The organism is Desulfocicer vacuolatum DSM 3385 (assembly GCF_900176365.1).
Taxonomy (GTDB): domain Bacteria; phylum Desulfobacterota; class Desulfobacteria; order Desulfobacterales; family Desulfobacteraceae; genus Desulfocicer; species Desulfocicer vacuolatum.
This window is the reverse complement of the sequence record NZ_FWXY01000030.1, coordinates 1-42,075: the sequence shown is the minus strand read 5'-3', so window position 1 is coordinate 42,075 and position 42,075 is coordinate 1. Positions and strand designations below refer to the sequence as shown.

The window sequence follows — 42,075 nt, the reverse complement described above, 5'->3', positions numbered from 1 at the left end:
TTGACCTCCTTTCGCATTTGTATGTTATGGGAATCATTATACCGCGAATGGTGATTCAACAAAACCTTTTTGGTTCTGGCTTGTCCAGGTTAGGGGATTTATTCTTTTTGTAAATAGGTGGGGGAACTCATTTTTACCGGGGAAAATTCCTGTCCGGGAAAATATCCCGAATGTCCGGGAGAATTTCCCGGAGGTATTAAAAAAAAACGCAAAAAATACCACTACTCTTTCCAAAGATCCAGATCCACAAGACCTATTTTTGCAGCATGTTTGACCAGGTCTATGACATTATTTACATTCAGCTTTCGCATTATTTTTGAACGGTGATTTTCAACGGTTTTAGGGCTGATGTAGAGTCTGTCTGCAATTTCTTTAGAGGACATTCCATTGGTAACCAAAACCATTATTTCCTGTTCCCTGGTGGTCAATGCATCATATCCTTGAGATACTGGCGCTTTTTTGTTGTCGGGGCGTTGAAGCAGTTTTTTTATCACCTGCTCGGACACAGAACTGTCCAGAAAATATTCTCCCCTTAAAGTGTGCTCAATTCCTTTTATAAGTCTTTCTACAGCGGCATCCTTGGTAAGATAACCAAGGGCCCCTGCCTGAAAGGCTTTAACGACATAGTCCACTTTGGAATGCATGCTCACCACTATAGTCCGTATATCTGTAGAATAACGGTGGATACTCTGGATAAGTTCAAAGCCGCTTAAATCCGGCAGGGAAATATCAACCACAGCCAGGTCCACCTTGAATTTTTTTATCAATTTGAGTCCCTGTGCGGCACTTCCTGCTTCACCTACGACTTCATATTTATCATCACTCTGTATGACCGATTTGATACCTTCCCTGAACATGGGATGATCATCAATTATTATAATCTGTTTTTTCCCATCCATTTTTTCTTATCCTTTAAAAGCAGTTTGATTACTATTTTAGTGCCCCGGTTTAACTGCGAATGGATATCCATCCGTCCCTGGAGAAGGTTTGCCCTTTCTTTCATGCTCCAGATTCCCATGCGTTTTTCATTGATCATGGAGCGCTCCCTATCCTTTAGGTCAAAACCTTTTCCATTATCCTCAATTCTAAGGATAATATGGGGATATGCGCCCACAAATTTTATGACAACTCTGGTGGCAGAGGCATGTTTTTGTACATTACTCAACGCTTCATGGACCAGGCGATATAGATTGATCTCCATCTCTGGGGAGATTGTTATTCCATCTATTCCCACTGCATGAAAATTAACATCTATTTTATTTTTTGCGGCAAACTCTTCACAAAACACCTCAAGGGCGTGGACAAGCCCCAGATGATCCAGACTGGGGGGTCTCAAATCATAGGCCAGATTTCTAACATCCATTATAATCTGGTCTATCAGCTGGGAGATATCTGCCCGTTGTTCTCTGAGCTTTTCAGCCAGGGATGGTTGGTCGACAAGTATTCTGGCAAAATATAGTTTTAAAGTGGAGAGATTTTGGGCGATGCTGTCGTGGAGTTCACAGGAGATCATTTGTCGTTCTCTTTCCTGGGCCTGCATGAGCATTTGGGAAAGCTTACGAATAAGGTCTTCTGCATGTTTGCGTTCAGTTATGTCGGAGATCACACCCACCAAACCGGTGACATTGCCGTTTACGTCATGGAGGGTTGCTTTGTCAAAAATAACGTCTCTGATCTTACCGCCGGGTGTTCCTATTTTCCATTCATAATGCTGGGTCCCCGGATTTTCAAAAAGTTGTTGATCTTTTTGATGATACTTATGAGCCAGTTTTTTGGGGCCAATTTCATAAACTGTTTTACCTATGATGTCAGATCGTTTCATGCCGGTGAAATTTTCAAAGGATTTGTTGCATCCGGTATATCGTCCATCTGAATTTTTATAAAAAATTGGATTGGATATTGTTTCGATCAAGGCGTTCAGAAAATCGGTTTGCTCTGTCAAAGCTGTTTCAAATTTTTTTTGTTCGGTGATATCTTCAATTAAGACAACTATTTTTTTGTCAGACTGTTTTAACAAGGCTGTGGATAGAAGCAGAATTCTTTTCCCAATTATACGATCAAAGGATATCAGCTCTGCTTCAACTTTATAATGGGATTCTCCCGTATTTATTGTATTCTGAATTGTTCGGCGAATTTCACATGTTTTACAATGGGGACCAAAACCGCATCCTTCTGGATTATCCTGGTGATGGATACACTTAAGGAGCTCTCCGCCTTTGATGGGGTTCTCTTTTTCCAGGTTGAGCCCTGTAGATTTAAGTAGCAGAGCGCTCATATCTTCCACATTGCCCTGGAAATCGATAATCATTATGAACAGAGGGAGGTTTGAAAATATGGTTTCATGTATCAGACTTTTTTTGTTCAATTCCAGGTTTTGTAACTTTACACTGGCGATTTCTTTTTCCAGTGCCCTGATTTTTTTTTCCAGTTCTTTGTAAGTTGATTGCATAAGGCAATACCTTGGCCAAACTCAGATGGATGTGCAGTCTGTTAATATGGATATGGACGTCATGTGATTAATTGTTTTTTATTAGGGAGTCAGACCTTATTGATTTACCACTTAACAAGCTCTGGTTATTATTTTTCATGAATGAGACCCCGAATAAACGGTAGATTGAAAATTGCGGACCCCCTTAAACCTCAAGCATTGCCTGAGTGACCCGAAAAATTCAGCAGCTCCGGGCAAGATTAAAAAAATCATAAAGGTTCTTCTTTGGGAAGGCTCCGAAGGAAGTGAGGAAGAACCAATGAAAGATTGGTAAACATTACCATACGTAAAATGAGATTGCTTGTTTTATTTTCTATTTTGCTTTTTTCCATGAATCTTTATCTTTTAAAAAGAGGTGTGGGCCTTTGGACGTGATTCGGGAAGCACGATTTTCACACAAAGTGTATCTTTGTGATCCTGGAAAAGGCAAAGTCCTTTGAACAGACTTGTGGTGGTGACAACAGGTTTCTTTACATCTCCAAGCAAAACAGGTCCCGGGGCACTGCCCGGTACCATGGATATTTGTCCCTCGGGATGCATGGGATGTATCCAGATGGATTTTAACTCTTTTTCAATGATGTGGGGGAAAATAATACCCGCAGCAAGGAGGAAACAATCCTTTTTTCCAGAGAGATTTTGTCCATGGGGTTCTTGAATTCCCCATTTGTTCCAGTGCCTCTCCTGTCCAAATTTGTTCCATCCCAGATAAAGGGTTTTGATGGTGGCATTGGATAGGCCCATCCGGAACAAGAATGCTAAGGGGTCTTCATTGTTTCTGCCCCACAGTTGCCGATGGGATCGGATCACAAAGGCAGTGGCTTTTTTTTTCCAGAGAAGTGGATCTTTACGGTTATTGTTCATCATAATATATGACTAATAGTCCAATGGACATCAAAAAGCAATATCAAGATATGCTTTGTTATGGTGACCAAAAAGCAGAATTGATCCCCCGCTTTAACATCGAACTGCGCCCTTTCACATAAAAAAATCCGCATGGCAGAATACGCTGCCACAACGATTGATGGATATATGGGATAAAAGAGCCGGCCAATAAAAAGCCGGGCGTGAATATTGTACCTTGACATTCCTCTGTGTGTTCAGGTAAATGTTATTTACCTGTATGTGCATTCATTCAAGGTGTGAACCTGTGACCCCCGGAAAAATGCCGGGCCTGGCATTAAAACGTGATTATGGAAAAAAAGAATTCCCAGAAAAAAATTTATGGAAAAAAAAAGTACCCCCCCACCCGGCAAAACAAAAATCATCAATGCCATGAGAACCCTTCTTGAAGATCGTAATTTTTCCACCATCACCATTTCTGAGATTGCCACCACCGCAGGGGTCACAGAGGGGTTGATTTACAAATATTTCAAAGACAAACGTCAATTGCTCCACCATGTTCTTGAAGAGTATTACGCCTATTTCCTGGATCAGATTGATCGGGACCTCAAAGGGGTGTCCGGTGCATTAAATAAACTTGCCAAGGTGATCTGGTCCAGTATTGACGGGTATGCAACCCACCGGGTATTTGCCAGAATTATATTGCTTGAGGTGAGAAATTCCGACGAATATTTTCAAAGTGATGTCTATGGCCTGGTGCGGCAATTTAATAAAATTTTACTGGATATCATCCATGAGGGAATAGAGACCGGTGAAATAAGACAGGACATCTCCACTTCCCTGATTCGTCATACCATTTTCGGTGCCATTGAACATGCCTGCCTTAACAGAGTTCTCTTTAACGAAGCCATTTCCACGGACGAAACCGCAGAACAGATAACACATTTGATTTTAAACGGCATAAAACCCTGATCCTGTTTGGGAAGGTAACTCTTTAAAATATTTATCGGAAATCAGCATGCATGGCGTTTCTTTGTTCCTTGTAACCAAGTTGACAAAATTTCCGGTAATAGATACCTTCCCTGGAACGCGTTCTATTTTGAACACCGGAACCATGTACAAATGCATGCATCAGGAGATATTATGCCCAATCCAGATTCGTTGACCGCAAGCCTGGAAGACTATCTTGAAACCATTTATAACATTATCCATGAGAAAAAAGCTGTGCGGGTAAAGGATATTGCCACACGTTTAAGTGTTCAAAATCCTTCTGTCACCAGTGCTTTAAAAAATCTTTCCAAAAAAGGGTATGTTAATTACACCCCCTATGATGTCATTACCTTGACTGACAAGGGGGAAACTGCTGCCCTGGATATCATCCGCCGACATGAAGTGATGAAAACCTTTTTGGTTGATATACTTTGCCTGGACAACAATGAAAAAGCAGAAAATGCCGCCTGCCGGATGGAGCACACCGTTCCCCCTGAAGTGCTGGAACGAATTATCCGATTGGTTGAATTTGCCCAGATTTGTCCCCGCAGCGGAAAAGAGTGGATTTCAGGATTTAAACGTTTTTGCGACAATAATTTCAATGGCAACCTGTGCCAGGGAGAAAAGGAAAAGTGCGTGGGTCGATTTATTCACACCCCGGGCCAGTGCAGCATGCTTTCCAAAGACACACTGTCTTTGACAAATATCAAAGAAACCCATAAGGCGAGGCTGATAAAGGTGGAAGAGGACACTTTGATCCACACCCGCCTGGAAACCATGGGGGTGACTCCGGGCAGTCTTTTTCTGGTGGAAAACATTGATACCATGACCGGAGATATGAATGTGGCCGTCCGGGGATATCATCTCATTATTCGAAAAAATGAAGCAGACAGCATTCAGGTGAGCCCCTGCTGAGGTCTTTTTAAATATTTGTTTCAAGCAAACCGTGGGGCAAAGTTAAATTTGTCCATGGCGGGTCATATGAAAAAAGTTAGTCTTAGCTAACATTTTTCGTTGACATTGATTTTCTTTCCTGTATGATTTTGCTTATTTGAAAACATCAATCTCACATTGTGGTATACTGTGAGAACATTTTGGGTATTTTGAAGTGCCGGGGTAAAGAATGGCAACACGGGTTGCATAAAAGTAAATTCCTTGCATTAACCCTTTGACCGGATATTTAATGGTTATTTTTTTCAAGGCGAAAAACAGCCCGGCGTTTTATGGGAGGTCCGTATGGAATATGTTGACATGGGTTTGACAGCAGTCATTGTTGTGGCTGCATTTATTTATATGATTCGGCATTTTATGCCCGGGAATAAAGGCTGCATTTCCTGCACAGGTTGCAGCAAGGCAGGCAATTGTACCCATGGTCCCCAGCCATCCATGGGGCATAATAAAAATATGGAGAGAGTGAATGTCAGCCATCATTAATTTAAGAAAAATGCAATTGAATCAGACGGGAATGATCCGTTCGGTGCGGGCCACAGGGGAGCTTGGACGCAGGATCAGGGATATGGGCCTGGTGCCCAACACAGAGGTCCGCGTGGTGGGCCGGGCCCCGTTAAAAGATCCTGTGGCCCTTCGCATCATGGATTTCACCATCACCCTTAGAAACAATGAAGCAGACCACATCTCAGTGGAGATCCAGGAGGATTGAAAATGGCACAGCACATTACGGCGGCACTGGCAGGGAACCCCAATTGTGGAAAAACCACCATGTTCAATGCCCTCACCGGTGCCCGGCAGCATGTGGGAAATTATCCCGGGGTCACTGTGGAAAAACGCTCCGGCACCGTAAAGTCGGGGGAGGTTCTCATGGATGTGGTGGATCTTCCCGGCACCTACTCCCTCACCGCCTACTCCCCGGAGGAGCTGGTGGCCCGTGATTTTATTGTGGATGAACGTCCCCAGGTGGTCATTAACATCCTTGATGCCACAAGCCTTGAAAGAAATTTGTATCTTTCCATCCAGTTCATGGAGTTGGGTGCCCCCATGGTCCTTGCCCTGAACATGATGGATGCCGTGAAAAAACAGGGTAAAACCATTGATGTGGACATGCTTTCAACCCTGTTGGGCCTTCCTGTGGTGGAGACCGTGGCCCGCACCGGTGCTGGCAAGCATGAACTCATCCAGCAGACCATTGCCTTTATCCGGGAGAAAGAAGATCCCTGGAAGCCCTTGCATATTTCTTATGGCTCATTGCTGGACCCTGTCCTCCGGGAGATGGAAGAGATCATTGCAAAAAATAATTTTTTGACCCATCGTTTTCCGGCCCGCTGGATTGGTTTAAAATATCTTGAAGAAGATGAGCAGATCATTGCCATGGGGGAAACATTCCTTGAATCCTGCCACCACCGCCTGCTGAAGCTGGCAGAAAAAACCAGAACCCGGTGTCTTAAAAACATGGATATGGCTCCCGATGCCATTATTGCGGATTACCGCTATGGGCACATTGCCGCCATGATGAAGCAGGGGGTGGTAAAACGGGATACCACAGGGGATCGTATTAATCTCTCCGACAATATTGACAGGGTCCTCACCAGTCGATTTCTGGGACCAATTATTATGCTTGCTACCCTTTACGGTATTTTCCAGATCACCTTTCCCATTGGAGAAATTCCCATGGGTTGGGTGGAGGCTTTTTTTGAATGGCTGGCCATGGTGGCTGTGGCCGTTATCCCTGCCGGTTTTTTACAATCTCTGGTGGTGGACGGCATCATCGGCGGTGTGGGCGGTGTCATGGGATTTGTTCCCTTGATCATGGTGATGTTCATGGCCATCACCATCCTGGAAGATGTGGGATACATGGCTCGCATGGCCTATATGATGGACCGGGTGTTTCGAATATTCGGACTCCATGGGGCTTCCCTCATGCCCTTTATTATCTCCGGCGGTATTCCCGGTGGATGTGCCGTACCCGGTGTGATGGCGGCAAGAACCCTGAGAAGTCCCAAGGAGAAGCTGGCCACCATCTTAACGGCGCCGTTTATGAATTGCGGGGCCAAAGTGCCGGTGTTTTTATTGCTTTCAGCTGCTTTTTTCCCCCACAATGCCGCAGGTGTGATGTTTGGCATGACCCTGGTGAGCTGGGCTGTGGCCCTGGTGGTGGCAAAATTGCTGCGCTCCACCGTGATCCGGGGAGAGGCCACCCCCTTTGTCATGGAGCTGCCACCCTACCGCATGCCCACCCTCAGGGGGGTTTTAATACACACCTGGGAACGGGCCTGGCAATACATGAAAAAAGCAGGCACCGTGATATTGGGAATCTCCATATTGATCTGGGCCTCCATGACATTCCCCGGAGTGCCCCATGACCTGTCATCGCAGTTCCAGGCCCGGCAAAAGGCTGTTGAGGCTGAGATGATTGCTTCTCCCTCCCAAAAACAACAGCTGCAGCAGGCCCTGGTGGATATTGAAAATATGGAAAATCAGGCTGCTTTGAGATACTCCTTTGCAGGCAGGGTGGGCTCCTTTTTTGAACCTGTGACCCGGCTGGCCGGTTTTGACTGGCGCACCAACATTGCGCTTTTGGGCGGCTTTGCAGCCAAAGAGGTGATTGTCTCTTCCCTGGGAACGGTGTATTCCCTGGGGGCAGTGGATGCCGACGACTCTGCATCCCTGGGTAAGCGTCTTCTTGGCGATCCCATGTGGTCCCCGGTGGGTGCCCTGGCCCTCATGGTGTTTGTGCTGTTATACGCCCCCTGTTTTGTCACCGTGGCGGTGATCAGCAAAGAGACTTCATGGCGGTGGGCAGCCTTTAGTGTGATGTTTAACACAGCCCTTGCCTTTTGCCTTGCCGTGGGAGTATATCAGGTGGGGAATGCCGTTTTTTAAGGATTTTCAGATTTGATGGTTTTGTGAAAAGCCCAAGGTCTATTTCTTGGCCACAACCCGGTGCGGCCAAATAAGGTCTAATCCCGCATGTGTTGTGGCAAAAAACATGGACCGATTTTTTACAGGGCCATCAAATTTGATTGTGGATTTTCATTGGAGTGCTATGTCAAGTTTTGATGCCCATGTCCGGGGGGGGCTTGTAACAGGGGTGATCCTGTCTGGAGGACATTTTCTGCTTTTCCCGGGATATCTGGATAAAATTCAGCTGGCTGCCGTGTGTCTTTTGTGCACCGTCGGGGGCATTTTGCCGGATCTGGACAGTGATACCGGAAAACCCCTGGCCATTTTATCTGCAGTGCTTTCCTTGATTGCCCCTGCCTTTATGTTGAGGTTCATGGAACAATACCATCCATTAACTCCGGAATTTCTCATCTGCTATTTTGTTCTGGCCTATGGGGTGATTCATTATATTGTCAGCGGACTTGTTAAAAAAATAACCGTTCACAGGGGGATTTTTCACAGTATTCCCTTTGTTATGCTATGCGGGATATTTGCCTATTTTCTTTTCAGTCCATCTGGACAGCACATGGCCACAGCCGCCGGTGTTGCTGTGTTTGCAGGTGGAATTACCCACCTTGTCATGGATGAAATTCATTCCCTTTCCTGGTCCTCGGGTGGGCTTCCCCGGCCCAATAACTACACCGGAACGGCTTTAAAGTTCTGGGCTCCTTCTCTTTTTTCCACCTTGATTGTGTACAGCCTTTTAATTGCCGCTGCCTTTTATCTGTTTAAAATCAACCAATTCTTTTTTTGATTTTAATCGGTCCGCCGGGCCGATCTTAATTTGATGGGTTTTGCCATGGTGGTTAAAGAGCCCTGGGGCCCACAGCCATTTTCCCGGTGTGACCATGTTTTTTTGCTTTATTTTGACCTAGGATAACCCCGGCAATGACAACAACGACTGCTGCACATTGGATTGGGTTTAAAGATTCCCCCAGCAGCAACCATCCCATGATGATGGCTGTCACCGGGATCAGATTAATAAAGGAGGCGGCCCGGGATGCATTGACCTTGCTCATGCCCCAGTTGTAAAACCCAAAGGCTGCAAGGGAGACGCATGAACCAAGGAACAAAAGGGTCATGATTAATTTAAATGTCCAGATATCACCGGGGGCCTGGACAATGAATTTTATTCCGGGTAAAAAGAAAAGGGTGCCTGCCATGAGTTGCATGGCAGTGAGGGTCCAGGGGTTGTAGCGGCTGGAAAGCTGTTTTATTAAAATCATGTTGGCTGCTGCCGCAGTCATGGCGCAAAGTTCCAGAAAATTTCCAAGGACGGGGTTGACGGCATTGTTCTGGGAGCCCTCAAAAAGTGTCAACACCACCACACCTGACATGGAAAGAAAAAGTCCTGCCCAGTTTTGCCAGGTGATTCTTTCGGACAGAAACAGCCAGGCCCCAAAGGTGACCATCAGGGGATTAAAGGAGGAGATGATGCCCACCTGGGAAGAGGTGGTGAGCATCAAGGCCCTGGATTCCAGGAAAAAATAGAGACATGGCTGGAGCATCACCGTGGGAACGAGGATCTTCCAGTCCCCTCTTTGATAGGCCCGGGTGGATATTTTTGGCAGCAGGGGCAGGATGCAGATAAGCCCAATGACCATGCGCAGCCATATGAGGCTCCAGGTATCCAGGACCATAAGGGCTGTGCGCATGGTGGAAAAAGAGGTTCCCCACAGCAAAACTGCGGCAATGAGGGCTGCCACAGGGAGATTCTTTTTCAGGGGGGCTGGGATGAAATGGCTCACGCGGGTCATCTGTCTGGGTCCTATTTCTTGTCTGTCATGTCCTGGTTGAGTTCCTTTATCCAGTCTGGAAATGTCTGGTCTTCTCCGCCGTCAAAGTGCTTTGTTGTGGGCTTTATATCCATGATGGGGCTGCCGTTTAAGGCTTCAAGACCCTTTACCCGGAGTTGGTTTTTATCTCGTTTAAGCAGGCGCACCGTGGAGATGAGCAACGGGTTGGGCCGGGCCGGGCTCCGGGTGGAGAAGATGCCTTTTAAGGGGATATCTTTTCGTCCCATGGGATGAACTTTTTTAATCTGTCGATCTTCGGGAGAAAGCTTATGGGGCCAGTAGATAACCACAATGTGGGAAAAATCTTCAATGCCGTCCAGGAGTTCTTCAAACCGGGGTAGAATATTAAGGGTGCTGACGGTGTTCCGGGTCTCTTCCCGGTGTTTTTCAACCTGACGTTTTCTCTCTTCCGGGGTGTCCTCTCCATGGGGGCTGAAGGTCATTTCTGAGATGGTGTTTTCCACATGACCCACCGGGGTGAGCGAAAAATCAATGTCAGTTGTTGATGTTGTGTCACTCATTGATTGCCTCCTTTTGTTGATCAAATTTTAGTTTTTTTGAATCAATCTTGATGACACTGCAAGATACTATTACTATAAAAAAACGGAAAGGAAATAATGAGCCTTTTTCGGTTTTATTTCATAGGGCATGATGGATGCCATCTGCCCGTATATTTTAACGAATTGCTTGGCCTTTAGTAATGGTAATGTAAATGTTTGAGCAGTGCCCCATATTTGCCTGTTTGGGACTGCGTAGCATACTATTTGAGCAGGCCAAAACAGGTAAAGATGGGGTGCTGACCGAATATTTACGGCCTTTATTTTAAAGTCTGCCTTGTCTCCATCTTCCAACCCAAGGTCTTTATTAAATCGGTTGGCAGCCGTATCAATGATGGGGCTTAGTTGTTGGGCATCGACATTGGAAAAATACCATCATGGGCAATATCACATCCCGGTATTTACTCTGGACATAAATATCTCTAAGCCAGTCATCGGTAATGGACCAGATAAAGGATACGATCTTGTTGTGTAGCGCGTGATTCATTTTTTTCCCTTATATACCTGCTTCTTGAATGGCCTTCCAAAGATTTCGTCTTCTGTGATGCTTTTTCTTCCATTGGGTTAGAATGGTTTGATATTCTTTGGGATTAGCTTCTTTAAGGGCGGCTAACCATTTAGCATGTGCGTTATAATTTGCTTTATCAACATTCACAGGATCTGGTAAAAAATTAAGCAGGTGTTTTTTCCAAAAAATCTTTAACAAAGGTGCAAGGGCTGCTCCATCTGTTTTTTTTAGCCATTTTAATATGGAAGGATTTTGCGGATTTTCTTTCAAAGGATGATATATGGCCTTAAATAGTGACGGATATTTTTTCATTAAATCGGAAAGTTCAGCAATATCAAAGGTCAATGCAAACAGATTTGTTTTTTGGCTCATCAATTCTTTGGGGTTATCAGACAAAGTTGTCAACCACTCCTTGATTTTTTTAAAAAACCAGGATGAATTTTTGTTTTTGTCAAGAGTTGCGTCCATTAAGCATTTAACCCAGTAATTTTTTGATTGATAATTTGCACTGTGAGTACAAAATACTTTCCATTCTTCGATTAATCCAGATACAGATGAATTGTCAATTTTTTCAATGACACTGACAACCTTATCCCACTCATAAGTGTTCTCGTAGGTTACAATTTGGAGTTTCAGGGCATTTACCTTTGATGGCATATTGATTTTATCTGTAATGTCCATCCAGGTTTTCATCAACTCAATTATGCTACGATTGGGCGAGTTATAAAAGGATTTCAGCTCAGAAATTAAAAGCGATGTTTCTGGGTTCCACGGTTTTTTTGCTTCTCTGCCAAGAAAGCTGTTAATTGTTTGCCGGGACAGCTCTTCAGCTTCTACCAGCTTGTCATTATCCAGACAATCTTCAATCAGTGAGATGCCGTATTCCCAGTTTTTGTGAAACATGTTACGGCAGGTCTCAAGGTAGGAAGTGTGATCAAAACGACTTGAAAAATTATGATACAATTGATGCCATATGCAATATTTGTCATGCAGGCGTTCTTTCCAGGCAGGGATGTTTTTATTTTTAGTTATGTAATCATAAATCTCTTTTTCAACTTTTTCAGAAAGTTCATTAAAGCAATTAATGTAGCCCTGCTCATCCAGGTTGATAATATTGAAACTATCTTCAATTTCAATTAAATCGTTTAAAAATGTTTCCACTGAGTCAGCATTAAGCCATGCCCATTTAACCACACATTCTGTTACATATTCGCTGAAATAACAGCCTGAGTATTCTGCCCCCATCCATTCCGGATAGTCCATGATACCTGACTCAACTTCTTGTAGAGCCTCTTTAAATAGGTCTGTCTCTTTATATTGCATTTGACTGATTCTATCCAAAAAAGGCAGCATTTTTTCCGCTATGTTTTCCAAATTTTCAGTAAAATTGGTGTCGTCAAAATACGGTGCTTTCCAATGGTTGTCCTGGCATGCATATTCCCCTTCTTCATCTCCTAATTCTGAGACGTATTTATCCCATGATTTCCATAATTCTTGCCACTTCTGGAGAAATTTATTATCTGAAACAACCTTGGTCACCTTGTCAGATAAAAGCAATTGAGACGTGATCTCTTTAATATTTTCATTGTTCAGGTTGGAAAGCATTTGTCTTATATGTGCTTTGTCCATTGAAGACAATAGGCCATCCAGAAGCTGTATCAGCTCATCTATTGTCAGGGCTTCAATAAGTTTTTTTCCAAATGTTTTTTGGGTCATGTATCATCTCTTATGTGGCGATTTTTATATGAAAAGGCAGCCTCCAAGGTAACCTCAGCAGAGCCGCCCCCCCGACGGGCAATAGGAACCGGACAATTGAGCTGTCTACAGTTCCGGTCCGGGCCCATTGCCCGTCGGGGGGGCGGCGGTATAATACCATTTTTTATATTTGTTGTGTCCGACAGGACATGCCCGTTTATATGAAACACTCCGCAGATCAGGGGTGTTTCAAGCTTTGTTGTGGACAGATCGGTCTGTGCCCGTGGCAGTGATTGCTACGCAGTTCCAAATACGAGAATATGGGCCACAGGTCAAACATTAAATTAGCCCGAATATTAACACCCCCCCGAGAATAAAGCCCAATGCCTCCAGACCTTTGGCAAATTTTTCTTTTTTGCCCGGTAAAATAACCAGATGTCGATCACCGGCAGGCATGCACAGACTTCCCAGTTTCTGATCCGTTAATATCTGTTTGCGCGCCTCAAGATGACAGGCCACCAGGGTCACTTCCCCTTCCTCCACCACAGCGGAACTTCGTTTTTCCACCTCTTTAAATAATTTGTTTAAGGTTTTACCGGGTTTTGCTGATGTAAGGTCGGTGATGAATTTACGGATTTCCTTAAGGGAGGTTTCTCCGGATTTAAGGGCATTGATCAAGGATAAAAAAGAAATTTCCCAGGTGTTGCCTGCCTGCGGTTCTGCAATTTTATTGAGGAACAGGCTGTGATTAGGGGTGGGAGGTGCCATGCCCTTGTGGATGATACGGGTATCTTGAAGCTCAAAACTCTGGTCGTCTGCTGCTCCGTATTCCTTTTGAAGACCCAGGGCATATGCCCCAAGTTCTGTGAGTCTCAACTGCATTAATCCGTCACAGTGGCTTAGAAATTCAAGCTCTTCCGCACCCCAGCAGCCTTGATAATCAGGTCTTGCATTGTCAGGGTAGGTGTAGGCAATGTCCAAAATACCCAGGGTGGCGCAATATTCAAAAAAATAGATCAGCAAATATCTTGTTTGCAGCAGGGGCCAGGTTTCAAAATAGTCCAGGTTGCCGTACTGGGGATCGTAAAAATAGAGCTTCCAATCCAGATTTGTCATGTCAAATGTATGATTTTCAGAGACCATGAAACGTTCCATTTCATCAAAGTCCACCCATTTACCGGGTTCAAGACAGGCCAGGGCCCCATGGATGACAGGCCGACGACGGGCCGGGGCCGTCATGGTTCTTCCCTTGGCAGACCGCTGTCCCTTGACTGCGGTTACCCGGGAGTACTCATCTATTTCTTTTTTCCAATGAGTTTTCCCATGGGTTTGAGGGTGTCCATGGTATAAGCATCATTTAATGCCTGTTCCAACATCTTGTAATTGTCTTGAACTCGTGCCATTATTCACCTGTTTTTAAAAAATTGTTGTGTCCCACAGGAGATGCCCGTTATATGAAATACTCTGCAAATAAGAAGCGTATTTCAAGCTTTGTTGTGGGCGGAACCGGATCAGAATACGCTCCACCCGTGGCGGTTATATGAAACATGAATCTAACTCTTAAACACTTATATATTATGATGACAAAAAAAGAAAATAAGAAGAATTATCTTACGGCCTATGGAAAGCTTGATCCGGTTAAAAAAGGGGTGGTTGAAATTTTGTCCGTTGGAGTGGATTTTCTTCCGCGAAAATATCTTTTTTCATGTCTTGATTCCCTGGGGATTTATGATGAAGACAAACAGGGATTCACCTATGCCACCATCCGTCCGGTGTTGGCAAATCTTGAATCCCGGGGATTTATCCTTTCTGTCACCAAGGGGGTAAAAGTGCCGGAACCCCTTTGTTTCCAGGTGGTAAGGGAACTTGTAAAGGCCCGTGATTTTACAAAAATTGCCCATGCACTTTTACAGGCATCCCCTTTTTCTGTGTGGAATGGCAAATATCGATTTGAAACGGACAAGTTATTTCTCCGGGCACTTCAAATGGCCATGTTTGGGACAAAAGAGCTGGTGGATATGGATGCGGTGTACACGTTTGGAAAAAAGGCATATCCCATGGCTTTCCAGGAAAAGCCCCCTGTGCTGCAATTATTTAATTATCCCTTTGATCCTGAACTTATGCAGAACATTCCCCCGGCTGTTCGCTGGAAAACCGTTGAATATTGTTTCATGGAGGCCGGGAGGCATTTGAAACCTGTGCCGGACCTTGCTGACCATTGTTTAAAACTCTTTTCCAAGAGAGGAAATGACCTGCCCCATGCCCGGGTGCAAAATATCCTTTTGGAATTTTTCTTGTTGTCCGGTCGTCAAGATGCCTGTAACACAATTCTTTCAGCATCAGATTCCCCAAGTACCCCTTCCCGGGATGCCCTCATGGGATGGATGGCGCTCATCCATGATAATACGGAATCGGCATTGAACCATTTCCAACGTGGATTGGATCATTTAAAAAAAGAGTCTCCCAGGCGTAAAGTCTTTTTTAAGGGGTATGGCCGGCTTTTTTATCTGTTTGCCCTGTTAAAAAGCGCCCATCCGTTAAATTATGAGATTGCCTTGGATCTCATCGGGTCATTACTGTCTAATAAGAAACCGCTGTGCATGTCTGCCTTAAAGGCGTTGAAATATATATTAAAACAACGTCTTGGCATTCAGGATAGATGGCATAAGGAGATTTTGTATTACGGCATTGAGGGAAAAGAGCCCATTGAAGCTGTTTTTAATATTCTTGCGGTGACGTGGCTGGACAAGGAAATTGTTCGTCCCTTTATTCCAAAACTGGAGGAGATACGGGAAAAAACAAACAAATGCGGTTATGTATGGGTTGAAGCAGAAATATCGGGTATTCTTGCCTGCCTGGGTGAAGATGCGGCTGCCAATGAGAAACGATCCCGACAGCTCCACAAAAAAGCGGGCACCACCAGCCTGGTGAATATGGTAGATGCTGTTCCCAGATGGGAAATGATCCTGGAATCCTTGATGCATATGGCCGCCAAAGATGCCGGGTCAGACGATGGGGCCACGCCGGAAAATGAACAACGTCTGGTGTGGGTCATGAAGCACAATGAGCAATACCATATTTCCTTTCTTACCCCCCGTCTTCAAAAAATATCAAAAACAGGAAAATGGACCAAGGGTCGGCCCGTGGCCTTGAAAAAATTATATAGAAATCCGGCAGGTATGCCCGGGCTTACGGAGCAGGATCGGCAGATTTGCCTTAATGCCATTAAAGAGTCCCATTATGGAAACAGCTATTATGGGAAAATTGAATACGCCATTGATGAAACCCGGGCATTTCCCTTGCTTGTGGGACATCCCCTGGTTTTTCTTGAAGAGAGTCTGACAACCCCCGTGGAATTGGTTCCGGGGGAGCCTGAAGTGAGGATTCGGGTCCGGGAGAACAAAATTCATATCTCCATGGAACCTGAATTTGATTCAGAGGTGAAAAAAGATATCCATGTGGTAAGGGAAACTCCTTCTCGTTTTAAAGTCATCTCCTTGTCAGACACGCATTTAAGAATTGCTGAACTCATGGGGGATAAGGGTGTGGAAATACCGAAAAAGGCCGGGAAAAAACTCACCCGGGCCATGACGGCCTTGTCTTCCCTGGTGGCGGTGAACTCTGATCTTGGCGATGCCGGGGATGACAAAATTAAAAAGATAACAGCCGGTGACAGGATATATGCCCATGTGATGCCCTGGCAGCAGGGAATTAAGGTGGAATTTCTGGTGCAACCTGTGGATGATGTCCAGTCTTTTTTTAAACCGGGCAGGGGCGGGAGCCATGTTTTTCTGGATATCAAGGGAGAAAAAATCCAGGCCGTGCGTGATCTTAAGCGTGAAAAAAAGCGTGAAAAGGCCATTGTTGAAGCCTGCCCGAGTTTGGATTTTCTTGAACCTGTGGCAGGCGAATGGCTGGTGGGGGAACCTGAAGATGCCCTGGAGCTCTTGTTAGATCTGAAAGCCTGCCCGGAAGATCTGGTGCTGGCATGGCCCCAGGGAGAAAAAATGCAGGTGCGCTCCCGGGTCTCCTTTGATGAGATAACCTTGAACATTAAAAAGGATCGTGACTGGTTCAAGGCCACGGGGTCTGTGGTGATTGATGAAAATTTGAGTATTGATTTGAAAAAAATGATGGCCCTGCTTGAACGTCCCCTGGGCCGTTTTGTCACCCTGGACGATGGTACATTCCTGGCCATTACCCACTCTTTAAAGGAACGGCTGGAGGAGTTAAGGGCCTATTCCACTGTTCATGGCAAAGGGCTGCGCTTTACCCCCCTTGCGGCCCCGGCCATTGAAGAACTCACAGGTCAGGTGGGATCATTAAAGACAGATAAAGCCTGGAAGAGCCATTGCAATAAATTAAAAAAGGTGGTGGACCCGCAGATTCCGGGAACCTTGCAGGCCCGGCCCCGGGATTATCAGGTGACCGGTTTTAAGTGGCTGGCCCGGCTGGCCCATTGGCAGGTGGGGGCATGCCTGGCCGACGATATGGGGCTGGGTAAAACCCTCCAGGCCCTGTCTCTTATTCTACTCCATGCCGCAAAAGGACCCACGCTGGTGGTGGCACCCTTGTCCGTGGCAGCCAACTGGCAGGATGAATGTCATCATTTTGCCCCCACATTAAATCCCCTGGTGTTTGGTCCCGGGGATCGCCAGGCTTTTTTGGATGATCTGGGCCCCTTTGATCTGGTTATTTCAAGTTACGGACTTCTCCAGGTGGAAGCGGAAAAACTGGCAGGTGTGGCGTGGCAGGTGGTGGTGCTGGATGAAGCCCAGGCCATCAAAAACATGAAGAGCAAACGTTCCAGAGCTGCCATGAAATTATCTGCCCGGTTTCGCATGATCACCACGGGTACCCCGGTGGAAAATCATCTGGACGAGCTGTGGACCCTTTTTAATTTTCTCAATCCCGGTCTTTTGGGCACCTTTAAACGGTTTAAGGAGATCTTTGCCCTTCCCAATGAAAGAGATCAGGACAAGGATGCTTCCCGGCGATTGAGAAAGCTGATTCGTCCTTTTATTTTGCGCCGTTTAAAGAGCGATGTGCTCACAGAGCTTCCCCGGAAAACAGAGATCACCCTTAATGTGGAGATGAGTCCTGAAGAGGCGGTACTGTACGAGGCCCAGCGATTAAAGGCCCTGGAAAATATTGAGCAGGCAGATGAAGGCCCGGGCCGGAAACATCTTCGCATTCTGGCGGAATTGATGAAGTTGCGTCAGCTGTGCTGTAACCCGTCCCTTGTTTTACCCAAAGCCGGTATTGAGAGCTCAAAGCTCAAGGTGTTTGGGGATGTGGTAACGGAACTTCTGGCAAATCAGCATAAGGCCCTTGTGTTCAGTCAGTTTGTGGGACATCTTAACATTTTACGAGGGGTTCTGGATGACAAAAAAATATCCTACCAATATCTGGACGGGTCCACATCTGCCAGGGAACGTCAGGCACGCATCAATGCCTTTCAAAACGGGGAAGGAGATCTTTTTCTCATCAGTCTCAAGGCCGGGGGATTTGGACTGAACCTCACTGCAGCCGATTATGTGATTCACATGGATCCCTGGTGGAACCCCGCTGTGGAAGATCAGGCTTCGGACAGGGCCCACCGAATGGGGCAGACCCGGCCGGTGACAGTATATCGCCTGGTGGTCAAGGGCTCCATTGAAGAACAGATCGTGAAACTTCACAAGGAAAAACGAGATCTTGCCCAGGGCCTTCTTGCCGGTGGTGACATGGCCGGTAAAATGTCGGCTTCAGAGCTTTTGTCGCTTTTAAAAGAAAATTAAAAAAAATTGTAAACAAAGAAAAAGGAGAAGATCATGGAGATCAAAATCAATTATTGCACAGCATGAAATTATGAACCCAGAGCTGCCGGTCTGGCAGCGGTTATTAAGGATACTTTTAATGTCACTCCGGAGCTTGTACCGGGTGGTGGTGGGGTGTATGAGATCGTTGTGGACGGCAACTCCCTTTTTTCAAAACATGCAGCCAAGCGTTTCCCGGATAATGGCGAAATTATTGCATTGATTGAAAAACTTTAAAAAATATTCTGAAAACACATCTGCTTGCAAGCCCCTGGGTGAAAAATCCGGGGGCTTGCGGGAAAGTTTCATTCAATTAGATGAACGATGTTTTGTTTTTTCCTTGACACCAGGCTGTTTTTCCTCCTAATCTATTGAGAAATCAATAACCCCTTAACTACGAAAACCAGGGGCGTTTCGTTTTTTCATAAACTCTTTTGGCTGAATTCTGGACGGGCTTTTTCAAGCCTGTGTTGCTGCATTTTTAATGTTGTCATACCCATGCTGTATTCATTCGCAAGAGTCAACGACCTCTTTTTTAAAAGCGAACCAAAAAGGAGATTAAATTGTCTGATCAAAGTGTGTATTCCCAAAAAAAATGGCTGAAGTTCTATGATCAAGGCGTTCCGGAAAATTTACAATTCAAGGATATTTTAATCCCCCAATACCTTGAGTTATCCACGGAAAAGTTTCCAGATAAAACAGCTTTGATTTTCCAGGGGTATTCCCTGACTTTCATGGAATTGAGTGACATGGTGGCAAAGTTTGCCGCCGCACTCAAGGACCAGGGCATTGGAAAGGGAGACAGTGTTGCCATCTTGCTTCCCAATGTCATTCCCTGTGTGGTGGCTTATTATGCCATTCTTAAAATCGGTGCCGTTGCAGTGTTTAACAACCCGCTTTATTCCGACAGGGAGCTTGAGCACCAGTTCACAGATTCAAATTCCACGTTTTTAATCACCCTGGATCTTCTGGCCAATCGAATGGTTCAACTCCGGGAAAAAACCAAAATCAACACCATTGTGTACACCTCCATTGGCGATTACCTTCCCTTTGCCAAGCGTCTTTTGTTTCCTTTGGTTGCCAAAAAAAGAGGATTGGCAGCAGATGTTTCTCCGGCAAAGAATCTTCATAAGTTTAAAGATTTTATTTCCAGATGCGCCCCGGACCACACCATGGCCGATATTAAAATGGATGATGTGGCCATGTATCAATACACCGGCGGCACCACCGGAGTATCCAAGGGTGTCATGCTCACCCATAGAAATATTTCCTACCAGATTCAGCAGTTGGAAGCATGGTTTCCCGGGTTTGATGAGGGGGATGAAATCATGTTGGGAGCCCTTCCTTTTTTTCATGTGTTTGGCATGTCCGTATCCATGAATTTTGCCATCCGCATGGCCTGGACCAATGTGCTGGTTCCCAAACCCCAACCTGAACCCCTGCTGGAATCCATCAGTAAATTTAAGGTCAGCTTTGCCCCCCTGGTTCCCACCATGTATATCGGGATGCTGGCCCATCCAGATATGGATAACACCGATTTAAGTTCTATAAAGGGATGCTTTTCCGGCAGTGCCCCCCTTCCCATGGACGTTATTACCAATTTTCAGGAAAAAACAGGTTCCATCATTGTGGAGGGGTTTGGCTTGACCGAGTCAACCCCGGTTGCCCTTGTAAATCCCTTTCACGGTACCCGGAAGCAGGGAAGCATCGGTGTCCCCATTCCCAGCACAGAGTGTAAAATTGTGGATCTTGAGGACAAAACCCGGGAAGTGGCCCAGGGAGAGCCCGGAGAGCTGCTCATCCGGGGCCCCCAGGTCATGAAGCGCTACCTTGGCAAACCTGAAGCCACGGCAGAAACCATCACAGAGGATGGTTTTTTGCTGACCGGTGATGTGGCCACAATGGACGAGGATGGATATTTTTACATTGTTGACCGCATCAAAGATATGATTCTTTCCGGTGGATATAATGTGTATCCCCGGGATATTGACGAGGTGTTGTTTGATCATCCTAAGATTCTGGAAGCCTGCACCATTGGTATTCCTCATCCCAAGCGTGGAGAGGCCATAAAAGCCTTTGTTATTCTTAAAGACGGTGAAGAAATGACCGCCCGGGAAGTCATAGATTATTGTGGTACAAAGCTTGCCAAATATAAATTGCCCGTTGAAGTGGAGTTCCGGCAGGAATTGCCAAAGTCCAATGTGGGTAAGATTTTGAGAAAAGATCTGCGGGCCCAGGAAGAAGCAAAATAAGATCTGACCATGGCGGTTTATATGAAATACTCCTCACATCAGGGGTGTATTTCAAGCTTTGTTGTGGGCAAAGCCGGATCAGAATACGGCCTGCCCATGGCAGTTATATGAAAAGATAGTGTTCAACTACCCTCAGCAGAGCCGCCCCCCGATGGGCAATAGGAACCGGACAATTGAGCTGTCTACAGTTCCGGTCCGGGACCATTGCCCATCGGGGGGCGGCGGCATAATACCATTTGGCTCTGCGTCTACGACCTTATATTCGTTGTGGCTGAAGATTACAGCCATGTTGGTTTATATGAAACACTCAGCAAATCAGGGGGGTATTTAAAGTTTTGTTGTGGGCTGACCGGGGTCAGAATACAGTCTGTCCGTGGCAGTTATACGGATGAATTGTCCGTTATGATGAACAGCCCGTGGGGATGCTGTTGTAAAAACCGGCAAAAAAATTGTGTGATAATATGGCTTGGGCTGCATTTGTTTTTTCCATGTGCCAGGCATTGACAGTGGTGGGCTTGTTGATATAAAGTTCCTAAGTTTAATGCCCGGTCATTTTAAGGATGAAAGGCTCGGAAATTTATTTTTACGCAAAATTATTCCGGGCAAAAGATGACCCACATCTATTTTTTTGATGTTGAATAATGATCATAAAATGATCCATGAAGAGGTAACAAGATGAAAAAGAGAATTTTTCTCACAATGTTGATGATGGTGACCATGGTCACTGCGGGCATTGGTTCTGCCCTTGCCGGAGATAAGGTTTTTATAAACGGTATTGATGCCAACTATCCGCCTTTTTCCTACATTGATGAAACCGGAACACCCGATGGCATGGATGTGAAAGCTGTGGAGTGGATTGCCAAGGAGATGGGCTTTGAAGTTAAACACCAGCCCACGGACTGGGCTGCCATTATCCCCAGTTTAAAGGCAAAAAAGATTGATTTCATTGCCTCCGGCATGAGTGTTACCCCGGAACGGCGCCAGGAAGTTAATTTCACCCAGTCTTATCACAAAACAGTGATGATGCTGGTGGTAAAGAAAGATTCTGACTTGACAGTGGATGCGTGCAAAGAGGGAAAAATCCAGTGGGGCATACAGCGTGGCACCTCCGAGGCCAAATGGGTTGAAGAAAACTTGGTTAAAAAAGGGAAAAAATTTACCCTGCATCACTATGATTCTGCCCCCCTTGCCATGGAAGATCTTGTCAATGGACGTATCCAGTGTACGGTTGCCTCAGAAATTTCTGCCCAGGAAGCCATGGATAAGGGATTGCCCATCAAGACCATTGGGCGGTATGGACAACCCGATGATGAAACAGCCTATGCTGTTCGCAAGGAAGATACAGATCTTTTGAACATGCTCAATGAGGGATTGACAAAACTCATGGCAGACCCCTATTGGAAAGAATTGAACGAAAAATATAAAGTGCATTGATAATGGGGCGTGACCGCCGTTATTACAATGTGGCCACTTGCGCAGCTGCCCGGGCATGACAATCCGGGTATGATAACGCTGTTGTGGCGGCTTTCTATTCAATCATCGGCCCGATCTTTTATAGATCGGGCTGTTCTTGTTTTTCAATGGCGGTAATCTCTCCTCCCTGATATAACCGCCACGTGCGGATCATATTGGGATTTGACCTGCCACCACGAAATGCGAACACCGAAAGTTGAGTAAAAAAGTCAATATTCGAGTTGGTAAAGTAAATATTCATGAATCTGGAACAGGTCCTATGATAAAAAGTCTGCTTGTGATTCAACAGGGATTGCCCTATATGCTTCAGGGTGCGGTGGTGAACGTCATCGTGGTTCTTTCTGCCATGTTATTTGGTTTTATGCTGGGCCTTCCCCTGGCAGTGGGACAGGTGTATGGGAATCGCTTCCTTCGCAGGATTATCGGTATATATGTCTGGTTTTTCCGGGGAATTCCCCTATTGGTATTTTTGTTTTTATTTTATTTTGGGCTGTTTACATGGCTTGATATCAATGTCTCTGCGTTTATGGTGGCCACCATGGTGCTGGGCTTGATCAGCTCGGCTTACCAGTCCCAAATTTTAAGGGGGGCCATATCCTCTTTGTCCCAGGGACAGATGAAAGCGGCCAGGGCATTGGGCATGAGCGACACCAAGGCCATTGTTTTTATTATCTTACCCCAGGCCTTTCGATTGTCCATCCCCGGCTGGACCAATGAGTATGCCATCTTGCTCAAGGATTCTGCTGTGACCTATGCCCTGGGCGTGACAGAGCTTATGTCCCGGGCCCATCACATTGCATCCCGGACATATGAGCACCTGGCCATATACCTGGCTGCGGGATTTATTTTTCTCATATTTACTTACATCGGAACCAAAGCATTGAATATATTGCACAAAAAAGTCACCATTCCAGGCTGTTCCCAATAGGAAGATTTGGTGAAATGAATCCGTGAGATTCCCTCTCACAGCCTTTGTGCACGTTCTAAAGGAAAGCCATGAAAACAGACACTGAGCCCATTTTGGAGATTAATCATGTCACCAAAAGTTTTGGGACAAATACCATACTGCACGATGTCTCCCTTTCCATTAAAAAAGGAGAGATAAAGGTAATCATCGGCCCCTCTGGCGGTGGGAAAAGTACCTTTTTACAGACCGTCAATTTTTTGGTCATGCCGGACAAGGGAAGCATTACCCTGGCAGGAAACAGGGTGAACCCTTCCGATAAACGGGAGCTATGCACCCATCGACGTCAGGTGGGGATGATATTCCAGGATTTTAATCTCTTTGATCATCTCACTGCCCTTGCCAACGTGGAGATCGGCATGATTAAAGTGCTGGGCATGAAAAAGAAAGCAGCAACAGAGCGGGCCATGGCGGAGCTTGATCGTGTGGGCCTCAAGGACCAGGCCAATCAATACCCGGCCCAGCTTTCCGGCGGTCAGAAACAGCGGGTTTCCATTGCCCGGGCCCTGGCCATGGACCCCAGGGTGATGTTGCTGGATGAACCCACATCGGCCCTGGACCCGGAACTCATCGGTGAGGTGCAGTCCGTTATTCGGGATCTGGGCAAAGGGGGAATGACCATGATCATGGCCACCCACCAGATCGGGTTTGCCAGATCATTGGCAGATGAAATTATATTCATGGAAAAAGGCCGCATTGTTGAGCAGGGTTCTCCAGATGAATTACTGGCACAAGGGGCTGCCACCCGAACCCGGGACTTCTGTGCCAGAATTGCGGAAATCGGCGGTGAATGATCATGGATGAACTCTTATATATTCAAAATGATGTCATGCCGGCATTGATGAAGGGAACCTGGATCAGTGTTTTATTGATTGTTCCATCGGCCATATTCGGGGTGTGCATGGGGGTGCTTTCCGCCACAGCCAGGGTTTACGGCCATCGGGTTGTGAAATTTGCGGGGGACACCTATGTTCTTTTATTCCGTGGGTTTCCCTTATTAATACAGTTGTATATATGGTACTTTGGCCTTCCCCGCATGGGTATTTATTTGAGCCCCTACTGGGCCTCGGTGGTGACCTTTTCCCTTTGCAGCGGTGCCTACCAGTCAGAATACATCCGGGGGGCATTACTTTCCATCAAACAGGGACAGCTTGCCGGGGCCAGGGCCATTGGATTTACCCAGCTTCAAACCGTGGTTCATGTGGTGCTGCCCCAGGCATTGCGACGGGCATTGCCCGGGTGCGGCAATGAGATCATCTATCTTATTAAATATTCCTCACTGGCTTACATGGTTACCTGCATTGAACTCACGGGCCAGGGGAAAATTCTGGCATCTGCCTCTTTTAAATATGTGGAGGTTTTCTCCATTGTGGGGGCTGTGTACCTGCTGTTGGTCTCTATGGCCACCTGGATACTCAATTCCCTGGAAAAACGCTTTGCCATTCCCGGATTTGAACAGCACCAAGCGTGATGCCGGTTGCAGTTTTTGTTCTGCCAGCTATTTATAGCCATGTGAACTCATATGAAATACTCCGCAAATCAGAGGCGTACTTCAAGCTTCGCTGTGGTCAGAGCCAGATCAGAATACGGGCTGCCCATGGCAGCTATAGAAAAATCTGCCGATCAAATTTAAAAAAATATTTTGGGAAAAATGCCCCATCAAAATTAGAAGACGGGTCAAATTGCCCTGTTTAAAAAGGAATTTTATGAAATCTGTTTAGATGTTTTCTTTTTCGTTTGAAAAATTTATTTGTTTTTATCTATTAAAATTAATGCGTTATGGCAATAAGGCTGGTTGTGATTTTTTTTTGTAAAAAAACACTCTATCTGGTCTTTGTATTGCAATGTTAAAGCGAAACGTTCACACAACTGGTCTTGCCCCAGGGGGCGAGTCTTCATTCGTTAACTTAATGCACAGCATGGTTCCATTAAATAACCATGTGCGCAAAGGAGCTTTAACATGTCAAACGGCGAAGCAGTATACGGATTTTTTATTCCCACAGTAACCCTCATGGGCATTGGATCTCACAAGCAATTGGGCGCTCAGATGAAAACCCTTGGCGTAACAAAACCGTTTCTGGTGGCAGACAAGGGAATTACAGCCTGTGGCTTGACCCGGCAGATCTGCGATATGATTAAAGAAGATGTTGGCGTGGATGCCGTTGTGTATGATGACACTGTTCCCAATCCCACAGACAACAATGTTGCACAAGGCCTTAAATTATACCAGGACAGTGGTTGTGACATGATCATTACTTTGGGGGGCGGCAGTGCCCATGACTGTGGTAAGGGTATCGGTATTGTGGCCACCAACGGTGGAACCATCCACGACTACGAAGGCGTTGACCAGTCCACCAAAGCCATGCCTCCCTTCATCGCCATCAACACCACAGCCGGTACCGGCAGCGAAATGACACGGTTTTGCATCATCACCGACACCGGCAGAAAAGTAAAAATGGCCATTGTTGACTGGCGGGTCACCCCCACCATTGCCATTAATGATCCTCTTTTGATGCTTGGCATGCCCTCTTTTCTCACCGCTGCCACAGGTATGGATGCCCTGACCCATTCCGTTGAAGCCTATGTGTCCACCATTGCCACCCCTGTTACGGATGCCTGTGCCATTAAGGCCATTGAGCTGATTGCCGGGAATCTGCGTCAGGCTGTGGCCAATGGCGAAGATGTTGATGCCCGGGATAAAATGGCCTATGCAGAATATCTTGCCGGTATGGCATTTAACAACGCAAGCCTGGGCCATGTCCATGCCATGGCGCATCAATTGGGTGGTTTCTATGATCTTCCCCATGGGGTGTGCAATGCCATTCTCCTGCCCCATGTTTCCCGCTTTAACCTCATTGCCAAACTGGATCGATTTGCTGACATTGCCGTGGCACTGGGGGAAAATATCACAGGACTTTCCACCCGGGAAGCTGCGGAAAAAGCGCTATCTGCCATCCAGACCCTGTCTGCGGATGTGGGAATTCCTGCCAATCTCACAGAGCTTGGTGTAAAAGAGCAGGATCTTGTGGTCATGGCTGAAAATGCCCAGAAAGATGCCTGTGGTGCCACCAACCCCAGAAGACCTTCCCTGGACGATGTTGTAAATATCTATAAAGCTGCATTGTAAGACGATTTTTTGATAACCGCCACTGGCGGACCGCATTCTGACCTCGGTCTGCCCACAATGAAGCTTACATACGTCTCTGATTTGAGGAGTATTTCATATAAACGGGCATCTCCTGGCGGACACAACGAATATTGAAAATGGCATTATGCCGCCGCCCCCCCCGACGGGCAATGGGCCCGGCCCGAAACTGTAGACAGCTTAATTGGCCGGTTCCTATTGCCCGGGGGGAGCTCTGCCGGGGTAAACTTGGAGGCTGCATTGTATATAAAAGCTGCCACGGTCCGCCTGTGGCCAATCATTTACATTATTAAGGCGAATATTTACGTCATTACCAAATAAGACCAAATAAGAGACCGCCGGATTTGTTGTTTTCCGGGTCTGAATAAAAGGAAAAGAATGGGAAAAATACTCAGAATTAATACAAAACAAAGACAATTTGTTTTTGAGGCAGTCCCGGAGTCTCTACAGGGGCTCGGCGGAAGGGCCTTGACCTCTAAAATGATTTTAGATGAAGTGCCTGCCACCTGTCATCCCCTGGGGGAATCAAATAAGCTTGTCCTGGCACCGGGGTTGTTGTCCGGTACGCCTGCAGCCAATTCCGGACGTCTTTCCGTGGGGGGGAAATCCCCCCTCACCGGCGGAATTAAAGAAAGTAATTCCGGGGGGCTCATTTCCCAGAAACTGGCCCGCCTTGGTATTACGGCCCTGGTTTTAGAAGATAAGCCCGAAGATGATAATTATTACATGATCGTGATTAAAAAAGACAGTGTTGCGCTTTTGCCCGCAGATGAATATGTGGGCATGGGCAATTATGAGATCATGGAAAAGCTTTGGGCAAAATATGGGAAAAACACCGGCATCATGAGCATTGGCCAGGCCGGTGAGCAGCGCCTTAAGGCTGCAAGCATGCAACAGGCAGATCCCAAGGGACGACCGGGTCGTGCCGTTGGGCGTGGCGGTTTGGGTGCGGTTATGGGGTCTAAAAAAATAAAGGCCATTGTTGTGGATGACAAGGGCTGCGGCAGAATTCCCCAGGCAGATCCCGAAGCATTTAAAGCAGCCAATAAAGCATGGGTAAAAATTTTAAGGGAACATCCGGTTACCGGGCAGGGCCTTCCCGGCCTTGGCACCGCTGTGCTGGTAAATGTCATCAACGAAGCCGGAGCGTTACCCACCAAAAATTTCAGGACCGGTCGTTTTGAACATGCTCAGGATATCAGCGGTGAAAAAATGGTGGAAAACATGGAAGCCAGGGGGGGCATTGTTTCTGAAGGCTGCCATCCGGGTTGCGTGATTAAATGCTCCCAGGTGTACCATGGTAAAGATGGAAAACAGCTCACCTCCGGATTTGAATATGAAACCCTCTGGGCATTTGGTGCCCACACCATGGTAAAGGATTTGGATGATATCGCCATGATGGATCGCCTGTGCGACGATTATGGCCTGGACACCATTGATACGGGTGTGGCATTGGGGGTTGCCATGGACGGCGGCCTTCTTGAGTGGGGCGACGGCAAGGCATGTATTGAATTGATCCACGAAGTGGCCAAAGGCACGGGAAATGGAAAAATCCTGGGCAACGGCGCTGCATTCACCGGAGATGCCCTGGGGGTTGATCGCATCCCTGTGGTGAAACGCCAGGCCCTTCCGGCCTATGATCCCCGTTCTGTGAAAGGCGTTGGGGTTACCTATGCCACCACTCCCATGGGCGCGGACCACACTGCAGGTTATGGTGTTACTGCCAATATCCTTGGGGTGGGCGGCACGGTTGATCCGCTGAAAAAAGAGGGTCAGGTGGAATTATCCAAAAATCTCCAGGTGGCCACGGCGGCCATTGATGCCGCAGGTCTTTGTCTGTTTGTGGCCTTTGCCGTTCTGGACAACGACAACGGAGTTCAGCTCATTGTGGATATGCTCAATGCCCATTATGGCCTTGATCTGACACCGGATGATGTGGTGGCTTTGGGAATTTCCATCCTTGAAAATGAAAATGAATTTAATCTTAGAGCAGGATTCACCAAAAAGGATGATCAGTTGCCGGAAATGTTCGATAAAGAGTTTGCACCGCACAATACCACATGGGACTTCACCGAAGAAGAGCTCCAGGTGGCCAAAATATTTTAATTTAAGTTGAAGTGATTGTCGTGGTAAATAAATATTTGGTTTGGTGATGTAAATGTTTGGGCAGTGCCTCTCGCCTGTTTGGGGCTGCGCAGCATACCAATGTTATGTGAGTAGATCAAAGCAAGTGAACATGGGGTGCTGACTGAATATTTACCGTGGTAAAGGGGAAAAGGTGGGGAAGAAAATGTGCTATATTTTCTTCCCCATTCTTTTTTCATCTGCTTTCAAAACTTTGCAGTTTTCGATAAAGGGTTTTTCTGCCGATTCCCAGAATTTCCGCAGCCTTACAGCGGTTGTCCTCCACATGGTGCATCACTTTTAAAATATGCTGTTTTTCCAATTCTTTTAAGGAAATAAAGGGAGAAGTGGCAGAAAAATCAGTCATTTGTTCCACCAGTTCCATGGGCAGCCCACGTTCGGTGATGGTGTTGTTTTCTGCCAGAATGCACCCCCTTTCCATGACGTTTCTCAATTCCCGGACATTGCCGGGCCAGTCATAGGCCATGAGACAGGCCATGGCATTGGGAGAAATTTTATAGGGTTCATCCCCGGGACTCAAATGGGACAGAAAATAGTCCACCAGCACAGGAAGCTCCTCTTTTCTCTGGCGCAGGGGTAAAATTTTCAGGGTAAATACGTTGAGCCGATGGAAAAGCGCTTCGTTAAAGCGTCCCTGTGCCACCTCTTCTTTAAGATCTCTGTTTGTGGCAAACATAAATCGTATATCCACTTTGATTTCATTTTTATCCCCCACCGGCCGGAAGGTCTGGTTCTCCATGACCCGCAGCAATGAGGCTTGGACGCCCACGGAAAGTTCCCCGATTTCATCCAGAAATAAAGTTCCTTTGTCTGACATGGCCAGAAGACCGTTACGGGATTTTTCTGCGCCGGTAAATGCTCCTTTACAGTATCCAAACAGCTCACTTCGAATCAACTCCTCCTGGAGGGTGGCACAGTTCTTGGTGATAAGGGGCTGGTCCGCCCGAAGGCTCTGGGAATGAAGCTGCCGGGCCACCACATTTTTCCCGGTGCCGCTTTCTCCGGTGATGAGTACCGGCACCGATGTGGGGGCTACTTTGTCAATGAGGTAGCGAATTTGATCTGTGGCAGCCGAGTGCCCCACAATGAGTCTGGGGGCTTTTCTCTTTTGTTCCATCCCCTGGCGTTTCAGGACCTGCTCTCTTTTGAGCCTTACCTTCTGGTAGGCTTTTTCCACAACAAGTTCCAGCCGATCCAGATCAAAGGGTTTGGTAATGTAATCATAGGCACCGATTTTCATGGCATTTACGGCATCATCCACATCCGCATATCCTGTGATCAGAATAATCTGTACAGCCAGAATGGATTCCTGGAAACGGCTCATGAGCTCAATGCCGTTGGCATCGGGCAGATTAATATCCAGGATGATGATGTCAAAGCTGTCTTTTGCCACAGTTGCCAAGGCCTCTGCCGCTGTGCCCGCTGTGGTGATATTGCGCCGGGGCGAGGCCATTTCTTTTTGTAAAAGTCTTCGGATGGATTTTTCATCGTCCACCACCAGAATTTTCATGCCATCGTCTGTGGATGTCATGACATCACCTCATCGGGGTGTGGAAGGATCATGGTGAAAACCGCGCCTTCTTTTTTATTACTTTTCACAAGGAGCTCTCCCTGGTGTTGTCGGATAATATTGTAGCAGGTGGAAAGACCAATGCCAATGCCCTGCCCAATGGGTTTGGTGGTAAAAAAGGGATCAAACAGCTGATCCATGATTTCAGGATCAATGCCGCAGCCATCGTCCTCAATGGAAAAGATTATTTGATTTTCCTTTTGGTAAAGACGCAGTTCAAGGAAACCTTGTCCATCAACGGCATCAAGGGAATTGCAGATAAGATTGAGAATCACCTGTTTGAGTTCCGCTGCATTTCCCATGATATGGGGGATATTTTTTTCTGCTTTCAATGTAATGGCCACCTGGGGATTTTCCTTAAAACGATGATGCAAAAGCCTTAATACCCCTGTGACAATTCGTTTCAGATTCAGGGAGGTAAAATCCACCTTTTTTCTGGGGCTGAAGGTTAAAAGCCCCTGGACAATATCACGGCATCGATCACACTCGGTGAGAATGGTGTCTATGTATTCCGTAAAATCCTCCATAAGTGCCTGGTTTTCTTCTGTATCCTGCAGGTTTTTGTTCAGTATGGGCAATCTTCTTTGCAGCCCCTTGGTAAATCCGCTGATGGAGGTTAAGGGATTGTTGATTTCATGGGCCACCCCGGCAGCCAGGGCACCCACTGTGGCCATTTTTTTAGAATGGCTGTATTTTGATTGGTACTCTTTTTCCCGGGTGACATCCCGCATTAAAACAAGAAATCTAAAGGCCTTTTTTTTGGCATCCCGCAGGGGAGATACCGTGACATCAAATTGATAATGCTTGTCTTCTATGTCAAGGGCCATGGTTTTTCTGCACACTTTATTTGTTTGCCGGGCTTTGGAAATGGGGCAGTCGCTACAGGGACAGTCCCGTTTTTTGAAAATTTCATAGCAGAAATGTCCCCTGGGACTGGCATGCTTAAAAACAGTGGAAAAAAGGTCGTTTGTGGAAATAATGGTAAAATTGGCAGAAAGAATCACCATGACATCGGAAATACCGCCAAAAATAGCCTCAAGTTTCCGCTGCTTTCGTTCTAATTTTCGATTGGTGGCCTGGAGTTTGGCCATGTTTTTTTTGACTTCTCCAAAAAAACCAAGTTTGGTGTACTCCAGCCCGATGATATCTTCCAGAGTTGTGGGCTTATTCATAATATCGTTTCCCGGTCATGCTTCCGGACCTAATTTTTTTGGTAGTCCTGCACCGAGGTGATGATGCCTCTTTTGTCAATGTATCTCAAACACCGGGGCCATGGCGTGGACTGAGAACCTTAGATTGAAATCATCATATAAATGCAGGACTACCATTTTTTTATATGAAATACTCCGAAAATTTAAGGCGTATTTCAAGCTTTGTTGTGGGCAGAGCCGGATAAAATAAGGTCTGCCCGTGGCGGTTGTAAAAATGACGGTGTTTGCCGGATTACCAGGCATCGTGGCAGATGCTCATCATATCTTCTGCGTCGGCTTCCCGGGGATTACTGAGCAGACACGAATCAAAGGTGGCCATTTCGCATATCTGGGGAATTTTTGAACGTTCCGGGACAATGTCCCGTAACCGTGTGCTCACCCCAAGACTTTTAAAATAGTTCTCAAGGGCTTCAATCCCGGCCAGGGCCGTGGCTTCCGGGGAGCCCATGGAACCGCCGATCATTACCTTGCCGATTTCTGCCAGTTTATCAACGCATTTGGGCAGGTTGTAGCGCATGACACTGGGCAGTAAAATGGGGTGGATAATGCCGTGCAAGACATCAAGTACCCCCCCCAGTGTGTGGGCCAGGGCATGGTCAATGCCAAGACTTGCATTGCTAAAAGCCATGGCTGCAGAAGTGCCGGCAATGCTAAGCTGTTCCAGGTTGGCAAGGCTGTTGTCTTCCAGGGTCAGGGGAAGATATTTCATGATCAGTTCAATGGCCCGCAGGGAGTGCACTTCCGTCAGGGGAAATGCAAGTCTGGAAACATGGGCTTCCACAGCATGGGACAGGGCATCCACAGCCGCTGCTATGATCAGATCCCTTGGTTTAGTGGTCAGCAGGGTGGGGTCAATGATGGAGACATTGGGAACCAGGGTACGGCTGATGATGGACATTTTTACCTGGCGTTCCATATCCGTTATAATGGCAAACTGGGAAACATCCGATCCGCTGCTGGCAGTGGAGGGCATGAACACCATGGGCGGAAGGGGTTTTTGGATACGGTTGGCCCCCTCGTAATCATGAACCCGGCCCCCGTTGCTGGTAACAAGGGCGATTCCCTTGGCTGCATCCATGGGGCTGCCGCCCCCCAGGGCAAATACCACGTCACATCCATGTTTTTCATAAAGCCGTGCCCCTTCTTCAATCTGTGAGTCCCTGGGGTTGGAGGATATATCAGAATAGTAAACCCATTTAAGTTTTTCATGGTCAAAAATGTCAAAAACGGCATCCACCCATCCTGTACTTTCAAGACCGGGATCAGATACAAAAAAAATCTTTTTTGCCCCCAGGCGCCTTGCACACACACCGGCATATTTCATGCTGTTCCGGCCCAGAAAGATTTCCGGTACGGAAAATTTCAGTATTCCCACGCCACTCCTTTTATTTGTCCTTTTTGGGGTTGATCATAACGTGGGCCATCTTGTGATAAAATTTTAGCTGCAAAAGTTAATATCTATAATTACAGTGCTTTGTGGATAATAAAATTTTATTTCACCTATAGTGGCCCAGTTTATGACCAAGCCCTCCTTTTTATTTTTTTCATGACCCGGTTTGTTGGAGGCTATCCTGGATAGGCCTGTAATATTATCTTTTTGATAACAACAACGGTCGTACCTCGTTTTGAACTTGGTCCATCCACAGTAAAGCTTGAAAAATTTTCTATTTTACCGGGCGTTTCCTAAAAAAATATATGTTTTAACGGCACTAAGATTATTTATAATGGTATTATGCCGCATTTGAGGACTCTTGCACACTACCTTTAATTAGATGTCACCGCGTTGTTTGTCAAGTAAAAGCCTATTATTATAGGGCTTTCTCTGTTTATCATAGTAAATGATCGCCTGGGATTCCATTTTTATTTATTTGGGCCTGTTTGCCTGATATTTGATTTACTGAGCAGTCCCAAACAAACGCACATAGGGTACTGATGAGATTTTACATTACCAACCCGAACATTTATTTTTTCATGAGTCCGAAGTTCTCATTTCTCATACCACATGGGATATATTTAATTTTAAAGGAATAGATTATGTGGCGTCAAACTGGAGAGCTTATGACTGGCGAGTTATTTTGGATATCGGTGTTTAAAAAAAATAAATAGTGGTTTTTAAATAATTTTGTATTTTAAAATTTTCAGGTGTGTTATTATACTCTTTTTCTTTAGCACCTCCCAGTCAGTGCCTGCAGTGTCGCGGTTATTCCAACCTCAATTCATGCAATAATATTTATTTCGCCTGGACTGGCCCACCATGGTGGGGGGGCGGATTCAGGATTATACTATATATGTCATTTGAAAAATTTGGCCTCAGGGCCGAACTGTTACGTGCCGTTGCCGCCGAGGGCTACAAAGTCCCCACCCCTATTCAGGATCGAGCAATTCCGGCCATTCTCAAAAGAAAAGATGTGCTTGCCGGAGCACAGACCGGTACCGGTAAAACAGCGGCCTTTGGCCTGCCCGTTCTTCAGCTTCTGGATCGTACCAGGGGAAAAGGATGTTCACCCAGATGTCTGGTGCTGGCCCCCACCCGGGAGCTGGCAGCCCAAGTCCATGCCAATATTGAAAGCCTGGGACGGGGTCTGTCTTTAAAGTCCACTGTGGTGTTTGGCGGAGTGGGGATTAATCCCCAGATTGATCGCCTTCGCCGGGGCGTGGATATCATGGTGGCCACACCGGGACGCCTTTTGGACCATGCCGGACGAAAAACCCTGGATCTTTCCCGGGTGGAAATTCTTGTGCTGGACGAAGCGGATCGCATGCTGGACATGGGTTTTATCCATGATATCAGAAAAGTATTAAAACTTTTGCCGAAACGTCGTCAGAACATGCTTTTTTCCGCCACCTATTCTACAGATATTAAACGGCTTGCCGATTCCCTTTTGAATTCACCGGAAATCATTGAGGTGTCAGCCTCCAATAAAGCCGCAGACGGTGTTTCCCAGACTGTTTATCCCGTGGCAAGAACCCAGAAACGGCAATTGCTTTCCACTTTGATCAGAACCGGAGAGTGGAACAAGGTACTGGTGTTTACCCGCACCAAGCATGGTGCCAACCGTTTGACCAAACAGTTGATCCAGGACGGTATTGGTGCGGCGGCCATCCACGGCAACAAGAGTCAGACGGCCCGGACCCGGGCCCTGGCCGATTTTAAGAGTGAAAAAATCAGAACCCTTGTGGCAACGGATATTGCAGCAAGGGGACTTGACATTGATATGTTGCCCCATGTGGTCAATTTTGATTTGCCCAATGTGCCGGAAGATTATGTCCATCGCATTGGCCGCACCGGACGGGCCGGTGCCACGGGTATGGCATTGTCACTGGTGTGCCGGGATGAGCAAAAACAGTTAAAAGATATCCAGCGGCTGCTCAAGCACGATATCCCTGTTACGATGATGGATGGATTTGAACTGGAAAAGGCCGGAGCAACGCCTCGGCCGGCTGCACGTCCCCGGACCAATTCCCGGAGAAAGGGTTACCAAGGTAGATCCAATGCTCCACGGGCCCGGCGTTAGTTTGTGAACTGAGCCGGATCAAAATGATATCCAGGTTCAACGCACATCAGAAAGAATATTTAATGATCAAGTCCCTGGGGAATGCGTTTTGATCCTTTCAGGACTTGATCATGAATAAATTTAAAAAAGCTGCACCGGACAAGGCTTTCCCGGGTTTTGACTTTCAAGGAAGCGTTTTAAACGGTGTGGCTTTTTGGGTGTGCATCAGTCACCACAGCCGCAGTCACATCCACAACCCTTGTCTGTATCACATCCGCTGTCGCATCCAGTGCCACATTGCTGAACATCCGGTTCCAGGCCCATCTCTTCAATTTCAATGTCAAATACCAAAGTTTTGCCTGCCAGAAAATGGTTGACGTCCATTTTAATGGCCTTTTCCCCTACTTCTGCCACTGTGGCCATGGCTGGATTGCCATTGGGATCGGTGAGCTGCAGCTGCATTCCCACTTCCAATGTCATCTCTTCCGGTACGGACTCTGCCGGAATTTCAATGATTCTGTTTTCGTCCCGCAGGCCATATCCATCTTCCGGTGGGATGGTGACGCTTTTTTTGTCGCCCACGGCCATGCCCACAACCGCCTGATCAAATCCTTTGATCAGCTGGCCTGTTCCCACGGTGAATTTCAGCCCTTCCCGACCCTCTGAAGTGTCAAAAATTTCACCATTTTCAAATTTACCTGTGTAAGCGACTCTGATCGTATCTCCGGATTTGATTGTATCCGTCATTATGTTGGGTTCTCCCGGGTTTAAATGTGTGGTGACAAGCTGCCTTAAATCAGGCAGATGCCCCTTAAAAAAAGGGCTCGAGCGCACTGTCAGCCACTTGAAAAATGGTTCTTTGTGCGATCAAGCCCGAAAAAAAATATAAATTTCATTATAACAGATAAACACCCGGGTAGAAAGTTGTTTTTAATATTCTTTTAAGTTGGCCAGGCTTGGGTGAATATGAGATAATGTCTGGATATATTACTTTCTCAACTTTCGGTGTTCGCATTTCGTGGTGGGGTCAGGCTTTCGTTATTGACATTATCGAGGTTTTTTTCGTTGGCAAAGGCCTTGGTCGATAACATCAATAACAAAAGCCTGACCCCGTCGGTACACTGAGCCCATCGGTACATTTAAAAATGCCGGCTTTGAAATGAAGCCCGAAAGTTGAGTTACTTTAATTATGACCATTTATTCAAGCAACAGATGGGTGATAAATTATGGCTGTGGGATGGGCCCGGGACGGGGCGGTACAAGAGCAAATAGATGCAAGTGTTAATGATGCGGTAACATTGGCAAGGAGCCGATTACCCCGGGCGGGAGAGGAAGAGATAACCCATTGTGAAGCCTGTGATGAACCCATACCCGAGGCCCGGCAAAGGGCCATCCCCGGGGTTCGTCTGTGTATCAACTGCCAGTCAGAACTGGAAAAACACCAGAGCGCACAAACCGGATTTAACCGACGTGGCAGTAAAGACAGTCAGTTACGGTGACACCTCTCCTCTTAAATTAAAAATTCAGAAGCATACTTCTTGGTAAAAAATTAAAAAAAAGATGGGATGACGGCATGGGACGTATCTTTGCCATAAAAAAATATGCCATCCATGATGGCCCCAACATCAGGACAACCGTGTTCTTCAAAGGCTGCCCCTTGCGGTGCGCCTGGTGCCACAATCCAGAGGGGATCTCTTTATTCATTGACAGAATCTGGATAAAAAATAAGTGTATCGCTTGTGGCCAATGCCTGGATGAGTGCATCTCCGGGGCATTGTTCCTTAAAAATGGAGAAATTATAAGGGATGGGGAGCGTTGCGTTGCGTGCGGCCATTGTGTTGATATCTGTCCGGCCCTGGCCCATGAATCCACCGGTCGGGAGGCAGATGTCAATGTCATCATGGAAGAGATCAAAAAAGATATTGTGTTTTATGATCAATCCGGGGGCGGGGTCACCTTTTCCGGGGGAGAGCCCCTTTATCAGCCCCATTTGTTGCTGGAACTCCTGACGGTGTGCAAAAAATCAGGTATCCACAGAGCAGTTGATACCTGTGTCCATGCAAAAGCAGAGCTGGTGAAAGACGTGGCTGCATTGACAGATCTTTTTCTTGTGGACATTAAACATATGGACAGTGATGTTCATGAAAAATTCACTGGAGTGTCCAATGGATTGATCCTTGAGAATATCCGCCTTCTTGCCCGGATGGATAAAGAGATCCGGTTTCGCATCCCTTTGATTGAAGGGGTGAACAGTGATCCTGAAAATATTGAAAAAACAGGCAGGTTCATTGCCGGGGTTGCACCGGAAAGCCGGGTGGATCTTCTTGTTTATCATGAAATGGCATCATCAAAATATGATAAACTGGGAATGCCCCTGTCACCTTTTACTTTCAGGAAACCCAAGGGAAAAGATATAAAAAGATGTGTTGAACAGCTTGAGAGACTGGGGTTAAGGGTCTTCAAGGGAGGATAATCATGAACACCAGAATTGAATATTTAAGAGAGCAAAGCTTTAATGCAACACCTTTTATTTCCATTGAACGTGCCCTTTTAGAGACCCGGTTTTACCGGGAAAATGCCGGTAAATATTCCCTGCCCGTGCTCCGGGCCAGATTTTTTAAAAAACTTTGTGAAGAAAAAACACTTTATATTGGAGACAAAGAGCTCATTGTGGGGGAACGGGGACCCGGCCCCAAGGCCGTTCCCACCTTTCCTGAACTCACCTGCCACAGCACAGCTGACCTTGAGACTCTAAGGCAGCGCCCCATGACCCGTTATCGGGTGAATCCGGCCGATATCAAGACCTATGGAGAATCGGTGATCCCCTATTGGAAGGGACGTTCCATCCGGGACAGAATTTTCAACAATGTGCCCCAAGACTGGAAAAATGCTTATAAAGCAGGTCTTTTCACAGAATTTATGGAACAACGGGCCCCTGGACACACGGCCCTGGACGGCAGAATTTATGGGCTTGGCATGGCGGATTTTAAGGCTAAAATACAGGAACAGATCAATGTGCTGGATTATATTAATGATCCCAAGGCCCCGGATCGGTTTGAAACGCTGCACGCCATGGAAATTGCCTGTGATGCTGTGATTATGTTTGCCCGCCGCCACGCTGATCTGGCAAAAAAGATGGCAAACAAAGCATCTGATACGATGCGAAAACAGGAATTGTTGGAAATCGCCCGGGTTTGTAAACGGGTTCCGGAGCATGCCCCGCAGACTTTCCATGAGGCAATCCAGATGTACTGGTTTGTTCATCTGGGCACCATCACGGAACTTAATGGATGGGATGCCATGTCTCCGGGTCACCTGGACCAGCATCTGGCCCCTTTTTATGAAAAAGAGCTGGCAGATGGAAGCATTGACAGAGAACGTGCCAAGGAGCTGCTGGCCTGTCTTTGGATAAAAATCAACAACCACACGGCTCCGCCAAAGGTGGGGGTGACTGCCAGGGAGAGCGGTACTTACAATGATTTTACCCAGATCAACCTGGGTGGGCTGAAACCCGACGGCACCGACGGCAGCTCTGAGGTCTCTTTCATTGCCCTGGAGGTGGCAGATGAGCTGTCTCTGCTGCAACCCCAGCCGTCGGTGCACATCAGCGTCAAAACCCCGGATCGGCTGTTGGATGCTGCCACCCGGGTGATCCGTAAAGGGTATGGCTATCCATCTGTGTTTAACACCGATACCGTGATCATGGAACAGGTGGGCATGGGAAAAACCATTGAAGACGCAAGGGAGGGGGGCACCAGCGGCTGTATCGAAACCGGGGCCTTTGGCAAGGAAGCCTATATCCTCACCGGGTATCTCAATGTGCCCAAAATTCTGGAGATCACCCTGAACAATGGTGTGGACCCCCTTACAGGAAAGATGGTGGGCATTGACACCGGAGATCCTGGAACCTTTAAAAGTTATGACGAGCTGTATGGGGCGTTCCAACATCAGCTGGCGCACATCGTGGATTTGAAAATCGCAGTGAACAACTATATTGAGCGGATGTATGCCAGGTATTGCCCGGCACCCCTGCTTTCTGTGCTCATTGAGGGATGCATTGAAAAAGGACGGGATTACTACGACGGTGGCCCGAAATATAACACAAACTACATCCAGTGTTGCGGCATCGGCACGGTGACCGACAGCCTTTCTGCCATTAAAACCCATGTGTTTGATCATGGCTCTGTTACCATGGATGCGCTTTTGAAAGCCCTTTTAAATAATTTTAAGGGGGCTGAGGCCCTTCGCCTGAAACTCTGGAACCGGACCCCTTTTTTCGGCAATGATGACAACAGGGCTGATACCATCATGCAGCAGGTTTATCACAGCCTTTTGAAAACCATTGACGGCAGACCCAACACCAAGGGCACCTGTTATCGGTTAAACATGCTCTCCACCACCTGCCATGTCTATTTTGGAAAAATGCTGGGGGCCACCCCCAATGGCCGAAAGGCCCATACCCCCCAATCCGACGGCACCTCACCCTCCCACGGTGCCGACCGCAACGGTCCCACCGCCGTTATCAACTCTCTGGCCAAGATGGACCAGGTAAGATCCGGCGGGACCCTGCTCAATCAGCGATTTTTACCATCTGTGCTTTCAACGGACAAAGATCTTAAGAAAATGGCCGGACTGATTCGAACCTATTTTGGCCTTGGGGGGCATCATATTCAGTTTAATGTGATGGATACAAAAACCCTCCGATCAGCCCAGCAGACCCCGGATGCGTACCGCAATTTACTGGTTCGGGTGGCAGGCTACAGCGATTATTTTGTGGATTTGGATAAAGATCACCAGGAAGAAATTATCAGCAGAACGGCCCAGGCCCTGTAGAAATGTTTGAAGTGTTCATCGCCATTATTGTCATCATCATCCTGACAAGCTCAACGCACTCGTCTTGTTTTAAATTAGTTCATCGCCATTATTGTCATCATCATCCCATGGCTTCCCTGGTGAGCATTCCAGAAAATTTTGATTGTTTGAGAGTCTGTTTTTTAACAGGCTCTCATGGTTAAATTGTCCCCTTTTCTCTTTTGAACTTTTTTTAGCATATTCCGGTGCTTTTTGAATTTCTTGTGTTGACAGACTTCTTTTGTGGTTATATATTCCAAAAAAAGAATATGAGGGGAAATATGAAATTATTTGTTGATGTAAGCAAGGCAATGTCCGATCCCAACCGGGTAAAAATTTTAAAAATGCTCCAGCACAAGGTGATGTGTGTGTGTGAAATCACCGGCGCCCTGGGCCTGGCCCAGCCCACGGTGTCAAAACATCTGAAAGTGCTGGAGGGGGCAGGGCTTGTGACTTCTTCCCGGGATGAAAAATGGGTGAATTATTCCTTGGCAGACGGAAGTTTTAGCCCCTATGCAGCCACCTTTCTTGGGAATCTGCGTCACTGGATGGAGGATGATCCGGAAATAAAGGCGTTGATATCGTCCCTGCCCCTTATCCGGCGGGAGAATATCTGCTGACATTGCTCACCCTGTAGTTCCGTCAACCACAAAAACAGTATAACTGCCACGGGCAGACCGTATTTTGATCCGATGCTGCCCACAACAAAGCTTGAAATATCCCCCCGGTTTGCGGAGTATTTCAGATATATTATAATACACCACAAAAAAACGGGATGTTTATATGTAATCAAATAGATATATGGCTATTTGTAGATTTAATGTGCCCGAATTTCAGACATAATTCCCATAACGCCTGGCAAATATCCAGGCGTTTATGGTCAAGGTTAAATTTTGGAGAACAACATGACAGATCAAATCACAGCCAATGGCAATCAGACCACTTCTTCCCGGGCGGCAAATCGTCCATTATATCTTTATGCGGCGGCTGCAGCAGTGGGTATTTATCTTTGGTGGATCATCTACGGCAAGCTGGCATCCGTGTCTGCATGGCTCACCTATGGCCTTTTTGGCATTGAAAAAGGCTCCCACCTGGGGGCATCCATTGAATTTTTTTTCTATGATACCCCGAAAGTGATGATGCTGCTCTTTCTTGTGGTGTTCGGGGTGGGGATTATCCGAAGTTTTTTTACCCCGGAAAAAACCCGTGCCATGTTATCCGGGCGCAGTGAGTTTGCCGGTAATGTCATGGCGGCCCTGCTGGGCATTGTCACCCCTTTTTGTTCCTGTTCTGCTGTGCCGCTGTTCATCGGATTTGTCACCGCCGGAGTGCCGCTTGGAGTGACGTTTTCCTTTCTTATTGCAGCGCCCATGGTCAATGAGATTGCCCTGGGATTGCTGTACGGTCTTCTGGGCTGGAAGGTGGCGGCCATTTACATGGGGACTGGTTTGTTTGTGGCCATTGGGGCTGGATGGGCCATTGGCCGCATGGGACTTGAAAATCACATCGAAGACTGGGTCACTGCCGTAAAAGTTCAGGATGGAACCATGGAAGATGAAAAACTGACCTGGCCGGATCGTGTTGTATATGGATGGGAAGCGGTAAAAGAAATCATCGGCCGGGTGTGGATCTATGTCATCATCGGCATTGGTGTTGGGGCGGGCATCCACGGGTTTGTGCCCCAGGATCTCATGGCTTCCATCATGGGCAAGGGGTCGTGGTGGTCCGTGCCCCTGGCTGTTACCATTGGGGTTCCCATGTATTCCAATGCCGCCGGGATTATTCCCGTGGTGGAGGCGTTGCTGGGAAAGGGTGCAGCCCTTGGTACGGTGCTGGCATTTATGATGAGTGTCATTGCCCTGTCTTTGCCTGAAATGGTTATTTTGCGAAAGGTGTTAAAACCCCGTCTCATTGCTGTGTTTATTGGTGTGGTGGGCCTGGGAATTTTATTGGTGGGATATTTGTTTAATGTGATTATATAACTGCCACGGGCAGACCGTATTCTGGCCTCGGCCTGTTCACAACAAAACTTGAAATACACCCCAGATCTGCGAGGCATTTGATATAACGGGCATCTCCTGTAGGACACAACAAATATAGGGTCGTAGACGCGGAGCCAAATGGTATTATACCGCCGCCCCCCGACGGGCAATGGTCCCGGACCGGAACTGTAGACAGCTCAATTGTCCGGTTCCTATTGCCCGTCGGGGGGCGGCTCTGCCTTAGGTTATCTTGGAGGCTGCATTGTATATAACGGCCATGATGCGCTGCATCACAACAAATAATGAAAGTCTATTATAAAAACACCTAACCTGGACAAGCCAGAACCAAAAAGGTTTTGTTGAATCACCATTCGCGGTATAATGATTCCCATAACATACAAATGCGAAAGGAGGTCAAT

Annotated in this window: 31 protein-coding genes and 1 pseudogene; 21 read left to right on the top strand and 11 right to left on the bottom strand. The window is 46.7% G+C overall.

Going from position 1 to position 42,075, the window contains the following annotated elements; all coding sequences use genetic code 11:
• Positions 1 to 221 precede the first annotated feature (221 nt).
• The 3 genes from B9A32_RS18850 to B9A32_RS18840 form a co-directional block, all read right to left on the bottom strand.
• Positions 222 to 899 carry a response regulator gene (locus B9A32_RS18850; RefSeq protein ID WP_084071517.1) on the bottom strand — a complete coding sequence of 226 codons (678 nt, stop codon included), beginning with the start codon at positions 897 to 899 and terminating at the stop codon, positions 222 to 224.
• Positions 875 to 2,449, bottom strand: coding sequence for a sensor histidine kinase (locus tag B9A32_RS18845; protein ID WP_084071516.1), 1,575 nt, complete (start codon positions 2,447 to 2,449; stop codon positions 875 to 877). Before B9A32_RS18845 ends, B9A32_RS18850 begins: the two co-directional genes overlap by 25 nt.
• Positions 2,450 to 2,833: 384 nt before the next feature.
• Positions 2,834 to 3,352, bottom strand: coding sequence for a hypothetical protein (locus tag B9A32_RS18840; RefSeq protein ID WP_084071515.1), 519 nt, complete (start codon positions 3,350 to 3,352; stop codon positions 2,834 to 2,836).
• 357 nt (positions 3,353 to 3,709) lie between these two features.
• Here B9A32_RS18840 and B9A32_RS18835 point away from each other — a divergent pair, with 357 nt between their 5' ends.
• The 6 genes from B9A32_RS18835 (at position 3,710) to B9A32_RS18810 (ending at position 8,969) form a co-directional block, all read left to right on the top strand.
• A complete protein-coding gene (locus B9A32_RS18835) occupies positions 3,710 to 4,300 on the top strand; it encodes a TetR/AcrR family transcriptional regulator (RefSeq protein ID WP_084071514.1) in 591 nt (196 codons plus the stop codon).
• Positions 4,301 to 4,471: 171 nt separating this feature from the next.
• Positions 4,472 to 5,233, top strand: coding sequence for a metal-dependent transcriptional regulator (locus B9A32_RS18830; protein ID WP_170923906.1), 762 nt, complete (start codon positions 4,472 to 4,474; stop codon positions 5,231 to 5,233).
• Positions 5,234 to 5,554: 321 nt separating this feature from the next.
• Complete coding sequence (locus B9A32_RS18825; protein WP_084071512.1) at positions 5,555 to 5,752, top strand: hypothetical protein; 198 nt, start codon at positions 5,555 to 5,557, stop codon at positions 5,750 to 5,752.
• Positions 5,736 to 5,978, top strand: a complete 243-nt coding sequence (locus tag B9A32_RS18820; RefSeq protein ID WP_084071511.1) for a FeoA family protein — start codon at positions 5,736 to 5,738, stop codon at positions 5,976 to 5,978. The genes B9A32_RS18825 and B9A32_RS18820 overlap by 17 nt, the downstream gene beginning before the upstream one ends.
• 2 nt (positions 5,979 to 5,980) lie before the next feature.
• On the top strand, positions 5,981 to 8,155 hold the full coding sequence (gene feoB / locus B9A32_RS18815) for a ferrous iron transport protein B (protein ID WP_084071510.1): 2,175 nt from the start codon (positions 5,981 to 5,983) through the stop codon (positions 8,153 to 8,155).
• A 163-nt stretch (positions 8,156 to 8,318) separates the two neighbouring features.
• Positions 8,319 to 8,969 (top strand): metal-dependent hydrolase, encoded by a 651-nt coding sequence (locus B9A32_RS18810; RefSeq protein WP_170923905.1) that lies wholly within the window; start codon positions 8,319 to 8,321, stop codon positions 8,967 to 8,969.
• Between the two features lie 52 nt (positions 8,970 to 9,021).
• Here the strand turns inward: B9A32_RS18810 and B9A32_RS18805 are convergent, their stop codons facing one another.
• The 4 genes from B9A32_RS18805 to B9A32_RS18785 form a co-directional block, all read right to left on the bottom strand.
• Positions 9,022 to 9,972 (bottom strand): DMT family transporter, encoded by a 951-nt coding sequence (locus B9A32_RS18805; protein WP_084071508.1) that lies wholly within the window; start codon positions 9,970 to 9,972, stop codon positions 9,022 to 9,024.
• Between the two features lie 11 nt (positions 9,973 to 9,983).
• Positions 9,984 to 10,532, bottom strand: a complete 549-nt coding sequence (tsaA, locus tag B9A32_RS18800) for a tRNA (N6-threonylcarbamoyladenosine(37)-N6)-methyltransferase TrmO (RefSeq protein WP_084071507.1) — start codon at positions 10,530 to 10,532, stop codon at positions 9,984 to 9,986.
• 532 nt (positions 10,533 to 11,064) lie between these two features.
• On the bottom strand, positions 11,065 to 12,792 hold the full coding sequence (locus B9A32_RS18790) for a hypothetical protein (protein WP_084071505.1): 1,728 nt from the start codon (positions 12,790 to 12,792) through the stop codon (positions 11,065 to 11,067).
• Positions 12,793 to 13,110: 318 nt separating this feature from the next.
• Positions 13,111 to 14,010 carry a hypothetical protein gene (locus B9A32_RS18785; protein WP_084071504.1) on the bottom strand — a complete coding sequence of 300 codons (900 nt, stop codon included), beginning with the start codon at positions 14,008 to 14,010 and terminating at the stop codon, positions 13,111 to 13,113.
• 338 nt (positions 14,011 to 14,348) lie between these two features.
• Here B9A32_RS18785 and B9A32_RS18780 point away from each other — a divergent pair, with 338 nt between their 5' ends.
• The 9 genes and pseudogenes from B9A32_RS18780 (at position 14,349) to B9A32_RS18735 (ending at position 28,509) form a co-directional block, all read left to right on the top strand.
• Positions 14,349 to 18,551: a DEAD/DEAH box helicase gene (locus B9A32_RS18780; RefSeq protein ID WP_084071503.1), complete on the top strand. Its 4,203-nt coding sequence runs from the start codon at positions 14,349 to 14,351 to the stop codon at positions 18,549 to 18,551.
• 78 nt (positions 18,552 to 18,629) lie between these two features.
• Positions 18,630 to 18,806: pseudogene (locus B9A32_RS18775) on the top strand (Rdx family protein); the annotation flags it as partial.
• Positions 18,807 to 19,132: 326 nt separating this feature from the next.
• A complete protein-coding gene (locus B9A32_RS18770) occupies positions 19,133 to 20,821 on the top strand; it encodes a long-chain-fatty-acid--CoA ligase (RefSeq protein ID WP_084071501.1) in 1,689 nt (562 codons plus the stop codon).
• 675 nt (positions 20,822 to 21,496) lie between these two features.
• Complete coding sequence (locus B9A32_RS18765) at positions 21,497 to 22,255, top strand: ABC transporter substrate-binding protein (protein WP_084071500.1); 759 nt, start codon at positions 21,497 to 21,499, stop codon at positions 22,253 to 22,255.
• A gap of 298 nt (positions 22,256 to 22,553) precedes the next feature.
• On the top strand, positions 22,554 to 23,222 hold the full coding sequence (locus B9A32_RS18760; RefSeq protein ID WP_084071499.1) for an amino acid ABC transporter permease: 669 nt from the start codon (positions 22,554 to 22,556) through the stop codon (positions 23,220 to 23,222).
• A gap of 68 nt (positions 23,223 to 23,290) precedes the next feature.
• Positions 23,291 to 24,052, top strand: a complete 762-nt coding sequence (locus B9A32_RS18755) for an amino acid ABC transporter ATP-binding protein (protein ID WP_084071498.1) — start codon at positions 23,291 to 23,293, stop codon at positions 24,050 to 24,052.
• Positions 24,053 to 24,054: 2 nt separating this feature from the next.
• Positions 24,055 to 24,729 (top strand): amino acid ABC transporter permease, encoded by a 675-nt coding sequence (locus tag B9A32_RS18750; protein WP_084071518.1) that lies wholly within the window; start codon positions 24,055 to 24,057, stop codon positions 24,727 to 24,729.
• A gap of 489 nt (positions 24,730 to 25,218) precedes the next feature.
• Positions 25,219 to 26,385, top strand: coding sequence for an iron-containing alcohol dehydrogenase (locus B9A32_RS18745; protein WP_084071497.1), 1,167 nt, complete (start codon positions 25,219 to 25,221; stop codon positions 26,383 to 26,385).
• A gap of 396 nt (positions 26,386 to 26,781) precedes the next feature.
• Entirely contained in the window at positions 26,782 to 28,509 is a 1,728-nt protein-coding gene (locus tag B9A32_RS18735) for an aldehyde ferredoxin oxidoreductase family protein (RefSeq protein ID WP_084071495.1), read from the top strand.
• Positions 28,510 to 28,723: 214 nt separating this feature from the next.
• On the opposite strand, the gene B9A32_RS18730 is transcribed toward B9A32_RS18735, so the two are convergent.
• The 3 genes from B9A32_RS18730 to B9A32_RS18720 all read right to left on the bottom strand — a co-directional run bounded on the left by B9A32_RS18730 (position 28,724) and on the right by B9A32_RS18720 (position 32,704).
• The gene (locus tag B9A32_RS18730) at positions 28,724 to 30,079 is read right to left on the bottom strand and encodes a sigma-54-dependent transcriptional regulator (RefSeq protein WP_084071494.1); all 1,356 of its coding nucleotides are present in this window, start codon (positions 30,077 to 30,079) and stop codon (positions 28,724 to 28,726) included.
• A complete protein-coding gene (locus B9A32_RS18725; RefSeq protein ID WP_084071493.1) occupies positions 30,076 to 31,290 on the bottom strand; it encodes a PAS domain-containing sensor histidine kinase in 1,215 nt (404 codons plus the stop codon). Before B9A32_RS18725 ends, B9A32_RS18730 begins: the two co-directional genes overlap by 4 nt.
• A gap of 271 nt (positions 31,291 to 31,561) precedes the next feature.
• Positions 31,562 to 32,704: an iron-containing alcohol dehydrogenase gene (locus B9A32_RS18720; RefSeq protein ID WP_084071492.1), complete on the bottom strand. Its 1,143-nt coding sequence runs from the start codon at positions 32,702 to 32,704 to the stop codon at positions 31,562 to 31,564.
• Positions 32,705 to 33,617: 913 nt separating this feature from the next.
• Between B9A32_RS18720 and B9A32_RS18715 the strand changes: the two genes are divergently transcribed.
• On the top strand, positions 33,618 to 34,844 hold the full coding sequence (locus B9A32_RS18715) for a DEAD/DEAH box helicase (protein ID WP_084071491.1): 1,227 nt from the start codon (positions 33,618 to 33,620) through the stop codon (positions 34,842 to 34,844).
• 204 nt (positions 34,845 to 35,048) lie between these two features.
• On the opposite strand, the gene B9A32_RS18710 is transcribed toward B9A32_RS18715, so the two are convergent.
• Positions 35,049 to 35,570 carry an FKBP-type peptidyl-prolyl cis-trans isomerase gene (locus B9A32_RS18710; protein ID WP_084071490.1) on the bottom strand — a complete coding sequence of 174 codons (522 nt, stop codon included), beginning with the start codon at positions 35,568 to 35,570 and terminating at the stop codon, positions 35,049 to 35,051.
• A 479-nt stretch (positions 35,571 to 36,049) separates the two neighbouring features.
• Here B9A32_RS18710 and B9A32_RS18705 point away from each other — a divergent pair, with 479 nt between their 5' ends.
• The 5 genes from B9A32_RS18705 (at position 36,050) to B9A32_RS18685 (ending at position 41,656) form a co-directional block, all read left to right on the top strand.
• Positions 36,050 to 36,322 carry a DksA/TraR family C4-type zinc finger protein gene (locus tag B9A32_RS18705; protein WP_084071489.1) on the top strand — a complete coding sequence of 91 codons (273 nt, stop codon included), beginning with the start codon at positions 36,050 to 36,052 and terminating at the stop codon, positions 36,320 to 36,322.
• A 74-nt stretch (positions 36,323 to 36,396) separates the two neighbouring features.
• Complete coding sequence (locus tag B9A32_RS18700) at positions 36,397 to 37,296, top strand: glycyl-radical enzyme activating protein (protein ID WP_084071488.1); 900 nt, start codon at positions 36,397 to 36,399, stop codon at positions 37,294 to 37,296.
• Between the two features lie 2 nt (positions 37,297 to 37,298).
• The gene (gene hypD / locus B9A32_RS18695; RefSeq protein ID WP_084071487.1) at positions 37,299 to 39,656 is read left to right on the top strand and encodes a trans-4-hydroxy-L-proline dehydratase; all 2,358 of its coding nucleotides are present in this window, start codon (positions 37,299 to 37,301) and stop codon (positions 39,654 to 39,656) included.
• Positions 39,657 to 39,955: 299 nt separating this feature from the next.
• On the top strand, positions 39,956 to 40,294 hold the full coding sequence (locus B9A32_RS18690) for an ArsR/SmtB family transcription factor (protein ID WP_084071486.1): 339 nt from the start codon (positions 39,956 to 39,958) through the stop codon (positions 40,292 to 40,294).
• A 285-nt stretch (positions 40,295 to 40,579) separates the two neighbouring features.
• On the top strand, positions 40,580 to 41,656 hold the full coding sequence (locus B9A32_RS18685) for a permease (protein WP_084071485.1): 1,077 nt from the start codon (positions 40,580 to 40,582) through the stop codon (positions 41,654 to 41,656).
• Positions 41,657 to 42,075 lie beyond the last annotated feature (419 nt).

Excerpts from the sequence above, each read along its gene's own strand:
- B9A32_RS18850 (WP_084071517.1), bottom strand. The coding sequence starts at position 899 with ATGGATGGGAAAAAACAGATTATAATAATTGATGATCATCCCATGTTC.
- B9A32_RS18845 (WP_084071516.1), bottom strand. The coding sequence starts at position 2,449 with ATGCAATCAACTTACAAAGAACTGGAAAAAAAAATCAGGGCACTGGAA.
- B9A32_RS18840 (WP_084071515.1), bottom strand. The coding sequence starts at position 3,352 with ATGATGAACAATAACCGTAAAGATCCACTTCTCTGGAAAAAAAAAGCC.
- B9A32_RS18835 (WP_084071514.1), top strand. The coding sequence starts at position 3,710 with ATGGAAAAAAAAAGTACCCCCCCACCCGGCAAAACAAAAATCATCAAT.
- B9A32_RS18830 (WP_170923906.1), top strand. The coding sequence starts at position 4,472 with ATGCCCAATCCAGATTCGTTGACCGCAAGCCTGGAAGACTATCTTGAA.
- B9A32_RS18825 (WP_084071512.1), top strand. The coding sequence starts at position 5,555 with ATGGAATATGTTGACATGGGTTTGACAGCAGTCATTGTTGTGGCTGCA.
- B9A32_RS18820 (WP_084071511.1), top strand. The coding sequence starts at position 5,736 with ATGTCAGCCATCATTAATTTAAGAAAAATGCAATTGAATCAGACGGGA.
- feoB (WP_084071510.1), top strand. The coding sequence starts at position 5,981 with ATGGCACAGCACATTACGGCGGCACTGGCAGGGAACCCCAATTGTGGA.
- B9A32_RS18810 (WP_170923905.1), top strand. The coding sequence starts at position 8,319 with ATGTCAAGTTTTGATGCCCATGTCCGGGGGGGGCTTGTAACAGGGGTG.
- B9A32_RS18805 (WP_084071508.1), bottom strand. The coding sequence starts at position 9,972 with ATGACCCGCGTGAGCCATTTCATCCCAGCCCCCCTGAAAAAGAATCTC.
- tsaA (WP_084071507.1), bottom strand. The coding sequence starts at position 10,532 with ATGAGTGACACAACATCAACAACTGACATTGATTTTTCGCTCACCCCG.
- B9A32_RS18790 (WP_084071505.1), bottom strand. The coding sequence starts at position 12,792 with ATGACCCAAAAAACATTTGGAAAAAAACTTATTGAAGCCCTGACAATA.
- B9A32_RS18785 (WP_084071504.1), bottom strand. The coding sequence starts at position 14,010 with ATGACGGCCCCGGCCCGTCGTCGGCCTGTCATCCATGGGGCCCTGGCC.
- B9A32_RS18780 (WP_084071503.1), top strand. The coding sequence starts at position 14,349 with ATGATGACAAAAAAAGAAAATAAGAAGAATTATCTTACGGCCTATGGA.
- B9A32_RS18765 (WP_084071500.1), top strand. The coding sequence starts at position 21,497 with ATGAAAAAGAGAATTTTTCTCACAATGTTGATGATGGTGACCATGGTC.
- B9A32_RS18760 (WP_084071499.1), top strand. The coding sequence starts at position 22,554 with ATGATAAAAAGTCTGCTTGTGATTCAACAGGGATTGCCCTATATGCTT.
- B9A32_RS18755 (WP_084071498.1), top strand. The coding sequence starts at position 23,291 with ATGAAAACAGACACTGAGCCCATTTTGGAGATTAATCATGTCACCAAA.
- B9A32_RS18750 (WP_084071518.1), top strand. The coding sequence starts at position 24,055 with ATGGATGAACTCTTATATATTCAAAATGATGTCATGCCGGCATTGATG.
- B9A32_RS18745 (WP_084071497.1), top strand. The coding sequence starts at position 25,219 with ATGTCAAACGGCGAAGCAGTATACGGATTTTTTATTCCCACAGTAACC.
- B9A32_RS18735 (WP_084071495.1), top strand. The coding sequence starts at position 26,782 with ATGGGAAAAATACTCAGAATTAATACAAAACAAAGACAATTTGTTTTT.
- B9A32_RS18730 (WP_084071494.1), bottom strand. The coding sequence starts at position 30,079 with ATGACATCCACAGACGATGGCATGAAAATTCTGGTGGTGGACGATGAA.
- B9A32_RS18725 (WP_084071493.1), bottom strand. The coding sequence starts at position 31,290 with ATGAATAAGCCCACAACTCTGGAAGATATCATCGGGCTGGAGTACACC.
- B9A32_RS18715 (WP_084071491.1), top strand. The coding sequence starts at position 33,618 with ATGTCATTTGAAAAATTTGGCCTCAGGGCCGAACTGTTACGTGCCGTT.
- B9A32_RS18710 (WP_084071490.1), bottom strand. The coding sequence starts at position 35,570 with ATGACGGATACAATCAAATCCGGAGATACGATCAGAGTCGCTTACACA.
- B9A32_RS18705 (WP_084071489.1), top strand. The coding sequence starts at position 36,050 with ATGGCTGTGGGATGGGCCCGGGACGGGGCGGTACAAGAGCAAATAGAT.
- B9A32_RS18700 (WP_084071488.1), top strand. The coding sequence starts at position 36,397 with ATGGGACGTATCTTTGCCATAAAAAAATATGCCATCCATGATGGCCCC.
- hypD (WP_084071487.1), top strand. The coding sequence starts at position 37,299 with ATGAACACCAGAATTGAATATTTAAGAGAGCAAAGCTTTAATGCAACA.
- B9A32_RS18690 (WP_084071486.1), top strand. The coding sequence starts at position 39,956 with ATGAAATTATTTGTTGATGTAAGCAAGGCAATGTCCGATCCCAACCGG.
- B9A32_RS18685 (WP_084071485.1), top strand. The coding sequence starts at position 40,580 with ATGACAGATCAAATCACAGCCAATGGCAATCAGACCACTTCTTCCCGG.